Genomic DNA, 57,671 nt, shown 5'->3' with positions numbered 1-57,671 from the left:
GCTCAGTAAAATATCATAAGTAAATACTCACAATTAATAAGGTCGCCATTTGGCGACCTTTTTTGTAAATAGGTCTTTGATTTTTATAGAAGCTCGGGTATGTTAGAGAGATTAAAAAGCATTCATTTTGATGGTTGTTGCGATTGGAGCGCAGAGAATGTTAAAAAGCTACAATCTGGTTTTTTGGTTGGTTTGTTTGCCATTACTGATGTTGGTAAGCTATTCCGGTTTTTATAAATACAGTGAATATCTCGACCATACCATTCATACTCAAAATAGGCAGTATGTCCAAATTATTGAGGATACAGTCCAACAGGAAATGAGTCTTGTTGAAGGGCATATTAAAGCCCTTTCTAAGCAGCTAAATGATACTAAATTCGCAAATTGGCCCCAAGGGTTCAATTCCATCAGCAGTGCTGATATGACTACGGGCTATCAAGTTTACAGTGTTACTCAATTGCTTAAAAGTGAACAGCCCAAAGCTGCTAAGGCATTAATCTCTCAGATTACCGCAGCAGAAATATCTACCCGCATAGGCTTGCATGAGCAGGGGGGCTACTGGCAAGTTTTGGGGTTGAAGGTATTAAATAATGGTCGAATTCTCATTTATAATAAACCAGTGCCATTGTTAACAAAACTCAATGCCAGTTCCAACCTTGCGATCTCTGTCACCCCTATTCAAAACCTTGGTTCACAAGAAAAAAAATATGACATCTTGAGTATTAATGCATTTAATACAAACTCAGAAGTCATCGCCATGGCTAAGATCTCTGGTAATTACAATGATCAACAACTCTTTTATGGGTTAATGAGTGTCACTTTACCCTTGCTCGTATTCTTGCTATTTAATTTTTGGTCAACCAGGTTTGTGTTACTGCCAATTAAGCATTTAGCTGATTATTTAGAAGACATTTCAAAAGGTAATAACAAAGCTTCATTGGCAACCAATGGCAACTTAACTGAGGTTGCCACCATTACCAAATATACAAAAACAATTGCTGAAAAATTGATTGAACTTCGCTATAGAAGTATTACTGCGCTTAATCATGTTGATAACTCAATTATTGTCATTGCCAAAAATGGTGATATCGAATTTATTAATAATAAAGCTTCAACAATATTCAATTTGCGCCCAAGCCACAGTCTTGGCCAGCGTTTGGACTCTTTATTAAGTGATGATTTACAGCAAGAAGTGATTTCCCGATTACATGCATGGTGGCGAGGCGACTTCTCCCATCAAGTTCAAGTTCAGGGGAACTTAAATAATCATATTGTACAAATGCAGCTTTACCCTGTGCAACCTAACTTTGAAACCCATGAGTTCTTGGGTGGAATTATAGTTCTAAAAGATATTACAAAAGAATATACATTAGAGAAGAAGTTACAGGAAAAAGATTTACTTGATGATTTAACGGATTGTTTAAACGCTAAAAGTTTTAGTCAACGACTAACAAAGTTAGATAATGATAGCCATTATGCTTTATGTTTTGTTGACCTTGAGCAATTCAAAATCATTAATGAAAGTTGCGGCCACCAGGTCGGTGATCGAGTCTTAAAAGACAGTGCAACGTTAATGAAATCATTTCTCACTAAGCATGATACTATCGCGCGATTACGAGGAGATCAGTTTGCTTTATTGATTGCTAATCAAGAACCACGGGAAATTGAAAACCTTTTCAGTAAATGCGCTAAAAAAATCGAAAGCTATGAACTCCTTCATAATGGCACCAAATATAAGATTGGTTTATCCGTTGGGGTGACTTTTATCTCTGCCGAAGATAACCCTCTAGAGTGTTTAAAAGATGCTGAAATTGCTTGTAATGTATCTAAGAGCAGGGGGGGGAATAAGGTAAGCTATTTTGATGATTCAGACCATAATTTAACTCGTCAAAAAAATGAAGCAAGTTGGGCAATTCGAATTGCAGACGCGATAGGGCAACAAAAACTGCATTTGTACTATCAAGAAATCTCACCTTTATCGAGCAAAGATAAGCGTAGACGTTTAGAGATCTTATTAAGAATTAAAGAAAACGATAGGTTATTACCTCCTGGTCAGTTTATCGCAGCTGCTGAGCGCTATAAATTGATGGCTAAAATCGATATCGCTATTATACAGGAGTCTTTTAAGTGGTTAGCTAAGCATCCCCATTATTGGAAACATCTTTGTATTTCTATAAACTTATCGGCCAATTCATTGGCACTAGCTAACTTAGCAGAGCAAATAATTCAAGCACAAACACAATATGACTTCCCTGCATCTGTTGTGTGTTTTGAAGTGACCGAAACCAGTGTGATCGAGGACCAATATCAGGCAAGCAATACCTTAGAGAAATTGAAAAGTCATGGCTTTTTCTTAGCTTTAGATGATTTTGGGAGTGGCTTTGCCAGTTTTAATTATTTAAAAAAGATGCAGGTTGATTACGTTAAGATTGATGGTCAATTCATTCGGGATATACATATAAATAATAAAGATAGTGCTATTGTTTCTTCAATACACAATGTGTGTTCTGAAATGGGAATTTCTACCGTCGCAGAATTTGTGGAAAGCCAAGAGATTATTGATAAATTAGCTGTGATTGGGATTGATTATATTCAAGGCTATGCAGTATCTAGACCGCAATCATTGGAATTTTTTGAAATTGAATCTGCTAATGTAAGCAATCTCAAAGTCGTTGTCGACAATGTAGAAGCGGCGCTCTAGAGCGCCGCTTTTTTGCTATGTATTACGATTAATTTCTTTAAAACCAATATCAGTTCTAAAGTAAACATCATCCCAATGTATTTCATCAACAAGTCGATAGGCAGCTTGTTGGGCAGTAGCAATGGTTTCCCCTAAGGCGGTTGCACAAAGCACACGGCCACCATTAGTCACTACCTTATCATCAACAGCTTTGGTACCCGCATGGAACACCTTAGCTTGCTCATCATACTGGCGAAGGCCATCGATGATATCTCCTTTGTTGTAGGCTTCCGGATAGCCACCTGCAGCTAGTACCACACCTACCGCTGCGCGTTCATCAAAGTGAGCTACTTTACCAGCCAACTCACCTTTACTGCCTGCTAAACATAGTTCGACCAGATCCGATTGTAAACGCATCATAATCGGTTGGGTCTCTGGATCACCAAAACGGCAATTGTACTCTAGTACTTTTGCTGTGCCATCCGGTTGAACCATAAGGCCAGCGTATAAGAAACCTGTATAGGTATGACCTTCTGCTTTCATGCCATCTACGGTTGGGCGAATAACATTATCCATAACCCAGTTATGGATCGCTGGAGTAACTAATGGCGCAGGAGAGTAGGCACCCATGCCGCCAGTATTCGGGCCGTTATCTCCATTGTCACGGGCTTTATGATCTTGGCTGGTGGCCATAGGTACAATATTGTCACCATCAACCATGACGATAAATGACGCTTCTTCGCCAGTTAGAAATTCTTCTACGACAACACGTGAGCCAGCATCACCAAATTTATTGCCCTCAAGCATATCATCAATCGCAGCAAACGCTTGTGCTTGAGTTTGTGCAATAATGACCCCTTTACCGGCAGCTAAGCCGTCGGCTTTAATAACGATTGGACAGCCTTGCTGTTCAACATAGGCTTTGGCTTGTTCGATATCGGTAAAGTTACCATACGCCGCAGTAGGGATGTTGTGACGTGCTAAGAAGTCTTTAGTGAAAGCTTTAGAGCCTTCTAATTGAGCCGCACCTTTACTAGGTCCGAAAATCGCCAGTTCGGCTTGTTTAAATGCATCGACAACTCCCAGTACTAAAGGCGCTTCTGGGCCAACAATAGTGAGTTCAACTTGGTTGTCTTTGGCAAATTGAACTAATGCATCGATATCTTCTACATCAATTGCAACATTTTGGATTTTATTTTCAGTTGCAGTACCGGCATTACCTGGTGCGACATATACCGTTTTAACATATTCGGCTTGAGCCGCTTTCCAAGCTAGGGCATGCTCACGGCCGCCGCCACCAATAATTAATACATTCATTTTATTATCCTTTTAGCATTTGCTAAAAATTTATAATTAAGCCCAACAATCATTGGGCTTAGTAATTTTTATGGATTTAGTGACGGAAGTGACGCATGCCCGTGAACACCATGGCCATACCATGTTCGTCAGCTGCAGCGATAATTTCTTCGTCTCGAATCGAGCCACCAGGCTGAATAATGCAGCTAATTCCTGCTTTAGCTGCCGCATCAATACCATCACGAAATGGGAAGAAGGCATCAGAAGCCATTACTGATCCCTCAACAACTAAGCCTTCATCTTCCGCCTTGATACCTGCAATTTTGGCTGAGTAAACGCGGCTCATTTGCCCCGCACCAACACCAATGGTCATGCCATCTTTGGCGTAAACAATAGCGTTGGACTTAACAAATTTAGCCACTTTCCAGCAAAATAGTAAATCTTTAAGCTCTGCTGCTGTTGGCTGTTTTTTAGTAACCACCTTAAGGTCATCCACGTCTACCATGCCTTGGTCACGATCTTGAACCAACATGCCACCATTTACACGCTTGTAATCTAAGCTGTTGGTCTGTTGCTGCCATTGGCCACATGCTAATACGCGAACATTTACTTTATCTGCTAAAACTTGCTTTGCTTCTTCAGATACTGTTGGAGCAATGATCACTTCAACGAATTGGCGATCAATAATGGCTTTAGCAGTGGTAGCATCTAACTCTTGGTTAAAAGCGATAATGCCACCAAATGCAGAGGTCGGGTCGGTCTTAAAGGCGCGATCGTAGGCTTCTAAGATGTTGTCGCCTAGGGCTACACCACATGGATTAGCATGCTTGACGATCACACAGGCAGGGCCATTGAATTCTTTAACACACTCTAAAGCCGCATCGGTATCAGCGATATTGTTATAGGAAAGAGCTTTCCCTTGTAACTGTACGGCACTAGCAACTGAAGCTTCATCAATGTTGCTTTCAACATAAAAAGCAGCGCTTTGGTGGCTATTTTCGCCGTAGCGAAGATCTTGTTTTTTAATTAGTTGGGTATTGAATGTACGTGGGAATGCTGAATCCGCTTTGCAGTCGGCATCACTGTGCGCTTTAACCATAGTACCAAAGTAATTTGCGATCATACCGTCATATTGAGCTGTGTGCTCGAAAGCAGCTATAGCTAAATCGAAGCGAGTCGCATGAGTTAGGCTGCCGTGGTTGCTGGCCATTTCAGAAAGTACTTTATCGTAGTCTTTCGCATTTACGATAATGGTCACATCTTTGTGATTTTTCGCAGCAGCTCGAACCATTGTCGGGCCGCCAATGTCGATGTTTTCTACGGCATCTTCAAGAGTGCAATCAGGGTTAGCCACAGTATTTGCAAAAGGATAAAGGTTAACGACAACCATATCGATAGCTGCAATATTGTTTTCTGCCATCACTTCTTCATCAGTGCCACGGCGCGCTAAAATACCGCCGTGAATTTTTGGATGCAGAGTTTTAACTCGACCATCCATAATCTCAGGATGACCAGTATGGTTTGATACTTCAGTGACAGGGATATTATTTTGGCTTAGCAGCTTGGCTGTACCGCCGGTAGATAGAAGCTCAACTCCTTGTTTATGAAGGGCGTTAGCAAATTCTACGATACCTGTTTTATCAGAAACACTTAACAGTGCGCGACGGATAGGACGTGGGCTTTCCATTTTTTACAGTTTCCTGTTGGCATATTTAAAAGAAATTTGCGCCACTAATCTGAGCCTACAAAGCAACAAATGCTAGTCGCGCAAACATCCTTAATCAATGCTGCGCAATTTTACTTAAATGTAGTGATTAATCGCTGTTTTTTGACTCAAATTGAAAAAAACTTAAGTTAATAATGCCCAACGATTGACCTTGTATCTAACTCTAAGGTTTATAATGACCATGTTTGATAACATCAGGACAAGAAAATGCTAAAAATTGGTCAGTTAGCAGATAAATTCGCAATAAAGACTGATACCCTTAGGTTCTATGAAAAGCATGGTTTGTTAGCCCCTTCGATAAGGGGGGCTAATGGGTATCGCTTATACAACGATAAGGATGAAGCCAAGTTACGATTTATATTAAGAGCGAAATCTGTTGGCTTTAGTCTTAATGAAATCCATGAATTGCTCTCCATAGAATTGGATAAAAGCCATTGGGTTTGTGCAGATGTTAAAACTTTAGTAGATAATAAGCTGCTAGAAATACAAAAAAAACTGTTAGAGTTAACAAAATTCGAAGCATCGTTGCAATCGCTATCCAATGCTTGTTGCGGTGGTCCAGACAGTGCCGAGCATTGTTCAATTTTAGAGGCGTTAGAAGATCCCCATGTTGATAAATAACTTTATAGATTTATTCGTAGAATCAGCACCCTGGCTAATGTTGGGCCTAATAATCGCCGGTATGCTGAAAATGTTTATCCCTATGAAGTGGATGGAGTCACAGTTAGGTGGAACGGGCGTTAAGCCGGTATTGAAAGCTGCGATTATTGGGGCGCCATTACCTTTGTGCTCTTGTGGCGTTATCCCTGCGGCGGTGGGATTAAGAAGGGCTGGCGCTTCTAAGGGGGCGACGACTTCATTTTTGGTTGCCACGCCTGAAACAGGGGTCGATTCTGTGTCGTTGTCTTATGCCTTATTAGGTCCATTTATGACAATAATTAGACCCATTGCCGCAATTATCAGTGCAATTACGGCTGGGCTATTAGTCGGTAGAGATGACAAGCCAGTAACGACTTCTGCTGAAGTGAAATCATGCTGTGCTTCTAAAAAGCCTAAACCACTCAGCTTTTATCAAAAGCTGAGTGCTGGTATCAGCTATGCTGCTACTGATCTTGTTAAAGATACTTGGTTATGGTTAGTCATAGGTTTGTTTTTTGCAGCCATTGTCAAAACTTATGTTGATCAAGATTATTTATCTCAATGGGGGGATGGGATTGCCGCTATGGCGTTGATGGTATTAATTTCTATACCTATGTATATATGTGCGACTGCTTCTACGCCAATAGCAGCCGGGTTATTGCTGTCGGGGATTAGCCCAGGTGCGGTTTTGGTATTCATGTTGGCTGGGCCAGCAACCAATATTGCTACGTTAGGGGTAGTGCATAAAGAACTGGGAAAAAGAGCGATTGGTGCCTATCTTTTCGGGGTAATTGGTTGCGCTATCGGATTTGGTCTACTTACTAATTATTTAGTGGCTCAGTTTGCCATTCCCATACAAGGGAATTTAGGGGCTCACCATAGCGAGACATCACAATTGATTGCCAATTTTAGTGCGGTAGTGTTAGCGTTATTAATGCTAAAAGTGGTGTTAACTGGGCTGTATAAAAGAACTCAGAGGAAAAAATCTTGTTGCAGTTAACAATAAATTGGCAGGCGTTGACATTTTCACAGCTAAACTGTGATCAGCTCTATGAATTATTAAAGTTACGCACAGATGTGTTTGTAGTAGAGCAAGACTGTGCCTATGCTGAACTTGATGAAAAAGATAGACATACACAGACTTTACATTTGCTTGGGTATGATCAACATAATCAGCTGCAAGCCTATTTAAGGGTATTACCTGCAGGGATAAGTTATCCAGCGGTAAGTATTGGTCGAGTTTGTATTGCTCAAACTGGTCGTGGGCAAGGACTGGGACGTGCACTTATTGCTGAAGGTATCGCCCTGGTGCAACAACGTTTTGGCAAGGTTGATATTGAAATTGGTGCCCAAACTTACTTAATTAATTTATACCAGTCGTTTGGCTTTAACAGCTTTTCAGACAAATACATGGAAGATGGTATTGAGCATATAGACATGCGCCTACAAGCCTAAGAGAAAATTATGAAGCATACCGTTAATGACACCCAAATCGTGGTGATTGCCTCTTTTATTGCTAACCAGGGTAAAGAGCAGGAACTCTTAGAGGCCATTTTACCTCTGTTGGCAGAAATTCCTCGTGAACCAGGTTGTATTCGTTATGAGCTTAATCAAAATCATGACAACCCAGCTAAATTTACCTTTGTTGAAAAGTTTATTAATCAACAAGCCATTGATGCCCATATGCAAAACCCCGTGGGGCAGCAAGTCTTTGAAAAAGTGACTGCGGGGCTGGTGGCAGAGTTTAGCGTTGAAACTTATTCTCAAATTGTTCTATAGGAAGTAAAGATTGATGACTACCGTTTTTCATCTTGGCTTAGATAAAGCCATGTTAGAAGGGGCGACATTAGCGATCATTCCAGGTGATCCTGGTCGTGTAGCTAAGATTGCAGCACATTTAGATGCGCCTAAGCCTTTAGCAAGTATTCGAGAATATACTTCGTACCTAGGTTACTTAAATGGTAAAGCTGTAGTGGTTTGTTCGACGGGTATCGGAGGACCGTCTACCTCAATCGCAGTAGAAGAGTTAGCTCAACTTGGTGTTAATACTTTTCTTCGCGTTGGTACCACCGGTGGCATTCAGCCACAGGTTCGCCCAGGGGATATGATCGTTTCTCAGGCATCGGTTCGTTTAGATGGCGCAAGTCTTCATTTCGCTCCCTTAGAGTATCCAGCAGTGGCTGATTTTGACTGTACCACTGCTATGGTAAAAGCCTGTAAAGACCTAGGCTTTGAGCCACATGTGGGTGTAACAGCGTCTTCGGATACCTTCTACCCAGGTCAAGAACGTTACGATACCTTTTCAGGTCGTGTTACCCAGCGTTTTCAAGGTTCATTAGAGCAATGGCAACAAATGGGGGTGCTTAATTACGAAATGGAATCAGCCACGTTATTTACTATGTGCGCTTCCCAAGGTTTACGTGCTGCCTGTGTGGCAGGGGTGCTGGTGAATCGTGGTGAGCAAGAAATTCCTGATGAAGCCAAAGTACAACATGCGGTAGCAAAATCAGTTGAAGTAGTGGTTGCCGCTGCGAAAGCACTGATTTAAAAAACGCCTAATAAAAAAGCCCAAATCCGTGGATTTGGGCTTTGTGCTATAAAGGGGTTAGCGATTAAGCTAGGTCGCCTTCGTTAGCCGCTAGGTACTTAGCAACGCCTTCTGGAGTTGCGTCCATGCCTTGTTTACCTTCTTCCCACTGTGCAGGACAAACTTCACCATTCTTTTGGTGGAAGTTTAGTGCGTCAACCATACGTAGCATTTCGTCGATATTACGACCTAGTGGTAGGTCGTTAACTACTTGGTGACGTACGTTGCCTTCTTCGTCAATTAGGAAAGAACCGCGGAAAGCTACACCGGCTTCTGGGTGCTCAACACCATATGCTTGGCAGATTTCGTGCTTAACGTCAGCAACAAGTGGGTACTGAACTTGGCCAATACCACCATTGTCTACTGAAGTGTTACGCCATGCGTTGTGCGAGAATTGAGAATCGATTGAAACACCGATTACTTCAACGCCTTTGGCTTTGAAATCTTGGTAACGCTTGTCAAAAGCGATTAACTCACTTGGACATACGAAAGTGAAGTCTAGTGGGTAGAAGAAAACAACCGCTTTTTTACCTTGGGTTGCAGCTTTTAAATTAAAGTCTTCTACGATTTGGCCATTGCCAAGTACAGCAGCAGAAGTGAAATCAGGTGCTGGGCGTCCTACTAAAACCATAATATGCTCCAATTATTTAATTGTGGTTTGAAATCTAATAATGAGTTCAATGTTGAACTGGCACGCATTATTACATGAATTTGTGACAGTTTTCTTTAAAAAAACAGACACATCATAAATCTTTAGAGTAAATTAATAAAATATATTAATTAGATTGCTGTAATCGAATAAATGAAACACTTACCTAGTATCAAGAATTTACATTACTTAGTACAGTTATACCGGCAACAGAATTTTAATCGTGCGGCTAAGGCTTGTAATGTTAGTCAATCAACGCTATCTACGCAAATTGCTAATCTCGAGGAACAGCTTGGGCAGCAACTTATTGAGCGGGATAACAAGTCTTTATTTTTTACTCCATTAGGAGAAGAAGTTGTCGCTAAAGCACAGGAGATCCTACTTCAAGTACAAGATCTTAATGACTATGTAAAACACCATAGTAAAGCGATGCAGGGTAAGGTAAGCATTGGCTGTATTCCGACTATAGCGCCTTTTTTATTGTCCGAAGTTCTGGCGTTAGCGGCCCAGTACTATCCCAATTTAGAATTACAATTTAAGGAAGATACGACCGAAAGATTAATGCAAGCTCTGACGGCCGGTGAAGTTGATATTGCACTGTTAGCCTTACCAGTAGACACTGGTCATTTCCATACCATGGCATTAGGTTACGATAAGTTTACGTTGGTTGCCCATAGCAAGTTAGCCGCACAATTTAGCGAACCAATGGACTATTCACAGCTCCCCAGGCAAAGTATCTATTTATTGCAGGCCGAACATTGCATTACTGGGCACGCGATTAGTGCGTGCAAGTTAGAAGATGAAACTAAGATTAACCCATTTGCTGCTACTAGTTTACATACATTGGTGCGTCTCATAGAAAGCAAAGCGGGAGCGACTTTTCTACCAGAAATGGCAATTAAAGCAGGCATACTTGCGAATAGCGATTTAATAAAGATAGTGCCTCCAGGGGATTATCCTTATCGGCAAATCGGCTTAGCTTGGCGGCAAACCAGTCTCCGTAATCAAACCTATCGTAATTTAGGTGAAATGATCAGTCAGCTGTTAATATCTGATCTTCCGCAAGCTTAATTCCATAAGCTTGAATTTGTTGCTTTTTGCCTTTTAATGTTAAAGGTCCTTGGGAGACAACGCTAAAAAGTTTTTGATTTTCGAAGCCATATTGGTCAAGGCTATTTAACACCTCACCGGATATAAGCAGTTGCTGTTGTAATGGACTGCATTGATCTTGCAATCGAGCTAAGGTGTTAAGAATATCACTAAAGTAAGAAATCTCTTGTTTATCAACACCAACAACGGCTGCCATTACTTCACCGCAGTGGGCCGCAGCTTTGAATTGTGGGACAAATCCATAATGTTTTTTAAAGTATTTTTCTTGCCACATAAGTTCTTGTTGAAACTCAAAGAATACTTTTAGCACTCTTTGCTTCTTAGCCGCTCGATAGCCTGGCCAACTGATCATCACAGCATCACCAATATAGCGGTAAATTTCTCCCTCGTGACGGGCAACTATATCTGCAAGTACTTGGAAACAATCTTGAATCAAACGACTGAAACGATAATCACCTAAGCTTTCAGCGTGGGCTGTTGAGGCAATCATATTCATGAAAATAAAGGTTCTATCTTCTTTTGAAGGTTTATGATATCGGCCAATTGCGATGTTAAACAGTACTCTAGGGCCGATTAGAAGTACCATTTGTTCGATGAAAGCGACTGCCAGTCTGATCACTATGATAAATAAAATGAGAGATTGAAATTCTGGCGCAGATAATTGCTCAAAGTTGATAAAATTATGTAACGTGACAACGTGATTGAGTAGTGCCCACATTTGCACCATTTGAGTAATAAAGGCAATAACGGCGATGCCAACTAACAAGAACGCGGCTTTTAACAAGACTAAAATAGTATAAGGCAGGCGTCTAATGGCACTTGAATCAGTAATTATATTTGATAACCAATGCAATGAACCCAGTACAATCCCCATGTAAACCGATAATACAACTAAGTCGCTTTGATTGGCCGCCCATAGAGGTAATTGCTCAGATTGCGAATATCTAAAAGTGACAAAAGCACTCATTGCAAGGATCCATGCAATGATATCGAAGATCAGCTTTTGTGTTTGAAATAATGATCGCAATGTAATTTCTCTGAAGTTTAAAAAGGTGATCCATTTTAAAAAATGCTTGAAAAATGTGCTACTTATTTGATTAATTACTTATTAAATATAGCCATTTGTTTATTTTTTGTTGTATCAGAAGTGGCTTTGTGTGTCGTTTTTGTTAGCCAAAGGACTGTTTTAGAATGTCAGCGGTAAATTGCGTTCTTAGATAAAATCCACGGGGTAGTGCTTGAATTATTGTTCCATCGGGGCCAACCACATCGGTAAGGGCCTTGTTATTTGCTGCTTTGGGGCGAATTTGAAGGACTTCACCAAAGGCGGCATTAACTTCGTTGATTTTACCAAGGCTGATCATCTCCATTAGATCCTCAAAATCTTGCTTAATTAGCCGCAGTTGCTCTGAGTTGGGCTGCCAAAGGAATCCTCTGCCGATGGTGCGGTTAGCAAGATCAATATTTCTATCAGCCTGTATTGGTACCCACAATATATGATTTAATTTTTTGAATAGGTTCGATTGTTCAAACTGTAACCCTGTATGTTTTTGCATGGGAACCGTGGTCACATATGTGGTTTCTAAAGGCTGTAACATGTGATTAATAGGCAAAGTTTTCAACTCGATACCAAGTTGAACAAAGTCAGGTTCAGCTTTAGTACCTGCATTTGCACCAAGTGCCAGCTCTAATAGTTGACCCACCCAACCCTTTGATTTTTTTAGATCTTTAGGAGCCAAAATATTCATTCTGTGAGCCAGTTCTCCCAACGTCAGGCCTGATATCTGATGGCAACGTTCGGCTAATTCTTCAATATTTTGTGGCGCTTTAACTTTATTTATCATTGGTTAAAAAATGTCCATGGTTTTGTTTGTTATCTTACCCTAATTTCAGGTTTAGGTATATGTTATTGTTTTACATGTCTTTTTTTAGATGATAAAGGTACTTTTACATAAACTTATTCACAGTTATCACCAGTTAATAAAATCTTGTCTTCTAGTTATCCACAGAAAGTTTGGATAAAAAATAAATTGATAAATCTGACAATAACATTTACGCAATTTTTATAATTAAAACGTGAAAAAATGTGGATAAGTATAAAATTTATATAACTTTATCCAGAGGGTTATTTGTATTATCCAGTTAAAGCAGCGATAAGGTTAAATTTTATACATTTGGTTTGGTAAAGTATAAATAACCAGTGACTTTTATTTACCTCTTTTAAAACAGTGTCTTAAATATTATCTTAGGACGATTTTTAGTAGTTGATTAATGAACTTTGTGAGTAATTAGAGCTAATACCTATTTACGCACAGCATTATCCACAGCTTTTGTGGATAATAACGGATCCTATATGGATCGATCTGTTTACGATGGTTTTGGATCCGATCTTTTTTTGGATCGATAATATATTGCCTATAACTGTTATTGCCCAAGCCAAAGTATTATGAAACAATCAAAATATATAAAATTTTTGTTTGAGGTCCAAGTGATAGATAATGACGGGTTTCGGGCAAATGTTGGGATCATCATATGTAATACCAAAGGCCAAGTAATCTGGGCCAGGCGATATGGTCAACATTCTTGGCAATTTCCCCAAGGCGGTATAGATGAGGGTGAGTCTGCAGAGCAGGCAATGTATCGTGAACTCTATGAAGAGGTCGGTTTAAAACCTAAGCATGTAAAAATTCTTGCAGTGAGTAGGAATTGGCTAAGGTACCGATTGCCTAAGCGAATGATACGTCAAGATTCTAATCCCGTGTGCATTGGTCAGAAACAGAAATGGTTTTTGCTGCAACTTAAATCTTCAGAAGAGGCTATTGTGCTAGATAGATGTGGTCGGCCTGAATTTGAAGATTGGCGTTGGGTAAGCTATTGGTATCCTGTAAGGCAAGTGGTTTCTTTTAAGAGAGATGTTTACCGAAGGGTGATGAAAGAATTTGCTCAAGTTGCACTTCCTTTTGAAGGAATATTTGATAGCACTGAGCCAGCTAAAAACCATCAAAACCATTCATATAATAGAAGAAGGCGTCGTTACCGAGGGTAATGTTAGATAAACTTAGAGAAATCATTCAGGCTGTTGAAGCCATTGATGATAATAAACAAGCCATCAATCATTTAGTGTCCGCCACTAAACAGGTGATGGCTTGTCAATGTAGTTCTCTGTATTTATTAACCCAAAAAAATACCCTTGAGTTGGCTGCCAGTGATGGTTTAGCCAAAAATGCAATTGGTAAGGCTGAATTAGCTATTGGTGAGGGTATTGTTGGTACTTCGGCGTTGAAGCAAGAGCTGGTAAATATCAGCGATGTCAGGCTTTCTCCAGATTTTAAACATCTTCCTCAAGTCGAAGAAGATAAACTCCTTTCTTTATTAGCGACTCCTATTTTCCATCGCCGTAAACTGTTGGGCGTATTAGTCGTTCAGGATGACAAAGTAAGAGTATTCAACAGTGACGAGCAATCATTTTTGATTACCTTGGCTGCTCAGCTAGCTTGGGTGCTTAACCAGCTCGATGTTTATCACTTACAACATAGTTTCAATAATAACCATTTTACTGGCTTGGGGGTGTCTCCTGGTATCGCCATTGCTAAAGCGAGCTTATTTGATGGTACGAATGATTTTTCGATTGAGCTAAAGAAAGGGGCTTCAATAGAGGTTGAGACCTCAACATTACAGCAAGCTCTGGCAGAGTGCCGCAAGCTATTTGGTCAGTGGAGAGATGAATTTAAAAGTCAGCACAATGACTCTGGAGCACAAATCTTTGACTCCTATCTTAGCTTACTTGAGCCTTATTCTTTACCTGCAGAATTTGAAGTGCAATTACAACAAGGTTGGAATGCTAGTACCGCTGTGGTTAATGCAATTAACCAAGTCTCTCAACAATTTAATGAGATGGATGATGCCTATTTAAAGCAGCGTAGCCTGGATATACTTGATATTGGCAAACGAATTTTGCAGCATATCTACAAAGATAAGCGGCGGATAAATTCCAAAGAGCCCATTATTCTTGTTGCTTCGCAAGCCTCTGCTTCGATGTTAGCTGAGCTGCTTGAGTTGCCTATTGCGGGGATCCTTATTCAAGAGGCGGGAATTCATAGTCATCTGGCTATTTTGGCAAGATCCATGGCGATTCCAATGATTATGGATATTGGTAATGGCTTGCAGCACATCCACGAAGGTGATCAGCTGATCATTGATGGTGAAAAAGGTGAGCTGTATATTGATCCTGTTCCTCTAGTTTTCAAAGCTTATCAGTCGCAGATTGCCTCGTTAAAAGCTGAAAATCAAAAGCATATTGATTCATTAGATTATCCTCCAGTGCAACTTGATGGGCAACAGATAGGGTTGATGCTAAATGCCGGCTTGAATGCCGTAAATCCTTTAATTAAGAAAAAGAGCGTTAAAGGGGTTGGCTTATATCGAAGTGAAATCCCATTTATGTTGGCTGACCATTACCTTTCAGAAGACCAGCAATATCAATACTATAAAAAAGTAATAAGATCAGCAGTCGGTAAATCTGTTTGTATACGCACCCTCGATGCTGGTGGCGATAAACCATTGAAGTATTTTCCGATGAAAGAAGATAACCCGTATTTAGGTTGGCGGGGAATACGTATTAGCTTGGATCATCCAGAGCTTTTTCTAATGCAATTGCGGGCAATTTTAAGGGCTTCTGTTTATGCAAATAGTGTGCAGATCATGCTGCCAATGGTTTGTTCAGTATCTGAAATTAGGCGTGCAAAGGAATATTTACTACAGGCAAAACAAGAACTCATTACTGAGCAAAATCTTGATTTTTCACATATACAATTTGGTATTATGCTTGAAGTGCCAAGTTTACTTTGGCAACTTAACGAAGTATTAGAATTGGTTGATTTTATCTCTGTAGGCTCCAATGATCTTAGTCAATATTTACTCGCTGTAGACAGAACCAATGCAGCAGTAAGTAATCTTTATCAATCCTATCACCCAGGGGTACTCAAAGCTTTAGCCCACATTGCAACTGAGTTACAATCTAGGCCGGATAAGCATCTATCTATATGCGGAGAACTCGCGGGGGAGCCTTCAGGCGCTTTATTGTTGCTGGCGATGGGTTATCGAAACTTGAGTATGAACCCAAATTCAATCGCTAAGATAAATTATCTGTTACGTAAAATCGATGTGAAGCAATGGCAACAGTTATTGCCACGAGTATTGGCTTGTAGTGATGCTGAGCAAGTACAAAAGTTAATTGAACAACAATTACAACAATCGGGCATGACGAATTTAATGACGAGTTAATGTCGCTACTTATTGGCTTGGTATCTGCATGGAATCTTTTTATTTTATATTAATCGCAGGCTTGCTTTTGGGGCTATTCCAAGGCTTTTTTGCGGGTTTGCTAGGAATTGGTGGTGGCATTATCATTGTGCCAGCCTTACTGTACTTATTGCCTGGGGTCAATGTACCGGCAGAACATGTGGCTCATATGGCTATTGCCACCTCTTTAGCTTCGGTAGTCGTCAGTTCCACCTCTTCGGTATTTGGCCATCACAAACGAGGCAATGTGCCATGGCAATTGGGGCCGGGCCTATTACCAGGGATCACCCTAGGAGCGTTTAGTGGCGGTTTTATCGCAGAATTATTTAGTTCGGACATATTACAGGCTATTTTCGCCTGCTTTTTAGTTACTATGGCGCTGAGGATGGCAATACCGGGTCAACCTAAAGCCAGTGCTCAAATGCCTTCTAATTTATGGTTAGCGGTTTGGACATTCTTGATTGCCGCTTTCGCCAGCTTGATGGGAGTTGGTGGCGGGATTTTACTGGTTCCTTTCTTGGTGTATTTCTCGTTAGATTTAAGGAAAGCCCTCGGTTGCTCTTCAGTTTGTGGTGCAATTATTGCCTTTATTGGTGCTTTTAGTTACATAATTACGGGGTGGAATGAAGTTAACTTACCACAATACAGTATTGGATATGTCTATCTACCAATTCTATTGGGCTTGATTTCAACTTCAATGTTTACCGCTAGGTTAGGTGTCAAAGCTGCAGGATTAATGCCTGTATCATTATTGAAAAAAATATTTGCCAGTTTTATGGCAATTGTCGGATTTAGTTTACTTTTGGGATAAAAGTTATGTCACAGCAGTATTTTTCGTTTCCTCAGATCGATCCTGTGATCTTTTCATTAGGGAAAATAGAAATTTTTGGAAGTACTTTTGAGCCAGCCATACGCTGGTATGGCTTAATGTATTTAATTGGTTTTTTAGGTGCATTATTGCTGCTTAATAAAATGGCCGATAGAAAAGGAAGTGGTTGGTCACGTGAGCAGGTATCAGATTTATTATTTTATGGCTTTCTAGGGGTGGTTTTAGGTGGCCGCATTGGTTATGTGCTGTTTTATCAATTCCCTCTGTTTATCGAAAATCCGCTGTACTTATTTAGGATCACTGATGGCGGGATGTCCTTCCATGGTGGCTTACTAGGTGTGATCTTGGCGATGATTTACATTGCTAAAGTGCAAAAACGTACCTTTTTCGCTGTGGCAGATGTGGTTGCCCCAACTGTGCCCATTGGCCTTGGCTTCGGTCGTTTAGGTAATTTTATTAATGGTGAATTATGGGGGCGTGTGACCGATTCACCTATTGGTATGGTGTTCCCTGGTGGTGGCCCAGATCCCCGACATCCTTCACAGCTGTATCAGTTTGCCCTAGAGGGTGTGGCATTATTTATGTTGCTGTACTGGTTCTCCCGCAAAACCAATAAGCCAGGTGCGGTTTCGGGCATGTTTTTAATTGGTTATGGTATCTTCCGTTTTATTGTGGAGTTTTTCCGTCAGCCTGATGCCCACCTTGGTTTACTTTCAATGGGTTTCAGCATGGGCCAGTGGCTATCGGTGCCAATGATATTGTTAGGCAGTTGGTTAGTATGGGGCTACAAAGCTAAGGGAACAAAAGCATGAAGCAATATCTAGATTTATGTAAAAAAATAATTGATGAAGGTCAGTGGGTTGAAAACAAACGTACCGGTAAACGTTGCTTAACCCTGATCAATGCCGATCTTGAATATGATGTGGCCAATAATCGTTTCCCGTTGATCACCACTCGTAAAAGTTTTTACAAGGCCGCCATTGCTGAGCTATTAGGTTATTTGCGTGGTTATTCCAATGCTGCGGATTTTCGAGCGATTGGTTGTAACACCTGGAATGCCAATGCTAATGATAATCAAGCTTGGTTAGCTAATCCCAATCGTCAGGGTGAAGACGATATGGGCAGAGTTTATGGGGTGCAAGGACGAGCCTGGCAAAAGCCCGATGGCAGCCATTTAGATCAGTTGGCTAAGATTGTGAATAACCTAAAACAGGGGATTGATGATCGCGGCGAAATTCTGACTTTTTACAACCCTGGTGAATTTGAATTAGGTTGCTTGCGCCCTTGTATGCATACCCATACCTTCTCGGTATTAGGGGATACTTTGTACTTAACCAGCTACCAAAGATCCTGTGATGTGCCCCTTGGTCTTAACTTTAATCAGGTGCAGGTTTTCACCTTATTAAAACTGATGGCACAAATTACCGGGCTAAAACCGGGCAAGGCTTACCATAAGATTGTTAATGCCCATATTTATGAGGATCAGCTAGAACTACTGCGCGATGTACAGCTAAAGCGTGAGCCATTTGATTCACCAAAACTGCACATTAATCCAGAGATTAAATCTTTAGAAGATGTGGAAACTTGGGTGAGCAAAGATGATTTCACTATTGAAGGTTATCAGCACCATGAGGCCATCAGTTATCCATTTTCTGTTTGACCTTTAGCCTATTAAAATGATAAAACCTCGGTATTGCCGAGGTTTTTTGTTTGAAAGTCCGATTATACCTCGGTAATAAAAGTTTGTAGACTCGAAAGCAGTTAACACAAAACAACAATAAGATAAGGAAGCGAATATGGAAAAAGCGATTAAGAATTTTTTAAGCCAAGAATCAGCAGGGGGCATATTACTGCTTGCTGCAGTGATTTTGGCAATGTTATTCGCGAACTCTCCATTAGCACCTTTTTATCAAAACCTACTTGACGTCGATATGCAGTGGCGTTTGGGCAATCTAGATTTAAACAAGCCTATTCTGCTTTGGATCAATGATGGCTTAATGGCTGTTTTTTTCTTATTGATAGGTCTGGAGGTTAAGCGCGAGTTGCTTGAAGGTGCGTTATCAAGTCCTTCCAAGGCGGCATTGCCAACAATCGCAGCAATTGGTGGCATCATTGTACCATCTGTTTTCTATTTATGGTTTAACTACGGCACTGAAGCTCAAATAGGTTGGGCAATTCCAGCGGCAACAGATATTGCCTTCGCTCTAGGTGTTTTAGCCGCACTAGGCAGTCGTATTCCAGTTGCTCTAAAGGTATTCCTACTCGCTTTAGCTATCATTGATGACTTAGGGGTCATTGTCATCATTGCGCTTTTTTACTCGGCAGATCTTTCTACTGTTTCTCTTATTGTTGCTAGCTTGGCCATTGCCGGCTTATTTGCTGTTAATCGGGCACGAATTGCAAGCTTAGGACCCTATATGATCTTGGGTACCATTTTGTGGATAGCCGTGCTTAAATCTGGTGTACATGCGACTTTAGCCGGAGTGATCCTAGCCTTTATGATTCCATTAAGAATTGAAGGTCAGCGCTCACCAGCATTAAGGCTAGAGCATGCTATTCATCCGTGGAGCACCTTCTTTATTCTGCCTGTATTTGCCTTTGCTAATGCTGGGGTAAGTGTTTCAGGTGCAACTCAGGCTATTTTTGAACCTGTTACACTTGGGATTGTGGTGGCACTATTTTTTGGGAAGCCGATAGGGGTAATGTTGTTCAGTTTCTTAGCTGTCAAGTTACGCTTAGCTCAGTTACCAGAAGGCGTTAACTGGAATGCGCTTGCAGGCGTAGCCGTTCTTTGTGGTATTGGCTTTACCATGTCGATGTTTATTTCGTCGCTTGCCTTTACTGCCAATAGTTTTGATATGGCAACAGGCTTACATTATGGTACAGAGGCTCGACTGGGTATTTTAGCTGGGTCTGCTTTGGCGGTGATCCTTGGATACTTATGGCTGCATAAGGTTTACCCTAATGATCATAAAACGGTATCCGTAGATGGTGACTCAGTAAAAACTGAAAACAACAATGCATAATATTAATTACAACCATCTGTATTACTTTTGGATGGTGGTTAAGAAGGGCTCTGTGACCAGAGCCGCTAAGGCCCTTCACCTTACTGGTCAGACAGTTACTGGACAAATCAAGCTTCTAGAAGAAAGACTTAAAGGTAAGCTATTAGAAAAACAAGGCAGAAGTGTTAAAGCGACAGAGCTGGGACAATTAGTGTATCGCTATGCGGATAAAATGTTCGATTTAAGTTATGAAATGCTTGATATTCTGCACTATCAAAAACAAGATTCTGTCGGCTGTGAGGTGGGGATTGCTGATTCTCTTGCGAAGGATGTACTCAGTCAGATTTTGCTTAAAGCAACGGCAACGAATGCCAATCTTCACCTTCAGTGTTATGAATCTAATCACAAAGATCTAATGTCACGATTAAGGGATCATAAATTAGACATGATCCTTTCTGATTGTGCAGGTCAGTCTTTAAAATACCCAGATATTTTGTCAAAGAAGCTAGGCAGTAGTTCTACCAGCTTTTTTATTTTGGGGCCGAAACAACCCTTGCTGCAGGCCTTATCTGAATTACCATTATTCATTCCGGGTCGAAGAACATCTGTCGGCCAGCAGTTAGTAGTATGGCTTCAAGAGCATAATATCAAAGCAAATATCATTGGCGAATTTGATGATGCCGCATTGATGCAGTCCTTCGGATTGCAGGGGCAGGGGGTGTTTACTGCTCCAACAATTTTGAAAAAAAGATTGGCTCAATTAGGCTGCAGTTATCTAGGCGAAGTCGAAGACATCCAAGAACATTATCATCTTATTTTTGCGCAGCGAATGATTCAGCATCCAGCCGTAAAAATCTTATTAGAAACGGATTTCAATTTGCTTTTTAGTGAAGGCATATCAATCTAATTAGTGTCATAATAGCTACCTAGTCATATCTAAGAGCGATTATGAGCATTTCTCAAAATAAACACTTTTGGCTTATCTTTATGGTGTTGGGCCTCCTTGCTGGCATCACACCTTTAGCCATCGATATGTACCTTCCAGCCCTCCCGACGATTGCACAAAATTTAGGAACCTCCACCGCAGAAGCTCAATATACGGTGTCATGTTACTTGATAGGTTTTGCCATTGCCCAATTGTTTTTAGGTCCAATAGTGGATGCTTTAGGTCGTTTGCCATTGGTTGCAGGGGGGATGTTGATATTCGTTATTAGCTCAGCATTATGTGCCAGTGCTGAATCCCTCGAACAACTTATGATATATCGAGTATTACAGGCCGCGGGTGGAGCATCTGCTTCTGTTGTGGTGATGGCGATGCTTAGAGACTTGTTTGCTGCCAGCGATCTTGCCAGGGCGATCTCGATGTTAATGCTGGTCATGACGTTAGCGCCGCTTTTAGCGCCAATTATTGGAGGTTATCTACTTAACCATATGGGCTGGCGCTGGATTTTTTATGTGTTGGGTTTTATTGCGTTAGTGTGTGTGCTGGCGGTGGTGTTTGTCATTGGTGAGACCTCAGATAAAGACCAGCGTAAACCTCTCAGTATTGCAGGGGCAATTGCCGGTTACAAAACGGTATTAGCCAACAGACAGTGTATGGGGTATTCGATGGTTGGGGTCTTTGCCACCATGGCTCTGTTTTGTTTTATTACCGGTTCATCCTTTGTCTATATCGATTACTTTGGGGTAAAGCCGGAAAACTTTGGCTATGTGTTTGGCCTCAATATTTTAATGATGTTTGTACTCACTAGCTTTAATGCCCGCCATGTGAAAAGGTTGGGCAGTCACAGATTGCTGCTGTGGGCCATTCGTTTTAGTGCACTGGCGGCAGTCTTTTTAGTGGTCAATGCCAGCTTGGATATTGGCGGTTTATGGGGAGTGGTTGTGCCTATTGTTTGCATGATGGGTTCATTAGGGGTGATCAGTGCCAATTCATCGGCATTAGCAATTGGAAGTGTAGATGGACTCGCGGGTTCTGTCGCTGCCTTAGGCGGCAGTCTTCGATTTGCACTAGGAGCTTCAGCGGGTGCGATTCTAAGTGCAACTTTCCCCCAAACTGCGTTACCATTAGCCATAGGCATGGCATCAGCCAGTTGGTTATCTTTGTTATGGATAACCTTGTTTATTAAAGCAGATAATACTTTGGAGTCATAAATGACCTCATCAAACCAGAAGGCAAGATTAAAATGGGCATGTCGACGTGGCATGCTAGAATTAGATGTGCTGTTTGAACCTTTTGTCGAAAATCATTATGACCACCTTAATGAACAGCAAAAGATGTTATTTGAAGAGCTATTAACTTGTGATGACCCTGAACTTTTTGCTTGGTTTATGGGCCATGAAACTCCACCGCGACAAGATTTTTTAGAGATGGTTAACCTTGTACGAGGAAGAGATAAGCCATAATTTTTTACTGAAATCCTCTTCTTGGCAAGGTTATGCAATATTAGCTTGCCATGTGCTGTTATTAGTGTGGATTTTTAGTTGGTCAACCAATGTTGGATGGCCGCTTTCGCTTAAGATTATCGCGATGGCGGCGGTTTGCATTAACGCTTGGTATAAATACCGTCAAAGTTTGGATTGGCAATTTGGTTTTAATTTGAGTGAACAGGGCCATGGCCATTTGTTAGATGGCCGCATTATTGAATTTAAATATAGGCTGCTAATTACTAAGATATGCTTAATTGCCATTATCAAAGTACAACAACAACCTTGGCAACTGCTGGTGATTTGGGGGGATATGCTGCCAAAGCCTTATTATCATTTATTAAGCCGAATTATTTGCCAACTTAAGGTTTAGGTTGCAGCACAGTTGGCTGAGCAATTTTTAGAGTATCAGGGTAATCAAGGTTGTAATGTAAGCCCCTAGATTCTTTCCTCTCCATCGCGCAGCGAATAATAAGTTCGGCAACTTGCACTAGATTTCTCAATTCTAATAAGTTATTACTCACCCTGAAACTAGAGTAATACTCAGCTATTTCTTGTTGTAACAATTCAACACGACGCAGGGCTCGTGCTAATCGTTTGTCTGTGCGCACAATAGCAACATAATCCCACATAAATAACCGCAGTTCATGCCAGTTGTGAGCAATAACAACTTCTTCGTCCGAGTCGATAACTTGAGACTCATCCCATTGTGGTAAGGAGCTGGCAAGTTTCGCTTTGTGTAATTGGCTTTGAATATCCGCTGCTGCAGCTCGAGCGAAAACAACACATTCAAGTAAAGAGTTAGAGGCTAGGCGGTTAGCACCATGCAATCCAGTATAAGCAACTTCGCCAATTGCATATAATCCAGCAACATCGGTTTGACCATCTAAATCTGTCATTACCCCGCCACAACTATAATGGGCGGCGGGTACCACTGGGATCCTATCTTTGGTGATATCAATACCATAATTTAAACAGCGTTGATAAATTGTTGGAAAGTGCTTGATGACAAAATCTTTGGGCTTATGGCTGATGTCAAGGAACATGCAGTCAGCACCAAGCTTTTTCATTTCATAATCAATGGCTCGAGCAACGATATCTCTGGGGGCAAGCTCAGCACGCTCATCGACCTCAAGCATAAAACGACTGCCATCGGGACGCAGTAGATAGGCCCCTTCACCGCGAAGAGCTTCAGTCATTAGGAAGTTTTTTGCTTCCGGATGGTATAGGCAAGTTGGATGGAACTGGTTAAATTCCATGTTGGCAACACGACAACCTGCACGCCAAGCCATAGCGATACCGTCGCCACTTGCGATATCAGGATTAGAAGTATATTGGTAAACCTTTGATGCGCCACCTGTCGCAATAGCAACAAATTTAGCAGCAATAGTTTCAACTTGCTCTTTGGCTCGATTCCATACATACGCTCCAAGAACGCGGTTACCGACTCTTTTGAGTTTTTTGGTAGTAATTAAATCAATAGCGTTATATCGCTCAAGTACTTTAATGTTAGGGTGTGACGATACTTTTTCTTGCAGAGATGTTTGCACTTCTTTACCCGTTGCATCTGCAGCATGCAAAATACGTCTATGGCTATGACCACCTTCACGGGTTAAATGAAATTGTTTTTCTCCCTGTTGATCAACTTGATGGTCGAATTGGACACCCTGTTGAATCAACCATTGCATAGCCTGTTTGGATTTACTGGCGGTAAACTGCACGACTTCTGGATCACATAAGCCAGCGCCAGCGATCATCGTATCTTGACTATGGGCCTCAATCGAGTCTTCGTCATCAAAGACCGCCGCAACACCTCCTTGAGCATAATAGGTAGATCCTTCATTGAGGGGACCTTTTGAAAGTAAAGTGACCTGTGCATGTTCTGCTAGAGTTAGTGCTAACGTCATCCCCGCCGCACCGCTGCCAATGATTAAAATATCAGTTTGTTGCAACTTGTTGTCTTTCATATGAAATCGGTGAATTAATGAACCAAATAAATAAAGGGCTAATGCCTTGGTAGTCTCAATATTTTAGTTGATTTAAAATGAATAAGATATATTTCAATTAAAGAGAACTTTTTAAATTGAGCAGTGTCTATCTGACAGTAAGCTCATTCATTAGGATGAAAATCATTGTTAATAACAAAAAGAGTAGGAGCGAATGGGCGAACCAGTTAGTGATCAGGTTTTAGTTCAAAGAGTGCAAGCTGGCGATAAGAATGCGTTTAACTTTTTGGTGCAAAAGTATCAACACAAGGTGGCTTCTCTTGTTTCACGCTATGTAAAAGCAAACGGTGATGTTCCCGATGTCGTACAAGAGGCTTTTATTAAAGCTTACCGTGCATTACCGGGCTTCAGGGGCGAGAGTGCGTTTTATACTTGGCTTTACCGGATAGCAGTTAATACCGCCAAGAATTACCTTACTTCCCAGGGCAGAAGGCCACCCGCGAATGATGTCGATGCGGAAGAAGCGCAGTTTTATGAAGGTGCTGAAGCTCTGCAAGAGCAGGCGTCGCCTGAGAAAGCATTGTTAACAGAAGAGATAAAAAAAGTGATCTTTGAAACAATCGAACAACTTTCAGATGAACTAAGAACCGCAATTACTCTAAGAGAGATTGAGGGCATGAGTTATGAAGAAATTGCTCGTGTAATGGACTCTCCTGTAGGCACGGTACGTTCTCGTATCTTCCGTGCTCGTGAAGTTTTAGATAAAAAAATCCAGCCTTTACTGGAAAACTATTAATAGGTACCCCTATGACCCAAGAGCCAAAACAATGGTTATCAGCAGCAATGGATGACCAGCAAGAGGCCGCTAAGTTAGCGTCTTTTGATTTCACTTCAGAAGACGCTGCCACTTGGCAACGTTACCATTTAATTGGTGATCTTATGCGTCAAGAAGCAGATAGCTTAGGTAAGCTTGATATCTCTGCTGAAATTGCTCAGGCCCTCGAACATGAGCCGACGGTGTTAGCCCCTAAAAATGGCCACTTGATGGCTAGTTTAACTGCTAAGGTTGTGCCTTTATTTAAACAAGCTGGGCATTATGCCATTGCCGCAACGGTTGCTGCGATAGCGGTATTAAACTTGTCCCCAGAAGATACTCAACAGCAAGCTAATTTACCTGTATTGCAAACCAGTCCAATTGCTGGCATGGCAGCGCCGGTTAGTTTACAAACACAACAGCCGAATCAGCAATTGCTAGAGCAGCAGGCTCAGCAACAAAAAATTAATGCTTATCTGCAAGACCATCTGTTACAGCAACGTGTGAGCCATCAACCACAACAGTAGGGAATTAGATGAAGTATTTTGCTAAGGCACTTTTTGGGTTAATTGTTGCTAGTCTGTCGGTTTCTGCTTGGGCCCAAGCCAAGCAGATGCTCGAAAAAATGGAACAAGCGCTAATTAATACCAATTTTAAAGTCTCTGCCATTCAATTAGGTAGTGATCAAATTAAGAGTTTTGTCTATGCCCATGGTGTGATAGGTGAGCAACAGGTTGCCATGTTTGATTACCTTGAGGGGGCACCAAAATCTATTATCAGAGTAGATGATAGCGTGACTTATCTTGGTCATAACAGCGATCCCTATTCATTGGCATACCCGTTTATTCCAGATTGGTTGCCGGCCAATTTAATTGGTAAGTCAGATGCAATTAGTCAAAGTTACGATCTTATCTTATCTGGCAAAAGTCGTATTGCTGGGCGCAATGCCGATGTTATCAAATTAGTTGCGAAAGACGAGCACAGATACCATTATTGGCTATGGATAGATACCGAAACTTCCTTGCCTTTACGATTTGATATGGTCTCAGAAACCGCTTCATTAGAAAGGATGTCTGTCGTTGAACTTGTTGTTTATCCAAAGCCACCAGAATTACTTGTCAACATCAGCAAGCAGCAATGGCCCAGTGCGATGAAAACGCCACCGAGTAAACCTAATCAATGGAGCTTCAGCTGGTTACCCCAAGGGTTTAAAATTATAGCAACAGACAATCATAAGTTATTAGGGACTGGTCATGTAGTAGAATATGTGAGCTTAAGTGATGGTTTGGTCGATATTTCAGTATATTTATCCCGAGCCTCTTCAGTGCCTTTGCCAGAATCCATTAATCATCATAACGGTTTGGCGATGGCAAGTTTACAGCGGGGTGATTTTGAAGTGGTTGCAGTCGGTAAGGCACCGATTAACACGTTAAATAGAATCGTCCAAGCCCTGAAATCTCAGTAACTAGGTTGATGCTATGATGCAAGAACTGGCCAAGGTGGTCGCTCAAAAAGAAGGTGTGGTGTTCTTAGAGATAAGACGTAAAAGCGCTTGTGGTCAGTGCCAAGCCCAGGATAACTGTGGTACAGCAACTGTCGCCAAAGCATTTAAAGAAACCGATCAAGTGTTATCAATCAAAACGGAACAACAGTTTACGGTTGGCGATATGCTGCAAATTGGTTTACCAGAAGCCCATTTTTTAGAGGCTGCCGCTACGGTTTACTTGCTACCACTTGCAGGATTAGTCGTTGGAGCCAGTTTAGGCCATTATGTGGCAATGGCCATGGGCATCAATCTGGAGATAACGGCGATGCTTGGGGCAACCCTTGGTGGCATAGGTAGTTACTTATTTAGTCGAAAAAAAGCACAAAAAATTGAAGTGACACCCAAAATATTGGCAAATTTAGGCCAACAATCCCTCAAACGTGGTTAAGATCTAGTGCCAGCTGCCGAATTCAGGTACAATTTGCCACCTTTTTCCCTTTTGCAATCGGCTGTAGTAAAGTTAACCCATGAAGCATATCCGAAATTTCTCAATCATCGCTCACATTGACCATGGTAAATCTACCTTGTCTGATCGTTTAATTCAGACCTGTGGAGGTCTTTCTGAACGTGAAATGGCGGCGCAGGTTCTTGATTCTATGGATCTAGAGCGTGAACGTGGTATTACCATCAAAGCCCAATCTGTAACTCTAGATTACAAGGCTGATGATGGCGAAACCTATCAGTTAAACTTTATTGATACTCCTGGACACGTGGATTTCTCGTACGAAGTATCCCGCTCTTTAGCCGCTTGTGAAGGTGCGCTGCTGGTGGTGGATGCTGGTCAGGGTGTAGAAGCTCAGACGGTAGCGAACTGTTACACCGCCATTGAAATGGACCTTGAAGTTGTGCCAATTTTAAACAAAATTGACTTACCCCAAGCCGATCCAGACCGTGTTGCCGAGGAAATTGAAGACATCGTAGGCATTGAAGCCTCTGACGCCGTGAAGTGTAGTGCCAAAACCGGTATTGGTATTAAAGATGTTTTAGAAGAAATCGTCAACAAAGTACCAGCACCAGAGGGTGATCCAGATGCGCCATTGCAGGCGCTAATTATTGACTCTTGGTTTGATAACTACCAAGGTGTTGTTTCTTTAGTACGCATTAAGAACGGCAGTCTAAAGAAGGGTGATAAGTTCAAGTGTATGTCAACTGGTCAGGTTCATCAGGTTGATAAGATTGGTATTTTTACGCCTAAGCAAACTGAAACTAAGTCACTAGAGTGTGGTGAAGTAGGTTTCGTCATTGCAGGCATTAAGGACATCTTAGGGGCTCCTGTAGGTGATACTCTAACTCATGCTAAACATGGTGCAGAACAAATGCTTGCAGGCTTTAAGAAAGTAAAGCCACAAGTTTATGCGGGTCTGTTCCCAATCTCTTCTGACGATTACGAAAACTTCCGTGATGCCTTAGGTAAATTAAGTTTAAACGATGCGTCTTTATTTTATGAACCAGAAACCTCTTCGGCGCTGGGTTTTGGTTTCCGTTGTGGCTTCTTGGGGATGCTACATATGGAAATTATCCAAGAGCGTCTTGAGCGTGAATATAATTTAGACCTAATTACGACTGCGCCAACGGTAATTTATGAGATTACTAAGACCAATGGTGACGTTATTCATGTTGATAACCCATCGGATCTACCAGTAATCAATGAAATCGAGACGCTTGCAGAACCAATCGTAGAAGCCAATATCTTAGTACCTAAGGAATACTTAGGTAATGTGATTACTTTATGTATTGAAAAGCGCGGTGTGCAAATGGATTTATCCTACCATGGTAATCAAGTTGCGTTAACTTACGAATTGCCTATGGCAGAAGTTGTACTGGACTTTTTCGATCGTTTGAAATCAACGAGTCGTGGTTATGCATCGCTTGACTACAACTTTAAACGCTTCCAAGAAGCAGATATGGTTCGTCTAGATATACTGGTCAACGGTGATCGTGTCGATGCGCTTGCCATTATTACTCATAAAGATAATGCACCATACCGTGGGCGTGCATTGGTAGAGAAAATGAAAGAGCTGATCCCTCGCCAGATGTTTGATATTGCCATTCAGGCGGCGATTGGTTCACACATTATTGCCCGTACCAATGTTAAAGCATTACGTAAAGATGTAACCGCTAAGTGTTATGGTGGTGACGTGTCGCGTAAGAAGAAATTATTACAGAAACAGAAAGAAGGTAAGAAACGCATGAAGTCTATTGGTAACGTAGAGTTACCTCAAGAAGCTTTCTTAGCGGTATTAAAAGTAGGAGACTAATCCAGGATGGCTCAATATTTCTCACTCATTTTAGTGGCAATAACGTTAATCACAGGGTTGTTGTGGTTACTCGATTTAGCATTGTTAAAACCGAAGCGTCAGCAAAAATTAGCGCTTGCACAAAGTGGTGGCACAACCTTAGGTGAAGAGGCCACCCAAAAGATTATGAGTGAGCCTGCGATAATTGATACAGCAAAGCAAATCTTTCCAATAATTGCTTTTGTATTAGTGATGCGCTCGTTCTTTTATGAGCCTTTTCAAATTCCATCCGGTTCGATGAAGCCTACCTTGCTAGTGGGAGACTTTATTTTGGTGGAAAAGTTTGCTTATGGTGTTAAAGATCCTGTTTTTAGAAGTAAATTTATAGAAACAGGTGAGCCTAAACGTGGTGATGTTGCCGTATTCAAATATCCTGAAAATCCAACACTGGACTATATTAAGCGTGTAGTTGGTTTACCGGGAGATACTGTCCGCTATCGTAATAAGCAACTTTGGATTAAACCTGCTTGTGAGCAAGGTAATGAGTGCCAAGGTTTTACTCAAGTTGCTTTGGATAAAGTGAATGTTGGTGAATTCGACCAATTTGGCATGCCACAAACTCGCTATACCGAACAATTGCCTGGACAAAGTCATGATGTATTGGTGACTCATCAGTTGCCTAGTAACTCACACCAATACTATTGGCAACGTGCGACAGCCATCGATGAATTTGTTGTTCCTGAAGGGGAATATTTTGTCTTAGGTGATAATCGTGATAACTCAAGGGATAGCCGCTATTGGGGCTTCGTTAAGGATGAGCATTTAGTTGGTAAAGCTGTATTTATTTGGATCAGTTTTGAATTTGAGCGAGACAGCCAAAGCTGGTTGCCTGGCTGGATTCCAAGCGACGTTCGCTTTAACCGTATAGGTGGAATTTCCTAAGTGGATAAACTTAAAAGATTAATGAAGATTGTGGGCTATCACTTTAAAGATGATAGCCTGCTAAAACATGCTTTGACCCATAGAAGTGCTGCTTCAAAGCACAATGAGCGCCTAGAGTTTCTAGGCGATTCTATTTTATCTATGGTGATCGCGGAAGATTTGTATTTTCGTTTTCCTAAGGTGACTGAGGGTGACATGAGCCGCATGCGCGCCACCTTAGTAAAGGGTGAAACTCTATCTGAAATTGCCCGTGAATTTGGTCTTGGTGATTACATTGAGCTAGGTTCTGGTGAATTAAAATCTGGCGGTTTCCGTCGTGACTCAATTCTAGCTGATGCCGTAGAAGCCATTATTGGTGCGGTGTACCTAGACAGTGATTTTGCTACCGCGAAAGCATTGTTGTTAACTTGGTACACCCCAAGACTAGAAAGCATCAAGCCAGGCATTTCTCAAAAAGATCCAAAGACTCGTCTTCAAGAGTATTTACAAGGGTTAAGAAAGCCACTCCCGGATTATCAAGTAATCGATATTAAAGGGGAAGCGCATAATCAACAGTTTACAGTGAGTTGTCAGATTGATGATTTAGCAGATTTAGTGACAGCAAAAGGAACTTCACGTCGTAAAGCAGAGCAGGCAGCAGCTGCAAAAACTTTGGAGCTTTTAGGTCGTGAGTGATCAAACAACTTATTGTGGTATGGTGGCCATTGTCGGTCGTCCTAATGTGGGTAAATCTACATTATTAAATAATTTACTTGGACAAAAAGTTAGTATTACTTCGCGTAAACCCCAGACGACACGCCATCGTATATTAGGTATTTATACCGAAGATGCACATCAAGTGGTATTTGTTGATACTCCGGGGTTACATATAGAAGAAAAGCGCACCATTAACCGGCTGATGAACCGTGCAGCGTCAAGCTCAATCGGTGAAGTCGAAATGGTGGTGTTCGTTGTTGACGGCCTTAATTGGACCGCTGATGACGAAATGGTGCTTAATAAGCTAAAAGCGGGCAGCAGCAAAACCAAAACGGTATTGGCGATCAATAAAGTTGATCAGATCAAAGATAAAGAAGCTTTATTGCCACATATTGAAAAGATCTCTGCTGGTTTTCAATTTGATGAGATCGTTCCAATTTCTGCCAAGCAGGGAAAAAATATCGAGCGCATCATCGAGCTAGCCAAAGCATCTTTGTATGAGTCAGAGCATTTCTTTCCAGAAGACTATGTGACCGATCGTTCTTCACGTTTTATGGCGGCAGAGATCATTCGTGAAAAACTGATCCGCTTTACCGGTGACGAGCTACCATACTCGGTAACCGTAGAGATTGAACAGTTTAAAATGATGCCAAATGGGGTTTATCAAATTAATGGTTTAATTTTAGTTGAACGCAGTGGTCAGAAGAAAATGATCATTGGTAATAAAGGTGAGAAACTTAAAACCATAGGAAAAGAAGCTCGATTGGACATGGAGCGCTTGTTTGATAACAAGGTGTTCCTAGAGCTATGGGTTAAAGTGAAGTCTGGCTGGGCTGACGATGAACGTGCCTTAAGATCTTTAGGCTACGGCGAGGATTAATGCTAGAGCGTGGCTATATACTGCATACCAGACCCTATAAAGAGCGCAGTTTATTGGTCAATGCTTTCCTTGAGCAAAGCGGTTTAATCAGTGCTATAGTGCGCTTACCAGCAGCCAAAAAATTAGCTGCAGCAAAGTCATTGCTGCAGCCGTTCCAACCTCTTCATATCAGCTATCGCGGGCGTACGAGCTTAAAAACCATTGAAACCTATGAAGCTGCTAGCATTGCCATGCCGTTGTTAGCAAATAAGCAATTTTGTGCTTTATATATTAATGAACTTTGTCAGCGATTGTTACCGTATTATGAATCAATGGCGCATTTATTTGATGTTTACCACCAAACCTTGCTTGGGATTGCGGCTTTAGAAAGCCCACACCCGGTGCTAAGAGACTTTGAGTGGCAGTTGCTAATCCAAGTCGGAGCAGCACCATTACTAACTCAAGACATTAATGGTGATGATATCGTACCCGAAAAGCGCTATTGCTTAATTTTCGATAGTGGGTTTGAATGTATCGAAAATAACAAAAAGCGCGATGGTTATGTGGGTGAAATGTTACTGCAATTAGCCAGTAACCAGCTCCAGCCTCAGTATGCTTACAGCGCTCGTAAATTAACACAATCAATTATTGATCCACTGCTCGGTGGCAAGCCTCTGGTGAGTCGACAATTGTACAAGAATTTAAAAGGAGTCCACTGTGGCTGAATTATTACTTGGTGTAAATATTGATCACATTGCCACTTTACGTCAGGCAAGGGGGACTAACTATCCGGATCCTGTGCATGCTGCTGCGGTAGCGGAAAATGCAGGCGCGGCAGGGATCACTATTCATTTACGTGAAGACCGTCGACATATTGTTGATCGTGATGTTTATGTGTTGGCGAAAACCCTTAAGACTCGTATGAATCTTGAGATGGCAGTGACTGAAGAAATGCTAACAATTGCCTGTGATGTTAAGCCTGAGTATGTTTGCTTGGTGCCTGAGAAGCGTGAAGAGCTGACAACGGAAGGTGGGCTAGATGTGGTTGGTCAGCAACAAAAAATCAATGAAGCCGTAGCGCGTTTAACCAACGCTGGAATTAAAGTGTCGCTGTTTATTGATGCGGATAAAGCTCAAATTGATGCGGCATTAGTTGCTAAAGCACCCTACATAGAAATTCATACTGGCCATTACGCCGATGCCACTGATGACGCGACTCGTAACAGCGAGTTAGAGCGTATTGCTGCGATGGCTAAATACGCTCATGAACAAGGCATAATTGTTAATGCCGGTCATGGTTTGCATTACCACAATGTGCAAGCGATTGCGGCGATACCTGAATTTTACGAGCTTAATATTGGCCATGCGATTATTGCCCGTGCGGCTATTGATGGCTTAGATAAAGCCGTACGCGACATGAAAAACATTATGGATAAAGCCCGAGGCTAGAGGCTCTGATCATGATCAAAGGTATAGGCTGTGATATCGTTGAGATTGCCCGTATAAAAGCAAGTGTTGCTAAAAGCCCTGCACTAGCTAAGCGGGTTTTAACGCCAGCAGAGTTACAACAGTACCAAGTTCATAAGCAGCCAGAACGCTTCCTAGCGAAGCGTTTTGCAGCAAAAGAAGCGATCGCTAAGGCGCTAGGGACTGGCATCGGTCGTGGGGTATCGTTTCAGCACATACAAATCAGTAATAATGAATTGGGTGCGCCTTTAGCCTCGTTGACAGACGGCGCTTTCGAGCAGCTACAAAAAATGGACGCTAGCGCTTGTCTAGTGTCCATTTCCGATGAGGTTAACTATGCTATGGCGTCAGCAGTTATTCAGTAGGTTGAATTTTTACCAATTTAATCATATTTTCTTCGACGTCTAGCACTTCCATCGAATGCCCCTCAAGCTCCAAAGTTGTTTTTGGCATAGGAATGTCCTCTAAGTGTTCTAAGATCAGGCCATTTAATGTTTTGGGCCCATCTAAAGGCAGTTCCCACTCGAGCTCTTTGTTTAGTTCACGAATGTTAATCGCGGCTTCAATGATATAGCTGCCATCATCTTGAGGATGAATTTCATCACTTGGATCTGGGGTCATGGTGGTGGTGAAATCCCCAACGATTTCTTCGAGAATGTCTTCTAGAGAAACTAATCCTTGAATATCGCCATATTCATCCACGACCAGTCCAGTATGTTCATGATTATTCTGGAATTTTAGTAATTGCACATTAAGCGGCGTTCCCTCCGGGATGTAATACACTTCTTTTACAGCCTTGAGTAAATTGTGCTTATCAAATTGTTCTTTAGTCAGCAGCCTTAGGGCATCTCGAATATGAACAATGCCAACGATGTCATCAATATTATCCCTAAAGAGTACCACACGAGTATGGGGCGATTGGATCAGTCCTTTGGTTAACTTTCTGAAATCACTATTAATATTAAGAGCATATATTTCGGAACGAGGAACCATGATATCTTCTACAGTCACTCTTTCTAAATCTAGAATGGAAAGCAGCATATCTTGGTGACGCTTAGGGATTAGATTGCCAGCTTCATTGACAACAGAACGTAATTCATCAGGGTTTAACGCATCAGCATCATCATCTTGCTTGACACCAAAGATTCTCAATAAACCATTAGTGATAAGACTTAACGCTTTAACAAGAGGTGTCATTATCCATAGTAAAGGTTTTAAAATGCGGCTTGAAGGAAAGGCCACTCGCTCTGGATAGAGGGCTGATAGTGTTTTTGGGGTAACCTCAGAGAAAATCAACACAGTAATCGTTAAAATAACCGTTGTGAAAATTTCCGCATACTGATCGAAAAAACGTAATCCCAAAATCGTTGCAACAACAGTCGCAAAAATATTGACAGCATTATTACCAATAAGAATTAAGCCAATTAAACGGTCAGGCTTATCTAATAATTCTGCCGATCTTTTGGCGCCTTTGTGGCCTTGCTTAGCTAAATGACGTAAACGATAGCGGTTTAATGACATCATGGCAGTTTCTGAACCTGAAAAGTAGGCAGAAACCAACAACAGTAAAATTAGAATTAAAATTAAATCTAAAGTAGAAAAGGCTTCCAAGTAGGGAAACTCCTAAAATAATCAGTTAAACCAGAATAAATTCTTTCACGAAGCGAGCACCGAAGTAAGCTAAAAATAGCAGAAAACTCGCTATTAAGGTATGGGCAACCGCGGATTTTATGGTTACCCCTTGGTTTTGGTGTAACCATAAAAGGCGACTGTATATCCCTAAAGAAAATAGCGTGAGTAAAAATTTATGACCATTCCCACCTGTGAACATATCTTCAATAAAAACTAAGCCAGTGCCTAAAGTTAAGCCAAGCAATAACGTGCCTACTGTTAATAATGTATAAAGTTGTTTTTCAACGGTCAATAGAGGGGGCAATGAAGGGCTTAAGATCCCTGATTTGTTTTTTAGCTTTTGGCGAATCATCCAAAGCTGAATGGCGTATAAAGAGGCGATCATCAAGGTCGCAAAAGCAATCAGTGATAAGCTTATATGACCCAGCATCCAAGGATTATCACTAAGTTGTAAGATATAGTCACTAGGGATCACGACCTGTAAGATTAAGCTCAATAAGCTTAGGCCATAAATGACCGGTGCAAGCACAATCACTTTTAGTCTTAATAACATGGCTGTATAGCCAAAGCCGATGAACCAACCAGCTAACGATAAGACATTAGGAATACTAAAATCTTGCCCAGTAGGGGTGACGATTTGTTGTTTTAAAACTATTCCATGGGCAAAAATGGCCACACTAGCGATTAAAGCCACTACAGGCCGGCTAGGCCCTTGAGGGTGAAATAGACGGCCAACAACGAGTACGGTGGCAACTAAGTAGGCAAGACCTGCACCAAGCAAGCTTAACATGCTTATTTATTCCTTAAATATCTGAAATTTCGATTTCCAATTTACCCCAGTGGCTAGCTAAGTACCATACATAAAGCGAGAAAAAGTGCTTATTTGGCGAAATTGTATAGAATTTAGCTTTTTGCTAGCGACTTTAGTCTAGCAAACGTATAATGCAACGATTATCAAGACAGTACTGATAGAGAAAGACAATGTTTGACAATCTCTCCGAACGCTTATCCCAGACACTTAAAAATATTAGTGGTCGTGGGCGTCTAACAGAAGAAAATATTAAAGATACCCTGCGTGAAGTACGCATGGCACTATTAGAGGCCGATGTCGCCTTACCTGTAGTACGTGAATTCGTAAAAAAAGTTAAAGAACGTGCCGTAGGCCAAGAAGTTAATAAAAGTTTGTCACCGGGGCAAATGTTTATCAAGATCGTCCAAAACGAACTTGAAATTGCCATGGGTGAGCAAAACGAAGCATTAAACCTAGCGGCTCAACCTCCTGCGGTGGTGATGATGGCGGGCTTGCAGGGCGCAGGTAAAACCACCTCGGTCGCTAAGCTTGCCAAACACCTTAGCGAGATTCACAAAAAGAAAGTGATGGTAGTCAGTGCCGATGTTTACCGCCCAGCGGCGATTAAACAGCTAGAAACTCTGGCATCAGAGGTAGGTGCGAATTTTCATCCATCAGATATTTCGCAAAAGCCAGTAGATATCGTTAATAGTGCGATTGATGCAGCGAAAACTAGCTTTATGGATGTGCTACTGGTAGATACCGCTGGTCGATTGGCGGTTGATGAAGAAATGATGGCTGAGATTAAAGATCTCCATCAAGCGGTTAATCCAATCGAGACACTGTTTGTGGTCGATGCCATGACAGGTCAAGATGCGGCTAATACAGCTAAAGCCTTCAATGAAGCATTACCTTTAACCGGTGTGGTGCTAACCAAGATTGATGGTGATGCCCGTGGTGGTGCGGCATTGTCTATTCGTCAAATTACCGGTAAGCCAATTAAATTCTTGGGTGTGGGTGAGAAAACCGACGCCCTAGAGCCCTTCCACCCAGAGCGGATAGCTTCGCGCATTTTAGGTATGGGTGATGTTCTATCGTTAATTGAACAGGTAGAGCGTGGTGTCGATAAAGAAAAAGCCGAAAAGCTAGCGAAAAAAGTTCAGCAAGGTAAAGGTTTTGACTTAGAGGACTTCCGAGAGCAGCTTGCACAAATGAAAAACATGGGCGGCATGATGTCAATGTTAGAAAAGCTGCCAGGGGTGGGCAATCTTCCCGCGGGTGCATTAGAGCAAGTGCAAAATGGCAAGATGACCAATCAAATGGAAGCGATTATCAGTTCTATGACTGCTGCAGAACGTCAGCGTCCTGACATCATTAAAGGTTCGCGTAAGCGTCGTATCGCAGCGGGTTCTGGCACCACCTTGCAAGACGTAAACAAGCTATTAAAGCAGTTTACCCAAATGCAAAAAATGATGAAGAAGATGTCGGGTAAAGGCGGCATGAAGAAAATGATGCGTGGTATGGGTGGGATGCTACCACCGGGTATGAAGTTTCCTGGTCGCTAGTCACGTTCAACATTTTTAAACAGCAGAGTCATTATATGTTGTTGTCATTTTTCATCCATACTGAGAGCTAGACCGCAAGTTAACTAAGGTTGAACTTGCTTTTTCTTGGCTATGATGTAAAATCCACCAGCTTTCTACTAGGGGTGCGCGAACACGCCCCTGGGTTTTAATTTGCTTTATGCAAACCATTAGAGGAAATAAACGATATGGTAACCATTCGTTTAGCACGTGGCGGTTCTAAAAAACGCCCATTTTATCAAGTAGTTGTGGCTGATAGCCGTAACGCACGCGACGGTCGTTTCATCGAGCGCGTTGGCTTTTTTAACCCTGTAGCTCGTGGTCAAGAAGAGACGCTACGTCTTGAACTTGAGCGCGTTGATTACTGGTTAGGCCAAGGCGCTGGTACTACTGATCGCGTTAAAAGCCTAATTAAGCAAGCTCGTAAAGCTGCTTAATTGGCTTCGGTAGGGTTAATTGATGACTCAAGAGCAAAAGCCTATTGTAGTTGGCCGCCTAGGCGCCGTTCACGGTGTTAAGGGTTGGCTAAAGGTCAATAGCTTTACCGACATTGCCGAAGGTATTTTCGACTATTCTCCTTGGTTGGTTAACCGCCAAGGTAAATGGGTTGAGGTTGAAGTGAAAAACTGGCGTGCGCAAGCAAACAGTTTTGTAGCCGAAATCAAAGGCCTGAATGATCGAAATGAAGCACAGACCTGGGTTAATTGCGAGATTGGCATTATGCCAGAGCAGTTACAAGACTTGCCAGAAGACGAGTTCTACTGGAAAGACCTAATTGGCTGTGAAGTGATTAATCTAAAAGGTTATCACATGGGTAAGGTTTCTGAAATTTTAGAAACTGGTTCCAATGATGTATTGCGCGTAAAAGCCAATGCAAAAGATGGCTTCGGTAAAAAAGAAAGATTAATTCCGTTTGTTACTGAGCAATTTGTCTCTAAAGTTGACATTGCCCAGCAGCAAATACATGTGGATTGGGATCCTGACTTCTAAAAAGAGGGCAACGACATGCAGTTAGGGGTAATCACCCTGTTTCCTGATATGTTTCGTGCCATCACTGATTTTGGAGTGACGGGTCGAGCCATTAAAAATGGCACATTGACGTTGCAGACATGGAATCCTCGCGATTTCACCCATGATAAACACAGTACTGTGGATGACCGACCTTTTGGCGGTGGCCCAGGAATGCTTATGATGGTGCAACCGTTAACTGACGCAATCTCAGCGGCAAAGTCAGCTTTAGGTGACGATGCTAAAGTGATTTACCTTTCACCTCAGGGTGAGACACTAACCCAAGCCGGTGTTGGTCGTTTGGTAAAGAATGAAAAGCTGATTTTAGTCTGTGGTCGATACGAAGGTATCGACGAGCGAGTAATCGAATCTTTAGTTGACGAAGAATGGTCAATTGGAGATTACGTGTTATCTGGCGGTGAGTTGCCAGCAATGACCTTGATTGACGCAGTTTCTAGGCTAGTGCCTGGGGTACTGGGAAAACAAGCGTCGGCTGAGCAGGATTCATTCTCAGATGGACTGTTAGATTGCCCGCATTACACCAGACCTGAAGTGTTAGACGGTGTCGGCATCCCAGATGTGTTAAAAAGTGGCAACCACGAAAAAATACGTCGCTGGCGTCTGAAACAGTCCTTAGGTAGGACATGGCTAAGACGACCAGAGTTGTTTAACAACCTAGCTCTGACTGACGAGCAAGCATCTTTGTTTGCAGAATTCGCCGCCCAATACCGCGAGCAGTCATCGGACAGTTAATCTAGATTGGAGAGAGCAATGAGCAATATTATTAAGCAGCTCGAGCAAGAGCAAATGAAAACTGACCTACCTGCATATGCACCAGGTGATACTGTTGTTGTACAGGTACGTGTTAAAGAAGGTGAAAAGAGTCGTCTACAGGCTTTTGAAGGCGTTGTAATCGCAGTTAAAAACCGTGGTCTACATTCTTCTTTCACTGTACGTAAAATGTCTAATGGCGAAGGCGTAGAGCGTTGTTTCCAAACTCACAGCCCATTGGTAGAACAAATTCAAGTTAAGCGTCGCGGTAAAGTTCGCGCTGCTAAACTGTACTACCTACGTGGCCGTACTGGTAAAGCTGCTCGTATCCGCGAGAAGCTTGGCTAAGACTCGATTTTATCGAGTATACAAAACGCATTGTTCGCAGCAGAGCCCGCCTTTATGGCGGGTTCTTGCTATCTAGAATTTGTGACACTACTTTATTGCAGCCACAATGTTTTTCTTCATCCAGACTAGATGGACGGTTATCTAGAGTGGATTATCCCCGCCATTAAGCGAATTTTAGAACAAGGACCTGGTGTTAAGTACCATCAAAAATAATGCCATTGGGTTGCTGAAGATAGCGACAGAGGCTAGTAAAATCCCCCCTAGCTTGAATGAGTTCTTGCTAAACTGCAAAAAACTACCCACTTGAAGTAAATTAAAGGCGAAAAGTCCTAAAACCCTTGAAACCATTCCGAGCTATAGGCATATTGACGTTATAAACATTTTATAAATTCGGTATGTATCATGGATCAAAAGAACCTACATGATGTTCATATAGCTGGTGAACAAGTCTTGATTACTCCACAACAATTAAGTGAAAAGCTGCCTTTATCTGAAAAAGCGGCAGATTTTATCGCAAATGCTAGAAAAACGGTTTCTAATATTGTTCATAAGCGTGACAACCGTTTATTAGTGGTTACCGGTCCATGCTCTATTCATGATATTGATTCAGCGAAAGAATATGCGCTTAAATTGAAAGAGTTGTCTAAAAAAGTAGACGATCAACTATACATTGTTATGCGTGTTTATTTTGAAAAACCTCGTACTACCGTCGGTTGGAAAGGGTTAATTAACGATCCTAATATTGATGGTAGCTTTGAAGTTGAACAGGGGTTACATACCGCCCGTGAACTGCTGATCTGGTTAGCTGAGTTAGAAATGCCTGTTGCAACAGAGGCACTTGATCCTATTTCTCCACAATATTTATCTGAACTTATCAGTTGGTCGGCAATTGGCGCCCGTACTACTGAATCGCAAACTCACCGTGAAATGGCCTCTGGTCTTTCAATGCCAGTAGGCTTTAAAAATGGTACTGATGGTAAGTTACAAGTCGCTATTGATGCTTTAAAAGCGGCAACTCATTCACACCGCTTCATGGGTATTAATGGCCAAGGCCAAGTGGCATTACTGCAAACCAACGGTAACCCCGATGGCCATGTGATCCTGCGTGGTGGTAAACAACCGAACTATGATTCAGTGAATATTCGCCAAGCCGAAGAGCAGTTGCATAATGCCAAACTTAATGCCCGCCTAGTGGTTGATTGTAGTCATGGTAATTCCAATAAAAACCATAATTTGCAACCTTTAGTCACTCAAAATGTGGTACAGCAGATTGTTGATGGCAATAAATCTATTATTGGTATTATGTTAGAAAGTCATTTGAATTCTGGTAACCAATCCAGTGATTTGCCTAAATCACAATTGCAATATGGGGTTTCAATTACTGATGCTTGCATTGATTGGCAGACCACAGAAGAGTTATTGATGGCTTCAGCGGCTAAGTTGGCGGCAACGGTGCCGACTCGATTCGAGAACTGATTACCATGAATGAACAAACCACCCAAGAATTAGAAGTCCTTAGGGATCAAATTGATGCCGTTGATAAGAAATTATTAACATTAATTCGTCAGCGCTTAGACTTAGTGGCCAAAGTCGGTGGTGTGAAGCATAAAGCCGGGGTGCCAATTTATGCCCCTAAGCGTGAAGCAGCGATGTTAGCCAAGCGTCGCAGTGAAGCAGAAGGCTTAGATATTTCACCACAGTTAATTGAAGATATTTTACGTCGACTGATGCGTGAATCTTACCTCAATGAAAAAGATGTCGGCTTCAAACAAATCAATCCAGCCATGAAAGATATCATCATTATTGGTGGGCATGGTCAGTTAGGAAGTTTGTTTGCGCAAATGTTTAGTCTATCGGGCTATAACGTGGTGAAGTTCGGTAAGCAAGATTGGGCTAGTGCAGAGCAACATTTTGCCAATGCCGGCATGGTTTTAGTGACGGTGCCAATTAATGCCACTCATGACATTATTAGCAAGCTAGGAAATCTTCCACAGGACTGTATTTTAGCGGATTTAACGTCGATTAAAGCGGCACCTCTACAAACTATGCTAGAAGTGCACAAGGGGCCGGTAGTGGGCTTACATCCGATGTTTGGTCCAGATGTTGGCTCGTTAGCAAAGCAGTTAGTGGTTGTCTGTCATGGTCGTCATAGTGAGGCCTATCAATGGCTGTTGGATCAAATTGGCATTTGGGGTGCAAAATTGATCGAAGCCGATGCACATAAACATGACGATGCCATGCAACTTGTGCAAGCTATGCGTCATTTTAGTACCTTTGTTTATGGCTACAACTTGTATAAAGAAAACGCTGATATTGAAACTTTATTGCAATTTAGCTCTCCAATTTATCGTTTAGAGCTGGCAATGGTAGGTCGTTTATTTGCTCAGGATCCTGAACTGTATGCGGATATTATCTTTGCTCAGCCCCATAACCATGATGCTATTAGTGACTACTTAGGTCGCTATCAGCAGGCGCTAGAGTTGCTAAACAATGGTGATCGCCAAGGTTTTGTTGATACCTTCAAAGAAGTGGCCGACTGGTTTGGTGATTTTGCTAAGCAGTTCCAAAAAGAGAGCCGTTCTATGTTGATGTCTGCCAATGATTCACGAGTCGACTAAATTTACTGCGTTTGCTTTGCGCTAACTGCGTTACTTTCGAAAAACGACCCGAGTTTTATAGGCAAGCTAAGTTTTTGCTACATTAGCTTTGTAATTTCTTCGTTGCCTGCATAAAGCCACCTGCATCACGTAGCTCACTACGCTCAACAGGTTGGCTTTAATTGGCGCCTTGAACTTCCTTTGCTAGCCTTGCAAAAATCCCGGGCTCGTTTTTCTCAGTGCCTTGTTATCACTTCGCAAGCCTTGTAAATTACCCCGATAAAAATTGAATACAAAAATGCCGAGTTAGATAACTCGGCATTTTTGTTTATATTGCTTTAAGGCTTTAAGGCTTTAAGGCTTTAAGGCTTTAAGGCCATAATACTTTCCAGCTTTCCAGCTTTCCAGCTTTCCAGCTTTCCAGCTTTCCAGCTTTCCAGCTTTCCAGCTTTCCAGCTTTCCAGCTTTCCAGCTTTCCAGCTTTCCAGCTTTCCAGCTTAGAGTAACTCCCTCACTGACGCCGCTAGGCTGTCTCCATCAAAACCGTCTTTGTTATCAAGCGACAGGCTAACACCAGCAAAACCTAGTGCTTTAATGGCGATGGCGGTTTGGCTGGCGATAGCTGGGTGAGCAAGAGTACCACTAGGCTCAATAATAATCGCACAGGGGCAGTCTGCTTTTAGTTGTTGTAGCTTAACAATATCTAGCACGTCGCATTCTATTAGCAACACTAACTGTTGGTTGCCCTTAGCTAAAATCTTAGTAATCTGCGCTACACTAACAGCTGCGGCATCTAGGCTGCTGCGCACAATCACAGGCTTATGTGCGTGGCCTAGAGCATCAATCAGCTCTTGGTGTACCAGATGCTGAGCATTAACGCTTAAACCGCTTACTAGCGATAATAGCGCTTGTACTTGCGTGGCAGATTGCGCCTCGGCAATCACATTTAAACGCATATCTTTGCTGGTCTTATTAATATGATCAAACAGGGCTTCATCTTGAGATTGAGGGTAACTTAATAACAGAGCATCCACAGCGACATCTTTACTGGCTTGGCAATCTAGATTGATTTGCGCAAGGTTCATGCCTTGGCTGTGGGTGAATACCGCAAAGTAATTACCATCCCCTAATGTACCCTTGGCAAAATTAACACTGGTTGGGCGCTCAATCAGAAACTCACGGCTGTCTTCTTTTGATAGTAACTGCGCCGCATCAAGTTCGGTTGGGCTTACTTTATCGGTTGGATAACAGCCTAAAATCTTAATAAAACGGGTAATTGCTGCTACTTCACTTAATGCCGACTGCATCTTGTCTTGCTGCAGATTACCTTCGACATCTATATAGAACATTTCTTCCCAAGGATTGCCTTGAATTGGGCGGGACTCAAGCTTGGTCATATTAATGTTATGACTCTTAAATACACTCAGTACATCTACTAGGGCCCCTGCCTTTTGACCTGTAGCAATAATAAGCGTGGTCTTAGCTGGGATTTGCAGTGGTACCGAAACCGATTGTCTCGCCACAATCACAAAGCGACTTTGGTTTAGGCTTTGATTTGAAATTTTATTTTGTAGCGGTTTAAGGCCATAGTGGATGCCGCCTAGCTCACTACCAATGGCGGCAATGCTAGGGTCTTGCAGTCGTTGTACTGCCTGCATGGCATCAGCAGAGCTGGCACAATATTCAATCTTTAGGTGCGGATGCTGTTTTAAAAACAGGCTGGTCTGACTGATAGGTTGGGAGTGGCCATAAACGGTAGTCACTTTATCTAAGTCCGCCTCCGCTAAGCCTAATAGGCAATGATCAACATCAATTTGAGTCTCACCAATGATGGCTAAAGAGGTATGCTGCAGTACATCGTAGACCTCGTTAATGCTGCCCGATGACGTGTTTTCCACAGGTAAAAAGCCCAAGTCTGCTTGGGAAGATTCAACCTTATCAATGATCTCTGAAAAGCTCGCGCAACCTAGCTCTAACATTTGCGCCTGTCTGGCCTGACAATAAAGACTTGAGGCAATATGCGAATACGACCCTTTGGTTCCTAAAAAGGCGATACGGTAATGATCTTGTCCAAGCTCTGGGTTGGCACGACTAGAGAGAAAATTTTGTTGGTAGCGAACCGAGTCTTCAATAATGCCTTGGAATACTTTAGTCACATAATGGGCTTCAAGGCCCATTTCATTACCGATTTTGGTAAGACGTGCCAGTAATTGCTGTTCACGTTCAACATCACGAATAGGCTTGAGGGTTTGCTCTTTAGATAGGGCGACGTTAACGCTAAGGTTACGACGTTTGGCTAATAAGCTCAGTAATTGCTCATCCAATTCTGTGATGGCTTTACGTGTGGTATCTAAAGGAGGCTGACTCATTGGAGATCCTAATCGGCGGATATTTTTTAATTAATTTTAATGGCTTTGATTATCTCAGTGTTAGTCACGATGTCAACTGAATGAATTGAATAATCCAGCCTAAATAAGGGCTATGACAGGATTGGCTTGTATACTTTTAGGGGAACTGGCAGAGGTATTATATTGGGTTACACTTTTAAACATTTAGGGGATACTTTCAAGTGCAGTATTGATGGATGATTGAACGTAACCGTTGGCCTTCTAACGGTCTTGCTTAACAAGGATGCATTGTGAAAAAAATTATCGCGTTATTAACTGTGGTAGGGCTAGTGGTTTGGTTATTGCAGCCGTTGAACCCGTTACAGTCATCAGCTTTAGATAAAACCATTGATGTACAACACTCTAATTGTGGCTTTGAGCTGGTCAATAGTACCACAGCGATAATACGGGATTATTTAAGCGCTGAACATTTTATCGGAGTGACTTCGGGAATATACCAACAGGGCTGTGGTACTGTATTAGTAGCCGCAGGCTTTCGCGATAAGTTGTCAGTGTTACCCTTTGAAGTTGATACCATTACTCGGATAGCTTCTATTACTAAGCCGATGACGGCCGTGGCTATAATGCAGTTGTATGAGCAAGGGCTCATTGAACTGGATAGCCCGTTGGCAGATTATTTAACGGTGCTGCCTAAGAGTCACCAAGCCATCACGATTAAACAGTTATTGAATCATACTTCAGGCGTGCCCCATTATTCGTCTAAGTGGGATGCCATGTCATTTAGCCATTATAACTCCCTTAATGAAGCTCTTGCAGAAATATACCAAAGACCGTTGGCAACGCCACCTGGACAACAATATCAGTATTCATCATTTGCTTATACCATTTTAGGCAAGGTTATCGAGCAGGTATCAGGCCTGTCCTATGGCGATTACATGGCGCACTATATTTGGCAACCGGCAGGTATGACGCACACCTCCCTTGAAACAGGTCATACCCTTGTCAATAAATCTAGCCTATATATTAAGGCAGGGCCTTTGTATGTGCGCAGTCCTTACACCGACTTAAGTGTGATTTATCCCGCTGGCGGGGTGCAATCCACTGCTGCAGATTTATTGAAATTTGGCCAAGCCATAATCGATAATCAATTAATTAGTCGCCAAACCCTTGAGTTAATGATTGATGCTAAAGGCTCTTTAGCAACATTGGTCGGTGATGATCCTTATGCACTAGGTTGGTCAGTGAATTCTGATACAGCTAATGGCACCATTATTAGCCATTCAGGTGCACAGCCTGGGGTAAGCGCTTATTTTCAAATTTGGTTAGATAAAAAGACGGTCGCTGTTACCTTATCGAATGCTTTTGGTACTAAGGGCAGTGCTTTTGCAATGACAAATGAACTGGGACAGTTAGTAGTCACTTCTCAGTAGCCTAAGAGCCATCATCAGCATCACTGTTGATGTCACCATCCATGAAAACAATTCATTATCTTTCAATTGCTTAGTTCTTGTTAAAGCTTGTGCATAGGCACTAGAGTAGCTGTGATTTTTATACAACCAGAGGATACTAAAATGGCAGCTAAGAAGACCATTGAATTTGATAATGACTACTTCCACTTTGTGGTAAAACAGGGCTGGTTACATATTGGCGGCAGTGAAGCACAAGCTCAGGCGATTGCTGATAATTTATTATTAGCTGGGCTGCAGGGAAAACTTTATCAAGGCTTAGGGGTTATAGAAGCGCTGACGATACCCTTTGAAGCAGGTGCGTTAGATCCAAAAGCAGAACCTGAAATTGAATCAGAAGGTCCAACTTGGGCGGTTTACAAAGGTAATAAAGCCAGTGGTCACTATGTTTGTGGCTTGATGGCAGAAACGGCAATCAGTAAAGCTAAGCAGTACGGCATGGCTATCGTGTTTGGTCATGATCACTATGATGGAGGTTCATTTACTGCCTATACCAAAAAGGCCATCGATGCGGGCATGTATGCCCAATCATCGAACAATTCCTTGCCGCTTTCTGCACCCTACGGTGGTAAAGATTTTGCTTTGTCCACCCCCCCATTCGATGCCGCTTTAGTCGGTGGCGAAGAAGTACCTATCGTGACTTCGCTGAAGCTATGCGAAGGTTATGATGCCGATATTTCTGATGCCATTATTGAAGATAGGGACTTGCATGCCCCCTTGCTGGTCGATCCTGAAACTGGTGAGTTAACCGCTGATGCCAGAAAATGGGGCGCCTTGATCCCTGGCTATGGCCGAGTCGCGGATTGTCGAGCCCCTTGGACGTTTACCAATCCACGCTTATATGCCTTGAATATTTGGAATGAATTACTGTGTGCAATTATCAATCCTAAAGGAGTGATCACTTCCGAATTACCGCCATTGCCTACGGATTACTTAAAGCCAGGTGCTCCTTCTCCGGTGGGGGGCTCATACATTTTAGTGATTGATCCGAGTCATTTTGGACCCCTTGAGGAAGTGCAACGAAAATCCGATGCTTTTGTTCGAGCGTTAACTCAGTCTACACCTCGAGCCGGATTTGATGAGGTGCAAATGCCTGGTCAAAAAGGGCAGCAAGCAATGCGTCAAGGAGCAACAAGTCATTTGGTGATGGATGCTCATTGGCAAGCTTACAAAGACTTTTTATCTCGTCAGGGCTTAACGATTGAGGAGTTGAATCAACGTTGGCTACAACAGGTTGGTCCGCAAGTAGCTGATAGCACCATGCAATACTAATAATAAAATCAGAAGGAACAAAAAAGCAGCGATAAATCGCTGCTTTTTTTGTTCCTTATTAAAGTTTATGCCGCCTCAGCTTCCAATTCAGCTTCTTCATCTTGGTAGTAGCGTTGACGCTGACCGCCTTTACGAATTTTCTTGCTCATTTTGGTGAGTTTCTGCCTTTCTAGCTTATTGGCTAATTTGGCCATGGCTTTGTAAAAATCTTCCGCTTTGGCTTTGGCAAATAGTTCCCCACTGGCGAACACAAATTTAGCTTCAATAATAAAGTTATTTGGCTCTTGGCTGATGTAGACATGATTGCTAATCATTGTATTATCTAGCTTTTTCAGCTTCTTGATACAGCTATTAATGCGAGATTTCATAGCGTCGCTGATGGTGATTTGTTTGCTTGTAATCGTCATAGATATGCACCTCTTTGTTTGCGTCTACAACTTCACATTACTCCTATTTTGAACCTTTTGAAAAGCAAAAAATGACCCTAAAAAGTGCGTTTGCTTAAAGCTTGAACAAACGGTATTAGTGCTGGAAAAAAGCACGATTTAGCTATTGTAATAGCCTAAAAATAGGCGCATATTGGGTAAGATAACTCAGGATGAAGTCTGCCTTTGAGTATGAAATTTATACTGTTAAAATGTCGAATGTCGAATGTCGAATGTCGAATGTCGAATGTCGAAAGCTTGAGTTCACTTCTCTAATCCCCACTTACATCCCATTAAAACAAAAGGACAATACAATGACTCACGCTTGGGATCTGCCTACCCGTTTATTTCACTGGTTAAATTTATTGTTGCTGGTGGGGTTGTGGTGGTCTGGTGAAAATTCTGAAATGGATATCCACCAATTATTAGGCTTTAGCTACTTAGGTTTGTTGTTAACCCGCCTTTGTTGGGGCGTGATTGGCAGTAACAGTGCTCGCTTTAGTTACTTAACGGCTTCAATAAAAGAGCTTAAGGCGTTTATCGCAGCTAGGGGCAATAAAGAATACCTAGGCCATAATCCAATCGGCAGCTTAATGGTAATTGCCTTCTTTATGGTATTTAGTCTGCAAGTGTTTAGCGGTTTGTTCGCCAGTGATGATGTATTCGTAGAAGGGCCGTTATATGCCTATGCCTCGGATGAGTTGGCCTCAACCATGGGATGGCTGCACCATAACTTGTTTGATGTGATCATGGTGTTGGCGGCGCTGCATATTGTTGCCATTATTGCCCACAGACTCAAAGGCGAGAAACTAACATCGGCTATGGTGACCGGTACCAAGGCCATCGCCGATAAGCCGGCTTACCTTGGCTATAAAGCCAATGCCCTAATTGCATTGGCCATTTGGCTGGCGATTAATCTGCCGATTTATCACTATTGGATTAAGCCGGTATTAGAGGGCATGTAATTCCATCATTGACCTGTTAATCGTAACAGCTTGGCTGCCTTGGGCAGCCGCTTCCCCGCGAGCAGATCAGCTTAGCTTCGGTGTCTAGGCTGCGCTCCACCCAGTTAATATTCAAAATTCGCGACACACTCAATAGTTGCCTTTTCACGCTTGGTGCCAACAATGATTGGCCACCGTTGGCAATGCACATGCTTTTAAGATCCTGCGCCAGTTCAAGGGCATCAATCCCCTGAGCTTCAATGGCAGGATTAAGATCAATACCAGCACACAACACATGACCAGAGCCCTGTAAATCATTAACGTTTATTGATTCACAGGAGTAAATACGGGGTCCATCTGGGCCTTCTAACAACGATAACTGCGAACTGGAGCCTTGGCTAGGGCTCGAGATCATTCTAAATACTGCCCAGTGATGGCAGGGATCGTTGATCTGACGCATATTACCCCAGGGCAAGGGAATACCATTACCGCGATATACGGCCTTTAACTTACCCGGAGAATAGGCATCAAAATAATGCCAATGGCGATAGGGTGAGACTGCTGTCATACGGCGCATGGCCACTGAGGTCGATACATCAGCCACCTTATGGGTATTAATCTCGTAACCGTTGCGATCAAGCAGCTGCCTAAAGGGGACTTTAGGGCAAAGCAGTGCGCCCGCAAAAAAACTGGCCTCAAAGTTCCGCCAAGCCCGCAGAATATCTTGAGCATTGATGCCCTGATGGTCGCCACTAATGGCATCGTTGAGGTTGGAATTATGGCTACGACCAGCCACTAGCACAGTGTCTAGCGCTTCTGATTGGTGTAAAATTTTATGGCCAATATGTACTGCTAAATCATACTTCAAGCGTCGTGGGTACTGCTGCAGACGTTTGTTAATGTATAGCTGATCACCGCTGAGCATAAATGAAGTGACCATTTCAGAACTGCCAGTACGACCAAGTTTAATGACTTCAGCAGGGGCGTTATCAAACCATTGGTAACGTATGCCTAAGTTACTGCATATATCTACTAAATCAGTAAAGCTCAAAGGTAACCGTTTTAAGCCTACTTCCTCGGCCGCCCGCTCAAGATCGGGGAAGTGGTTTTGATGATGTTCTTGGTGGGCGCGAATAAGCAGGTGGGCAAATTGACTGCCCTCGATGCCCGTTTGTGACAATAATTCTGGGATGGCAATCTGTAAAATATCATTTGAGAATAAGAAGCTAGGCTCTAACGGAATGCCTTTAATGCCACCATGGCTGCCTTTGTTAACTGAGATGTTATCCCCGGAGGCTGCGTCATCTAAAAAGTAGTTCACAGGCTTTTGAAACACATTGGCCACCACCGACAGCATTTCTCGGCTCGGTACCCGCTTGCCACGTTCAATCATAGACAGGTAAGACACACTTGGGGCGTACTCAGGATCAATCCGAATGCATCTAGCCGATAAGTCTTCCATGGTTAACTTATTGCTTTTTCGAAGGTTTCTTATCTTGGTTCCCAAGAAGTGGGACTGTCTCATTAAACTGGCTTTTGCTTTCATAATTGTAAAATTTACAGTGTAAAATTTTTATTGTGAAATTTTAAGTTAATGAATTGTAGTATTAATATCAAGTTAAAATTTAAAACCAACTAGACTCGGTTTTACTCATTTTAGCGACAACTTACGACAAGATAGCGATAGAGGTGGCTTATGCAACACATGCAAACAAACACAAAGGTTGGTACAGCAAATCTTTTCCAGTGGCAGCTTGGTGCTGCACAATCTTGCGTGCGCTTGGTTGGTGACAGCGCTTTTATGAATCAGAATGAAAGTGTCAAAGTCGAAGAAGGCCTAACCCTAATGGATGCCTTTTTCCCTCTGCAAGAAGGCTCCCATAAGGACGTAAAATGTTATCTGGTGTATTACAACCATCTATTAGCTTGCTTTGAAGATGGTCGTCAATGTGGACTCATGCACCCACAACAATTTCACGATTATGGTGGCTCTAAAGATGCGCCAGTATCGTTATTATTTAGGGACTACGGAGTACAAATAGACATCGACTTAGCCCCTTGTGAGCGCCACCGCCATTGTGCTCAAATTGATAAGTTCTCAATGAAAGGGCTTTAGTTTCAATATCTTGCCTGTTGGTTTAAGGGGTAGCTTAAATCAACAGGGGAAATTATGTCTAGTCGCGGTCATTGCCATATGCGGTCAGATATATCTGTTGCCGCAGCGATGAGAGCGCATCACTCTTTGCTGCTATTTGCAAGCGGACATAACCATAAATTGTGTCGATATATCCTTAACTTAGTTTTTAAATCTTGCTTGGTTTGGTCGTGAGAAATGGCTTAGGTAAGGTGAAATATGTTTTTCATTTCAACCCATTTTTCTCCTGCTTTCGCCCAAGGAAGATATTGCTGAAAAGTAGACATTAAGTTTTCCCATTCTTGAACTTTGGGGTTGTTTGCATCAGAAATCGCTTTTTGGTGAGCATTAAAGTGCGCGTTAACCTCTATGATCATAAACAGGCGGTTGCCAGTTAGAAATATTTGCATATCTTCAATACCTGCATCTCGAATCGATTGGGTGACCTCAGGGAACACATTTTCTGTTTGATGCCAACGGATATAGCTGTCAATAAGTTTTGGGTCATCTTTAAGATCACAGGCAAGGCAGATTCTTTTAGTCATTATTTTGCTTTCTTATTAAGTGGATTGAAAATGATGAAATACAAAACCAAAAGCACTCCCAAGGCTCACTTTTTAGGAGGCTAACAATTAAGTTATCACTTATCTGCTAACAATGCATTCATGACTCATTAAGCCAAAGAGATTATTGGGAAAAAATGTGTTTGATAAGATGCATTCCCTCATTCTGATTTTATTATAAATAATATTTGGTCGTTGATTCCGGCTTTAATCCTTTTCAACCAAAGGTATGAGGTAGATCCTAGCGCAATTATGACAAGCGACTTTATGTTAGTAACGGGCGTTTTACTATTTGTAAACAATCACAAACTGGCACAACTTATGTGTAAGTAATCATGGTTAGGGCGAGCTGTTGATGCGGTTTAATCTGATGCAATCAGCATTAAAAATATTAGTGGTGGTATCACTATTGCTTCTTGGTTTGTATCACTTGGCTTTTTTCATCATGCCGAGTGTGACGATTCATAATGATTCAGGGCAGAGTATTGCATCCGCCAAGGTACTGCTAGCAAACAGCACCTTAGACTTTGGTGCGATACCCACTGGCGCAAGCAACACCATCCACTACCAACTAGCACAACCCGACGGCAGTTACCGCTACCACATCACCCTTAGTAACGGCACCACCCTCACCGCCAGCTGCGGCAACATCAGCAATAACCAAATTAACAAACGTATGCTTATTAAAGTAAAAAAAGGTTCACATATTATTTGTAGTGAAAGTATTTAATTCAGTAGTAGAGGCTCTTTACTATTAACTTAAACAGTTGATAAGTTATTGATTAGTAATGGCTAATATGGTTTCAATAAAAATGATTTCAATAACTAATAAACTCATAACAGTGCTTGCCCTGTCTGTAGCGCTATTTGGCTGCAGCAAACCACTTAGCCAAGCTAACCATACTGACGCAACTTTAGCTGCTGCAGCGCTCATCAACAGGGTAACCCCGTCCATTGCTGGGCAATTTATCCTTGAAGAGATCTCGGCTGAGGGAAAAAAAGATGTCTATGAATTAGAGTGGAAAACAGGACAGATTATTCTGCGTGGTAACAATGGCGTTAGCTTAGCCAGCGCTTATAACCACTACTTAGCCGAAGTGGTAGGGGTTCACTACTCCCTATGGGGTGAACAGATGAACCTACCGAAGGAGTTACCCAGCTTTGAAGGGGTGATTCGCAATGTGAACCAGCGTCAATATCGACACTTTTTTAATTACTGTACCTTTAACTATACCGCCAGCTGGTGGGATTGGGCCGAATGGCAACGCACCATCGATTTTCTGGCCATGAATGGCGTGAACATGCCGCTTTCGATCGTGGGTGTAGAGGCGGTGTGGTACCACACCATGATCGACTTAGGCCTATCTGATCTGCAGGCGCGTGAATTTTTATCTTCGCCGGTTTACTTAAACTGGCAGTGGATGAGCAACCTTGAAGGTACTGGCGGTCCACTACCAAAAAGCTGGATTGATAGCCATGAGAAACTGGCTAAGCAGATCATGGATCGTCAACTAGCCCTAGGCATGACCCCCATCGTCAATGGCTTCTCTGGTCATGTGCCGCGGGTATTTAAAGAGGCATTCCCCGAGGCTCGCATCGACCTTAAAAAAGGCTGGGCACGTAACACATTTGATGGCGCAGCGCAGCTCGACCCGACGGATCCACTGTTTGCTAAAGTGGGTAAAATCTACCTTGAAAATCAAATTAAACGTATTGGTGCCAGCCGTTATTTCATGACCGACCCGTTCCATGAGGGTAAGCCACCGGTTGAAGGTGACGAATACCTTTTGAAAGTAGGTCAAAGCATTGCCAACTTATTAACCTCGGTTCAGGAAGACGCCATTTGGGTCATGCAGGATTGGTCATTACGTCGTGCGCTGCTTGATGGCGTCGACAACGACAAGATGATGATCATGAACCTAAACGGCAGCCGTTGGCAAAATGGCAGCAAGCGTCATAACATTCCTGGCGCCAAAGATTTAGGCATCGCCTTTACCGTTGGCCAGCTCAACAATTTCGGTGGTCGTACCCATATGCATGGTGACCTAGAGCACCTAGCAAGCAACACTTTTTTACAGGCGAAAAAAGTATCCGACAACGTCGTTGGCACGGGCATGTGGATGGAGGGCATGGGGGCTAACCCAGTCAACCACCACCTAGCATTAGCCATGAACTGGCAAGCGGTAGAAGTGGATCTGGACAGTTGGATAGCAGGCTACATTAGCCAGCGCTATCGCAAAAACAGTGAATCACTCACCAAGGCGTGGCAATACCTGATTGAAGGCCCCTACAGTAAAGGTGGCTATGGCTACAGTTCGATGGTAGCCGCGCGTCCAGCGATTAATGCGGTGAAGTCAGGCCCTAACCGAAATCTCGATTTCTATTACGACAGTACACTTATCACTAAAGCGTGGGCACTGTTATTAGAAGAGGGTGAGGCGCTGTCCGATGTGGCGGGATACCGTTTTGATGTGGTCGACTTAGGTCGCCAAAACTTAGCCAACCTTGCGGCGGTGTATCAGCGCAATGTGAGCTTAGCTTACCTTGCCCGTGATAAAGCTCGCTTTAACCTTGCCCAGAAGAAGTTTATTAACCTTTTGGAGGATATTGACTCGCTACTGGCCACCGAAGAGAAGATCTTACTTGGAAAATGGCTCGCGGATGCCCAGGCGTGGGGCACTTCGGATGAAGAGCGTGCTTATATGCGCAGTCAAGCTGCTGCACTGATTACCGTTTGGGGCGCCGATACCATCAAGGGCGAACAACCTTACACGGTTCTTTATGATTACGCATGGCGTGAGTGGGCAGGTCTGGTTGATGGTTTTTATAAAAAGCGTTGGCAAATCTTCTTTGATGGCTTAAACGAAACCTTTGAGACAGGCCAGTGGTATCAGGATAGCCAACCAACCGTGTGGGGCCGTGCCGACATGAGAAGTGATGCACTTACCAGCAAAATCGCCGATTTTGAGTTTGAATTTGCCGCTAATCCACCTCAATTTAGCAGCAAGCCGGTAGGGGATACGGTGACCATCGCCAAAGCACTACTTGAAAAGTACTACGATGATCTAATGTCGATTCCTGCTAAGGGCTTAGCACCACTATCTGAGGCAGTATCGCCACAACAAGTGGTCGTGGATATGGGTGATTAACCCATAATATGGGTAATTGCAAACGGTACTGTTCGGCGCGATTGTTGTAAATTGGCGGTTGCAATATAAAAAAGCAGCGGCAAAGACTTGATGATATCGAATGCTCAGACCAGATAATCATTAAGACTTTAGCCTGATCCTGCACTTGGATTTTGAGCGTTAATCGTTCTAAATTTATTCAAACAGCTTAACTGATAGGTACTGTGCCCACGATTTGTCTTTAACTTGATTGCAGTGGTTAGTGGCGCGGGGTGTGGTTCACCAATAAGCTAGGCATGGATGCCAATAAGTACTGCCAGAGGCAGGAATCAACAAGAAGCCGATTTGCATACTCTAAGAAAAGTGCAAGGGCTTCCCTAATGGTGACTCAGCGGGGAAAGTGTTGAAGCTGCCATTATCAAATCAACACTCGCAACGGCACCACCCTCAACGCCAGCTGCGGCTACATCAGCAACCACCAAATCCACAAACGCTTCACCATCACAATAACCCCAACCCCAGAAGCCATCTGCAAAGACTTGGTATAGCTATGCTTACTCTGACCTATTGATTACAGTTCTTTGAAGGAAAGTTATTTTCAATTATTGACATTTACTTTCGGATATAGTTTTTGCTAAGTTATTGATTAATATCGAATGGCGTGGTTTTACGCCTGTTTACAGCGAACAACAATAAAGCCTTCTGTCGCTGCAATGCGGCTATTTATAAAGGCTTTAAATGACTAAGGAAGTTTACTAAAAATGGAAGTACATTGTTCAATTTGTAAAAGAGGTTTAGATTCTGAACATATTAACGTTGCCAAAGATACAGCATACTGCCAAAGCTGTAACCGAGTTACTAGCCTATCTTCCTTATTGGCAGCCAAACCAAGCAGGAGTTTTAGCACGACACAAGCTGGTGAAGGTATTGAAGTCTCAGACGATGGCTATAAATGGTCTATTGAAGCATCAAACCGTAGCTTAAAAGCGCTTTTTCTAGTGCCTTTTACCCTCGTGTGGGCTGGAGGTTCGTTGTCAGGCATTTATGGAACTCAATTATTCAATGGTGAATTTGACTTAGCACAATCACTTTTCGGACTCCCTTTCATCGTTGGTAGTATTGTATTAATAACTATCACTATGATGAGCTTATTTGGTCGCACTGCTGTTTCATATGAAAATGACGAGGCCGTGATTTTTATTGGTATAGGCTCGCTCGGGTGGTATAGAAGATTTGATTGGAAAAAGATAGATAAAGTTACTGAGAATGAATTAGGGCAACACAAACACATCTCTTTAGAGGGCCAAAAGAGAATAAATTTCGGTTGGGGGTTAAGTAGTGAAAAGCTCTACTACATGTCTAACTTCTTAAAAACAAAATTAAAATAAGATTAATGAAAGGGTGCACAGCGCTTTATTTGCCTAGTGTATGGCTTGTATTGTTAAGAGGGTTAAGCTCATGAAATTTAATGTTTACTTTTTATTTGGATACTCACCACGACCAAAGGTGCACTTGTTTATCGCAATATTATTTGCATGTATCAGCGGCATTCTCGCTATATATCTATTTTTACAAGCGCAGGAAAAGTTATCTTTATCTACCCTTACCAAAGGGGTTGTTATTGATTCTCAAGTAACTTCTAGAGGTTTTTACGCTCCTGAGATTGAATATTTGTATGATGGGGTAAATACAAAAACATTTGTATCCAGCCTATCTTCAAGTGAACAAAGTTATTTTAAAGGAGATGAAGTTGATGTCCTTATCGACTCAAAAAATTCTAAACCTATGCTGTTTAATTTTTTTACTTTATATGGCCTCACAGCGTTTGCAGGTCTATTTTCAGTGATATCTTGGCTGGGATCGTTAGGAATATATGTTTTAAGAGTACGCAATATCCGTGCGCCAATATAGATATTCATAATCATAAAAATAATCTGTTGTAGTAGCAGCTATAGCAGGCCAGTTTTTGCCGATAGTGATGTGCAGTTTTTCTGGTTCCTTAGAGAAATTTATGATTTATTTTAATAGGTTAAAGTGACATATTAATTGTTAGTTAAATTTTATGTGGGAGTTGATTTGGTTTCCGCTTAATAAAATGTCAATTATCTCGAGAGTATATGGAACTTCCAAAATTTAAATATCACCCAGAACCACTTGTTACAGGTTCTGTTGAAGAGTCAGATTGCGTTTGTCAATGTTGCGGTAAGAGTACTGGTTTTATTTACACAGGACTTCCATATTCTGAGGAAGACTTAGAAGATTCGATTTGTCCATGGTGTATAGCCAATGGCGAAGCACATAAAAAATTTGATGCTGAATTTACAGATCATGATGCTGTTGGTGATTATGGGTCATGGTCAGAAGTTTCCTCAGCGGTCAAAGAAGAAATAGCTTTTCGTACACCAGGCTTTAGCGGTTGGCAAGAACATAAGTGGTGGACTCATTGTAACGACGCGGCTTCTTTCATCGGATTAGCCGGTGCGAAGGAAATAAATGAATTTGGTCCTTCTTTAATTGAGCAGCTAAAGTTAGAAACTATTAATACATATAAAATAAGTGAAGAAGATTGGGAAGATTACTTTAATGCTTTAGACGCTAATGGTTCTCCTGTTGCATACATATTTAAATGCAATCATTGTGGTGAATTAGGTGGTTATTCTGATTTCGATTAAAAGAAGGCAATCAAGGTATTCAAATTGACATAATACGGTTGGTTGCTTCTCACTTCCGTCAACATTATAACGAATTATCTTTAGCTGCATATTGTGGCGTTACTATCCGAAGTGAAACTCACTTTTATCCATATCTTAGCTAGGCTGGCTAACTCGGAAATGCCCCTTTCCGAGTTACGAGTGACGAGAGCGGGCTTCGCCCTTCGAGGGATGAGTTAGAAGCATATTGGGAACAGGTCGGTATTTATACAGGTATAACTATTTCCCTTATTATTGGGTGACAAACAGAGCCAAAATTAGCCCTTTGAAGGCTCGATAATCTTCCAAAATTTAACTAAGTTATTGATTAACTTAAAAGTAGCCAAGGGATGTAGGGAAACCCTACATCCATGGTCTCGTTTTTGCCGAACGTGATTTTCAGTTTTTCTTAAAAATGAGAATAAATTGCACTTTATTTCAACAAGTTAACGTGACATATTATTTGTAAGTTAAATTTTGAGCGGAAGATTATCGAGCTTCCGCTTAATAAGCTGTTAGGTCTCTAGAGTATTTCTCATGCAATTGATTATAAAAATAATTTCAATTTTACTCTTTTTTCAAATCTTAAACGTTAATGGAGCTGACGTGGAACCAGAATCAAAACATATAGAATTGTCTACTGATACTTGGGTTTTAACTTTACCAGAATCATGGAAGCCTGAAGCTATCGAAGGCGGGGTTAGAGTCGATTCAGCGGATGAGGTATTTTCGATTTATGTATCCACATACAATGTTGATACTCCTATCAGTGGCTGGGCACAAAGGGATATCGAAATAGTTAAAAACTCCAAACATTCAGATCCAGAGAATGATTTTAAATACATGCAAGAAACAGTAGATTTGGATTCAAATATCCAATCTTTTGTTCTTGATGCATATGACAAAAAGAACAGCTTTCGAATTTATACACAGCACTTTCGAATGGGGAATAAACTTGTTACTTTTTCTATTCATGATTATTGGTGCCAGTCTTATAAAAAGTCTGTTAACTATACAAAGGATTTACTAAAAGGTTTTAAAATCAAGACCTAACAAGCGCCTTAAGAACGGGGCAGCTAAGAGTCTGCTCGGTTTCGCTCCGCTTCATATTTTAACAAACTATTATCAGCCCTTTATGCGGGCGTTGGTATGACTCCCCTTGTCAATAAAAAGATCTCTTTCTTCTCCAACACTAATTAGATTTCAGCCTCTATTA

Annotated in this window: 57 protein-coding genes and 1 pseudogene (1 of these 58 running past the window's edge); 46 read left to right on the top strand and 12 right to left on the bottom strand. The window is 42.0% G+C overall.

Annotated elements, in window-relative coordinates:
- Positions 1-23: the 3' end of a uroporphyrinogen decarboxylase gene (gene hemE / locus GFB48_RS13590; RefSeq protein WP_163936809.1), read on the top strand. It extends 1,042 nt beyond the left edge of the window; only the last 23 of its 1,065 coding nucleotides appear in the window; the start codon falls outside the window, past its left edge; its stop codon occupies positions 21-23.
- Between the two features lie 134 nt (positions 24-157).
- Positions 158-2,701 carry an EAL domain-containing protein gene (locus GFB48_RS13585; protein WP_163936807.1) on the top strand — a complete coding sequence of 848 codons (2,544 nt, stop codon included), beginning with the start codon at positions 158-160 and terminating at the stop codon, positions 2,699-2,701.
- 15 nt (positions 2,702-2,716) lie between these two features.
- On the opposite strand, the gene purD is transcribed toward GFB48_RS13585, so the two are convergent.
- Both purD and purH read right to left on the bottom strand, forming a co-directional pair.
- Positions 2,717-3,997, bottom strand: coding sequence for a phosphoribosylamine--glycine ligase (gene purD, locus GFB48_RS13580; RefSeq protein ID WP_163936804.1), 1,281 nt, complete (start codon positions 3,995-3,997; stop codon positions 2,717-2,719).
- A gap of 76 nt (positions 3,998-4,073) precedes the next feature.
- A complete protein-coding gene (gene purH, locus GFB48_RS13575) occupies positions 4,074-5,663 on the bottom strand; it encodes a bifunctional phosphoribosylaminoimidazolecarboxamide formyltransferase/IMP cyclohydrolase (RefSeq protein ID WP_163936801.1) in 1,590 nt (529 codons plus the stop codon).
- Between the two features lie 246 nt (positions 5,664-5,909).
- Here purH and zntR point away from each other — a divergent pair, with 246 nt between their 5' ends.
- From zntR to udp, 5 genes are read left to right on the top strand one after another with little or no spacing between them, the layout of a single operon-like run.
- Positions 5,910-6,323, top strand: coding sequence for a Zn(2+)-responsive transcriptional regulator (gene zntR, locus GFB48_RS13570; RefSeq protein ID WP_163936798.1), 414 nt, complete (start codon positions 5,910-5,912; stop codon positions 6,321-6,323).
- Positions 6,310-7,341: an SO_0444 family Cu/Zn efflux transporter gene (locus GFB48_RS13565; RefSeq protein WP_163936794.1), complete on the top strand. Its 1,032-nt coding sequence runs from the start codon at positions 6,310-6,312 to the stop codon at positions 7,339-7,341. Before zntR ends, GFB48_RS13565 begins: the two co-directional genes overlap by 14 nt.
- Positions 7,326-7,796, top strand: a complete 471-nt coding sequence (locus tag GFB48_RS13560) for a GNAT family N-acetyltransferase (RefSeq protein WP_240464878.1) — start codon at positions 7,326-7,328, stop codon at positions 7,794-7,796. The genes GFB48_RS13565 and GFB48_RS13560 overlap by 16 nt, the downstream gene beginning before the upstream one ends.
- A 9-nt stretch (positions 7,797-7,805) precedes the next feature.
- Complete coding sequence (locus GFB48_RS13555) at positions 7,806-8,120, top strand: putative quinol monooxygenase (RefSeq protein ID WP_163936791.1); 315 nt, start codon at positions 7,806-7,808, stop codon at positions 8,118-8,120.
- A 13-nt stretch (positions 8,121-8,133) separates the two neighbouring features.
- The gene (gene udp, locus GFB48_RS13550; protein WP_163936788.1) at positions 8,134-8,889 is read left to right on the top strand and encodes a uridine phosphorylase; all 756 of its coding nucleotides are present in this window, start codon (positions 8,134-8,136) and stop codon (positions 8,887-8,889) included.
- A 64-nt stretch (positions 8,890-8,953) separates the two neighbouring features.
- On the opposite strand, the gene GFB48_RS13545 is transcribed toward udp, so the two are convergent.
- The gene (locus tag GFB48_RS13545; RefSeq protein ID WP_205597742.1) at positions 8,954-9,562 is read right to left on the bottom strand and encodes a peroxiredoxin; all 609 of its coding nucleotides are present in this window, start codon (positions 9,560-9,562) and stop codon (positions 8,954-8,956) included.
- 168 nt (positions 9,563-9,730) lie between these two features.
- Here GFB48_RS13545 and GFB48_RS13540 point away from each other — a divergent pair, with 168 nt between their 5' ends.
- A complete protein-coding gene (locus GFB48_RS13540; RefSeq protein WP_163936781.1) occupies positions 9,731-10,648 on the top strand; it encodes a hydrogen peroxide-inducible genes activator in 918 nt (305 codons plus the stop codon).
- On the opposite strand, the gene GFB48_RS13535 is transcribed toward GFB48_RS13540, so the two are convergent.
- Positions 10,611-11,654, bottom strand: coding sequence for an adenylate/guanylate cyclase domain-containing protein (locus GFB48_RS13535; protein WP_205597740.1), 1,044 nt, complete (start codon positions 11,652-11,654; stop codon positions 10,611-10,613). The genes GFB48_RS13540 and GFB48_RS13535 overlap by 38 nt on opposite strands.
- 202 nt (positions 11,655-11,856) lie before the next feature.
- The gene (gene mutH, locus GFB48_RS13530; protein WP_163936774.1) at positions 11,857-12,531 is read right to left on the bottom strand and encodes a DNA mismatch repair endonuclease MutH; all 675 of its coding nucleotides are present in this window, start codon (positions 12,529-12,531) and stop codon (positions 11,857-11,859) included.
- Positions 12,532-13,175: 644 nt separating this feature from the next.
- Here mutH and rppH point away from each other — a divergent pair.
- The 10 genes from rppH (at position 13,176) to GFB48_RS13480 (ending at position 22,622) form a co-directional block, all read left to right on the top strand.
- Positions 13,176-13,733 (top strand): RNA pyrophosphohydrolase, encoded by a 558-nt coding sequence (gene rppH, locus GFB48_RS13525; RefSeq protein WP_163936827.1) that lies wholly within the window; start codon positions 13,176-13,178, stop codon positions 13,731-13,733.
- A complete protein-coding gene (gene ptsP, locus GFB48_RS13520; RefSeq protein ID WP_163936771.1) occupies positions 13,733-15,970 on the top strand; it encodes a phosphoenolpyruvate--protein phosphotransferase in 2,238 nt (745 codons plus the stop codon). The genes rppH and ptsP overlap by 1 nt, the downstream gene beginning before the upstream one ends.
- A 28-nt stretch (positions 15,971-15,998) precedes the next feature.
- Positions 15,999-16,799 carry a sulfite exporter TauE/SafE family protein gene (locus GFB48_RS13515; RefSeq protein ID WP_163936768.1) on the top strand — a complete coding sequence of 267 codons (801 nt, stop codon included), beginning with the start codon at positions 15,999-16,001 and terminating at the stop codon, positions 16,797-16,799.
- A 5-nt stretch (positions 16,800-16,804) separates the two neighbouring features.
- Positions 16,805-17,629 carry a prolipoprotein diacylglyceryl transferase gene (lgt, locus tag GFB48_RS13510; RefSeq protein ID WP_163936766.1) on the top strand — a complete coding sequence of 275 codons (825 nt, stop codon included), beginning with the start codon at positions 16,805-16,807 and terminating at the stop codon, positions 17,627-17,629.
- Positions 17,626-18,477, top strand: a complete 852-nt coding sequence (locus GFB48_RS13505) for a thymidylate synthase (protein WP_163936762.1) — start codon at positions 17,626-17,628, stop codon at positions 18,475-18,477. Before lgt ends, GFB48_RS13505 begins: the two co-directional genes overlap by 4 nt.
- Before the next feature lie 136 nt (positions 18,478-18,613).
- Positions 18,614-19,843, top strand: coding sequence for a Na+/H+ antiporter NhaA (nhaA, locus tag GFB48_RS13500; protein WP_163936759.1), 1,230 nt, complete (start codon positions 18,614-18,616; stop codon positions 19,841-19,843).
- A complete protein-coding gene (gene nhaR, locus GFB48_RS13495; RefSeq protein ID WP_163936756.1) occupies positions 19,836-20,729 on the top strand; it encodes a transcriptional activator NhaR in 894 nt (297 codons plus the stop codon). Before nhaA ends, nhaR begins: the two co-directional genes overlap by 8 nt.
- 41 nt (positions 20,730-20,770) lie before the next feature.
- Positions 20,771-21,976 carry a Bcr/CflA family multidrug efflux MFS transporter gene (locus GFB48_RS13490; RefSeq protein ID WP_163936753.1) on the top strand — a complete coding sequence of 402 codons (1,206 nt, stop codon included), beginning with the start codon at positions 20,771-20,773 and terminating at the stop codon, positions 21,974-21,976.
- Complete coding sequence (locus tag GFB48_RS13485; RefSeq protein ID WP_163936750.1) at positions 21,977-22,228, top strand: succinate dehydrogenase assembly factor 2; 252 nt, start codon at positions 21,977-21,979, stop codon at positions 22,226-22,228.
- Positions 22,229-22,352: 124 nt separating this feature from the next.
- On the top strand, positions 22,353-22,622 hold the full coding sequence (locus tag GFB48_RS13480; protein WP_163936747.1) for a hypothetical protein: 270 nt from the start codon (positions 22,353-22,355) through the stop codon (positions 22,620-22,622).
- On the opposite strand, the gene nadB is transcribed toward GFB48_RS13480, so the two are convergent.
- The gene (nadB, locus tag GFB48_RS13475; protein WP_163936744.1) at positions 22,612-24,216 is read right to left on the bottom strand and encodes an L-aspartate oxidase; all 1,605 of its coding nucleotides are present in this window, start codon (positions 24,214-24,216) and stop codon (positions 22,612-22,614) included. The two genes, GFB48_RS13480 and nadB, sit on opposite strands and share 11 nt — an antisense overlap.
- A gap of 193 nt (positions 24,217-24,409) precedes the next feature.
- Between nadB and rpoE the strand changes: the two genes are divergently transcribed.
- The 11 genes and pseudogenes from rpoE to acpS all read left to right on the top strand — a co-directional run bounded on the left by rpoE (position 24,410) and on the right by acpS (position 33,121).
- Positions 24,410-24,991, top strand: a complete 582-nt coding sequence (rpoE, locus tag GFB48_RS13470; protein WP_163936741.1) for an RNA polymerase sigma factor RpoE — start codon at positions 24,410-24,412, stop codon at positions 24,989-24,991.
- A gap of 11 nt (positions 24,992-25,002) precedes the next feature.
- A complete protein-coding gene (locus tag GFB48_RS13465; protein WP_163936738.1) occupies positions 25,003-25,536 on the top strand; it encodes a sigma-E factor negative regulatory protein in 534 nt (177 codons plus the stop codon).
- 8 nt (positions 25,537-25,544) lie between these two features.
- Positions 25,545-26,474 (top strand): MucB/RseB C-terminal domain-containing protein, encoded by a 930-nt coding sequence (locus GFB48_RS13460; protein ID WP_163936736.1) that lies wholly within the window; start codon positions 25,545-25,547, stop codon positions 26,472-26,474.
- A gap of 13 nt (positions 26,475-26,487) precedes the next feature.
- Positions 26,488-26,943 carry a SoxR reducing system RseC family protein gene (locus GFB48_RS13455; protein WP_163936732.1) on the top strand — a complete coding sequence of 152 codons (456 nt, stop codon included), beginning with the start codon at positions 26,488-26,490 and terminating at the stop codon, positions 26,941-26,943.
- A gap of 79 nt (positions 26,944-27,022) precedes the next feature.
- The gene (gene lepA, locus GFB48_RS13450; RefSeq protein ID WP_163936729.1) at positions 27,023-28,813 is read left to right on the top strand and encodes a translation elongation factor 4; all 1,791 of its coding nucleotides are present in this window, start codon (positions 27,023-27,025) and stop codon (positions 28,811-28,813) included.
- Positions 28,814-28,819: 6 nt separating this feature from the next.
- A complete protein-coding gene (gene lepB, locus GFB48_RS17595) occupies positions 28,820-29,734 on the top strand; it encodes a signal peptidase I (protein WP_205597739.1) in 915 nt (304 codons plus the stop codon).
- Between the two features lie 21 nt (positions 29,735-29,755).
- Positions 29,756-30,409 carry a ribonuclease III gene (gene rnc, locus GFB48_RS17590; protein ID WP_205597741.1) on the top strand — a complete coding sequence of 218 codons (654 nt, stop codon included), beginning with the start codon at positions 29,756-29,758 and terminating at the stop codon, positions 30,407-30,409.
- Between the two features lie 7 nt (positions 30,410-30,416).
- Positions 30,417-31,310 (top strand): annotated as a pseudogene (era, locus tag GFB48_RS13440) (GTPase Era); the annotation flags it as partial.
- Positions 31,310-32,014 (top strand): DNA repair protein RecO, encoded by a 705-nt coding sequence (recO, locus tag GFB48_RS13435; protein ID WP_163936727.1) that lies wholly within the window; start codon positions 31,310-31,312, stop codon positions 32,012-32,014. The pseudogene era and the gene recO, both read left to right, overlap by 1 nt.
- Positions 32,007-32,738, top strand: a complete 732-nt coding sequence (gene pdxJ, locus GFB48_RS13430; RefSeq protein ID WP_163936724.1) for a pyridoxine 5'-phosphate synthase — start codon at positions 32,007-32,009, stop codon at positions 32,736-32,738. The genes recO and pdxJ overlap by 8 nt, the downstream gene beginning before the upstream one ends.
- 8 nt (positions 32,739-32,746) lie before the next feature.
- The gene (gene acpS, locus GFB48_RS13425) at positions 32,747-33,121 is read left to right on the top strand and encodes a holo-ACP synthase (protein WP_240464877.1); all 375 of its coding nucleotides are present in this window, start codon (positions 32,747-32,749) and stop codon (positions 33,119-33,121) included.
- Here acpS and GFB48_RS13420 read toward each other — a convergent pair.
- A complete protein-coding gene (locus GFB48_RS13420; RefSeq protein WP_163936720.1) occupies positions 33,111-34,367 on the bottom strand; it encodes an HlyC/CorC family transporter in 1,257 nt (418 codons plus the stop codon). The genes acpS and GFB48_RS13420 overlap by 11 nt on opposite strands.
- Positions 34,368-34,392: 25 nt before the next feature.
- Complete coding sequence (locus tag GFB48_RS13415) at positions 34,393-35,178, bottom strand: inner membrane protein YpjD (RefSeq protein WP_163936717.1); 786 nt, start codon at positions 35,176-35,178, stop codon at positions 34,393-34,395.
- A 191-nt stretch (positions 35,179-35,369) separates the two neighbouring features.
- Here GFB48_RS13415 and ffh point away from each other — a divergent pair, with 191 nt between their 5' ends.
- The 7 genes from ffh (at position 35,370) to tyrA (ending at position 41,506) form a co-directional block, all read left to right on the top strand.
- A complete protein-coding gene (gene ffh / locus GFB48_RS13410) occupies positions 35,370-36,743 on the top strand; it encodes a signal recognition particle protein (RefSeq protein ID WP_163936714.1) in 1,374 nt (457 codons plus the stop codon).
- Positions 36,744-36,949: 206 nt separating this feature from the next.
- Positions 36,950-37,198, top strand: a complete 249-nt coding sequence (gene rpsP / locus GFB48_RS13405) for a 30S ribosomal protein S16 (RefSeq protein ID WP_163936711.1) — start codon at positions 36,950-36,952, stop codon at positions 37,196-37,198.
- Between the two features lie 22 nt (positions 37,199-37,220).
- A complete protein-coding gene (gene rimM / locus GFB48_RS13400) occupies positions 37,221-37,751 on the top strand; it encodes a ribosome maturation factor RimM (RefSeq protein WP_163936708.1) in 531 nt (176 codons plus the stop codon).
- 15 nt (positions 37,752-37,766) lie between these two features.
- Positions 37,767-38,522: a tRNA (guanosine(37)-N1)-methyltransferase TrmD gene (gene trmD / locus GFB48_RS13395; RefSeq protein ID WP_163936705.1), complete on the top strand. Its 756-nt coding sequence runs from the start codon at positions 37,767-37,769 to the stop codon at positions 38,520-38,522.
- A gap of 18 nt (positions 38,523-38,540) precedes the next feature.
- Complete coding sequence (rplS, locus tag GFB48_RS13390; RefSeq protein ID WP_163936702.1) at positions 38,541-38,888, top strand: 50S ribosomal protein L19; 348 nt, start codon at positions 38,541-38,543, stop codon at positions 38,886-38,888.
- 402 nt (positions 38,889-39,290) lie between these two features.
- A complete protein-coding gene (locus GFB48_RS13385; RefSeq protein WP_163936699.1) occupies positions 39,291-40,364 on the top strand; it encodes a 3-deoxy-7-phosphoheptulonate synthase in 1,074 nt (357 codons plus the stop codon).
- Positions 40,365-40,369: 5 nt separating this feature from the next.
- Positions 40,370-41,506: a bifunctional chorismate mutase/prephenate dehydrogenase gene (gene tyrA / locus GFB48_RS13380; protein ID WP_163936696.1), complete on the top strand. Its 1,137-nt coding sequence runs from the start codon at positions 40,370-40,372 to the stop codon at positions 41,504-41,506.
- A 476-nt stretch (positions 41,507-41,982) separates the two neighbouring features.
- Here tyrA and GFB48_RS13375 read toward each other — a convergent pair whose 3' ends face one another.
- The gene (locus tag GFB48_RS13375) at positions 41,983-43,854 is read right to left on the bottom strand and encodes a chorismate mutase (protein ID WP_163936694.1); all 1,872 of its coding nucleotides are present in this window, start codon (positions 43,852-43,854) and stop codon (positions 41,983-41,985) included.
- A gap of 269 nt (positions 43,855-44,123) precedes the next feature.
- On the opposite strand from GFB48_RS13375, the gene GFB48_RS13370 reads away from it, so the two are divergent.
- The gene (locus GFB48_RS13370; RefSeq protein WP_163936691.1) at positions 44,124-45,263 is read left to right on the top strand and encodes a serine hydrolase; all 1,140 of its coding nucleotides are present in this window, start codon (positions 44,124-44,126) and stop codon (positions 45,261-45,263) included.
- A gap of 141 nt (positions 45,264-45,404) precedes the next feature.
- Positions 45,405-46,571, top strand: a complete 1,167-nt coding sequence (locus tag GFB48_RS13365) for an Ldh family oxidoreductase (protein WP_163936688.1) — start codon at positions 45,405-45,407, stop codon at positions 46,569-46,571.
- A 65-nt stretch (positions 46,572-46,636) separates the two neighbouring features.
- On the opposite strand, the gene raiA is transcribed toward GFB48_RS13365, so the two are convergent.
- Positions 46,637-46,978, bottom strand: coding sequence for a ribosome-associated translation inhibitor RaiA (raiA, locus tag GFB48_RS13360; protein WP_163936684.1), 342 nt, complete (start codon positions 46,976-46,978; stop codon positions 46,637-46,639).
- Between the two features lie 332 nt (positions 46,979-47,310).
- Here raiA and GFB48_RS13355 point away from each other — a divergent pair, with 332 nt between their 5' ends.
- Positions 47,311-47,961, top strand: a complete 651-nt coding sequence (locus GFB48_RS13355) for a cytochrome b/b6 domain-containing protein (protein ID WP_163936653.1) — start codon at positions 47,311-47,313, stop codon at positions 47,959-47,961.
- Between the two features lie 16 nt (positions 47,962-47,977).
- Here the strand turns inward: GFB48_RS13355 and GFB48_RS13350 are convergent, their stop codons facing one another.
- A complete protein-coding gene (locus tag GFB48_RS13350) occupies positions 47,978-49,486 on the bottom strand; it encodes a DUF3612 domain-containing protein (RefSeq protein WP_163936650.1) in 1,509 nt (502 codons plus the stop codon).
- A gap of 159 nt (positions 49,487-49,645) precedes the next feature.
- Between GFB48_RS13350 and GFB48_RS13345 the strand changes: the two genes are divergently transcribed.
- Entirely contained in the window at positions 49,646-50,056 is a 411-nt protein-coding gene (locus GFB48_RS13345; RefSeq protein ID WP_163936647.1) for a hypothetical protein, read from the top strand.
- Positions 50,057-50,277: 221 nt separating this feature from the next.
- Here the strand turns inward: GFB48_RS13345 and GFB48_RS13340 are convergent, their stop codons facing one another.
- Complete coding sequence (locus tag GFB48_RS13340; RefSeq protein ID WP_163936644.1) at positions 50,278-50,619, bottom strand: L-rhamnose mutarotase; 342 nt, start codon at positions 50,617-50,619, stop codon at positions 50,278-50,280.
- 370 nt (positions 50,620-50,989) lie between these two features.
- On the opposite strand from GFB48_RS13340, the gene GFB48_RS13335 reads away from it, so the two are divergent.
- From GFB48_RS13335 to GFB48_RS13310, 6 genes are all read left to right on the top strand, one after another.
- A complete protein-coding gene (locus GFB48_RS13335; RefSeq protein WP_163936641.1) occupies positions 50,990-51,367 on the top strand; it encodes a hypothetical protein in 378 nt (125 codons plus the stop codon).
- A gap of 82 nt (positions 51,368-51,449) precedes the next feature.
- Positions 51,450-53,786: an alpha-N-acetylglucosaminidase gene (locus tag GFB48_RS13330; RefSeq protein ID WP_163936639.1), complete on the top strand. Its 2,337-nt coding sequence runs from the start codon at positions 51,450-51,452 to the stop codon at positions 53,784-53,786.
- Between the two features lie 740 nt (positions 53,787-54,526).
- Entirely contained in the window at positions 54,527-55,153 is a 627-nt protein-coding gene (locus GFB48_RS13325; RefSeq protein ID WP_163936636.1) for a hypothetical protein, read from the top strand.
- A 70-nt stretch (positions 55,154-55,223) separates the two neighbouring features.
- Complete coding sequence (locus tag GFB48_RS13320; protein ID WP_163936633.1) at positions 55,224-55,676, top strand: hypothetical protein; 453 nt, start codon at positions 55,224-55,226, stop codon at positions 55,674-55,676.
- 206 nt (positions 55,677-55,882) lie between these two features.
- Positions 55,883-56,437, top strand: a complete 555-nt coding sequence (locus GFB48_RS13315) for a CbrC family protein (RefSeq protein WP_163936630.1) — start codon at positions 55,883-55,885, stop codon at positions 56,435-56,437.
- A gap of 624 nt (positions 56,438-57,061) precedes the next feature.
- The gene (locus tag GFB48_RS13310) at positions 57,062-57,508 is read left to right on the top strand and encodes a hypothetical protein (protein WP_163936627.1); all 447 of its coding nucleotides are present in this window, start codon (positions 57,062-57,064) and stop codon (positions 57,506-57,508) included.
- Positions 57,509-57,671 lie beyond the last annotated feature (163 nt).

The sequence above is a fragment of the Paraferrimonas sp. SM1919 genome, from assembly GCF_010993985.1.
GTDB lineage: Bacteria > Pseudomonadota > Gammaproteobacteria > Enterobacterales > Shewanellaceae > SM1919.
The sequence above is the reverse complement of the archived record's forward strand: the minus strand, read 5'-3'. Positions and strand labels throughout refer to the sequence as shown.

What these genes read in the sequence shown, in the direction of transcription:
- lepA (WP_163936729.1), top strand. Translation starts at nt 27,023, where the DNA reads ATGAAGCATATCCGAAATTTCTCAATCATCGCTCACATTGACCATGGT.
- GFB48_RS13350 (WP_163936650.1), bottom strand. Translation starts at nt 49,486, where the DNA reads ATGAAAGCAAAAGCCAGTTTAATGAGACAGTCCCACTTCTTGGGAACC.
- GFB48_RS13355 (WP_163936653.1), top strand. Translation starts at nt 47,311, where the DNA reads ATGACTCACGCTTGGGATCTGCCTACCCGTTTATTTCACTGGTTAAAT.
- GFB48_RS13330 (WP_163936639.1), top strand. Translation starts at nt 51,450, where the DNA reads ATGATTTCAATAACTAATAAACTCATAACAGTGCTTGCCCTGTCTGTA.
- GFB48_RS13480 (WP_163936747.1), top strand. Translation starts at nt 22,353, where the DNA reads ATGGCGGCGGTTTGCATTAACGCTTGGTATAAATACCGTCAAAGTTTG.
- rpsP (WP_163936711.1), top strand. Translation starts at nt 36,950, where the DNA reads ATGGTAACCATTCGTTTAGCACGTGGCGGTTCTAAAAAACGCCCATTT.
- purD (WP_163936804.1), bottom strand. Translation starts at nt 3,997, where the DNA reads ATGAATGTATTAATTATTGGTGGCGGCGGCCGTGAGCATGCCCTAGCT.
- GFB48_RS13385 (WP_163936699.1), top strand. Translation starts at nt 39,291, where the DNA reads ATGGATCAAAAGAACCTACATGATGTTCATATAGCTGGTGAACAAGTC.
- GFB48_RS13465 (WP_163936738.1), top strand. Translation starts at nt 25,003, where the DNA reads ATGACCCAAGAGCCAAAACAATGGTTATCAGCAGCAATGGATGACCAG.
- GFB48_RS13460 (WP_163936736.1), top strand. Translation starts at nt 25,545, where the DNA reads ATGAAGTATTTTGCTAAGGCACTTTTTGGGTTAATTGTTGCTAGTCTG.
- GFB48_RS13345 (WP_163936647.1), top strand. Translation starts at nt 49,646, where the DNA reads ATGCAAACAAACACAAAGGTTGGTACAGCAAATCTTTTCCAGTGGCAG.
- GFB48_RS13415 (WP_163936717.1), bottom strand. Translation starts at nt 35,178, where the DNA reads ATGTTAAGCTTGCTTGGTGCAGGTCTTGCCTACTTAGTTGCCACCGTA.
- trmD (WP_163936705.1), top strand. Translation starts at nt 37,767, where the DNA reads ATGCAGTTAGGGGTAATCACCCTGTTTCCTGATATGTTTCGTGCCATC.
- GFB48_RS13485 (WP_163936750.1), top strand. Translation starts at nt 21,977, where the DNA reads ATGACCTCATCAAACCAGAAGGCAAGATTAAAATGGGCATGTCGACGT.
- GFB48_RS13315 (WP_163936630.1), top strand. Translation starts at nt 55,883, where the DNA reads ATGGAACTTCCAAAATTTAAATATCACCCAGAACCACTTGTTACAGGT.
- rpoE (WP_163936741.1), top strand. Translation starts at nt 24,410, where the DNA reads ATGGGCGAACCAGTTAGTGATCAGGTTTTAGTTCAAAGAGTGCAAGCT.
- GFB48_RS13325 (WP_163936636.1), top strand. Translation starts at nt 54,527, where the DNA reads ATGGAAGTACATTGTTCAATTTGTAAAAGAGGTTTAGATTCTGAACAT.
- GFB48_RS13365 (WP_163936688.1), top strand. Translation starts at nt 45,405, where the DNA reads ATGGCAGCTAAGAAGACCATTGAATTTGATAATGACTACTTCCACTTT.
- nhaR (WP_163936756.1), top strand. Translation starts at nt 19,836, where the DNA reads ATGCATAATATTAATTACAACCATCTGTATTACTTTTGGATGGTGGTT.
- GFB48_RS13565 (WP_163936794.1), top strand. Translation starts at nt 6,310, where the DNA reads ATGTTGATAAATAACTTTATAGATTTATTCGTAGAATCAGCACCCTGG.
- ptsP (WP_163936771.1), top strand. Translation starts at nt 13,733, where the DNA reads ATGTTAGATAAACTTAGAGAAATCATTCAGGCTGTTGAAGCCATTGAT.
- GFB48_RS13515 (WP_163936768.1), top strand. Translation starts at nt 15,999, where the DNA reads ATGGAATCTTTTTATTTTATATTAATCGCAGGCTTGCTTTTGGGGCTA.
- GFB48_RS13490 (WP_163936753.1), top strand. Translation starts at nt 20,771, where the DNA reads ATGAGCATTTCTCAAAATAAACACTTTTGGCTTATCTTTATGGTGTTG.
- mutH (WP_163936774.1), bottom strand. Translation starts at nt 12,531, where the DNA reads ATGATAAATAAAGTTAAAGCGCCACAAAATATTGAAGAATTAGCCGAA.
- zntR (WP_163936798.1), top strand. Translation starts at nt 5,910, where the DNA reads ATGCTAAAAATTGGTCAGTTAGCAGATAAATTCGCAATAAAGACTGAT.
- GFB48_RS13455 (WP_163936732.1), top strand. Translation starts at nt 26,488, where the DNA reads ATGATGCAAGAACTGGCCAAGGTGGTCGCTCAAAAAGAAGGTGTGGTG.
- nadB (WP_163936744.1), bottom strand. Translation starts at nt 24,216, where the DNA reads ATGAAAGACAACAAGTTGCAACAAACTGATATTTTAATCATTGGCAGC.
- nhaA (WP_163936759.1), top strand. Translation starts at nt 18,614, where the DNA reads ATGGAAAAAGCGATTAAGAATTTTTTAAGCCAAGAATCAGCAGGGGGC.
- GFB48_RS13505 (WP_163936762.1), top strand. Translation starts at nt 17,626, where the DNA reads ATGAAGCAATATCTAGATTTATGTAAAAAAATAATTGATGAAGGTCAG.
- GFB48_RS13540 (WP_163936781.1), top strand. Translation starts at nt 9,731, where the DNA reads ATGAAACACTTACCTAGTATCAAGAATTTACATTACTTAGTACAGTTA.
- rnc (WP_205597741.1), top strand. Translation starts at nt 29,756, where the DNA reads ATGAAGATTGTGGGCTATCACTTTAAAGATGATAGCCTGCTAAAACAT.
- GFB48_RS13555 (WP_163936791.1), top strand. Translation starts at nt 7,806, where the DNA reads ATGAAGCATACCGTTAATGACACCCAAATCGTGGTGATTGCCTCTTTT.
- rimM (WP_163936708.1), top strand. Translation starts at nt 37,221, where the DNA reads ATGACTCAAGAGCAAAAGCCTATTGTAGTTGGCCGCCTAGGCGCCGTT.
- ffh (WP_163936714.1), top strand. Translation starts at nt 35,370, where the DNA reads ATGTTTGACAATCTCTCCGAACGCTTATCCCAGACACTTAAAAATATT.
- rplS (WP_163936702.1), top strand. Translation starts at nt 38,541, where the DNA reads ATGAGCAATATTATTAAGCAGCTCGAGCAAGAGCAAATGAAAACTGAC.
- GFB48_RS13375 (WP_163936694.1), bottom strand. Translation starts at nt 43,854, where the DNA reads ATGAGTCAGCCTCCTTTAGATACCACACGTAAAGCCATCACAGAATTG.
- tyrA (WP_163936696.1), top strand. Translation starts at nt 40,370, where the DNA reads ATGAATGAACAAACCACCCAAGAATTAGAAGTCCTTAGGGATCAAATT.
- GFB48_RS13340 (WP_163936644.1), bottom strand. Translation starts at nt 50,619, where the DNA reads ATGACTAAAAGAATCTGCCTTGCCTGTGATCTTAAAGATGACCCAAAA.
- raiA (WP_163936684.1), bottom strand. Translation starts at nt 46,978, where the DNA reads ATGACGATTACAAGCAAACAAATCACCATCAGCGACGCTATGAAATCT.
- lepB (WP_205597739.1), top strand. Translation starts at nt 28,820, where the DNA reads ATGGCTCAATATTTCTCACTCATTTTAGTGGCAATAACGTTAATCACA.
- GFB48_RS13585 (WP_163936807.1), top strand. Translation starts at nt 158, where the DNA reads ATGTTAAAAAGCTACAATCTGGTTTTTTGGTTGGTTTGTTTGCCATTA.
- lgt (WP_163936766.1), top strand. Translation starts at nt 16,805, where the DNA reads ATGTCACAGCAGTATTTTTCGTTTCCTCAGATCGATCCTGTGATCTTT.
- purH (WP_163936801.1), bottom strand. Translation starts at nt 5,663, where the DNA reads ATGGAAAGCCCACGTCCTATCCGTCGCGCACTGTTAAGTGTTTCTGAT.
- GFB48_RS13535 (WP_205597740.1), bottom strand. Translation starts at nt 11,654, where the DNA reads ATGAGTGCTTTTGTCACTTTTAGATATTCGCAATCTGAGCAATTACCT.
- recO (WP_163936727.1), top strand. Translation starts at nt 31,310, where the DNA reads ATGCTAGAGCGTGGCTATATACTGCATACCAGACCCTATAAAGAGCGC.
- udp (WP_163936788.1), top strand. Translation starts at nt 8,134, where the DNA reads ATGACTACCGTTTTTCATCTTGGCTTAGATAAAGCCATGTTAGAAGGG.
- GFB48_RS13320 (WP_163936633.1), top strand. Translation starts at nt 55,224, where the DNA reads ATGAAATTTAATGTTTACTTTTTATTTGGATACTCACCACGACCAAAG.